The 53769-nt window shown below is 73.6% G+C and carries 50 protein-coding genes; 30 read left to right on the top strand and 20 right to left on the bottom strand.

The features are described from left to right. Positions 1 to 118: 118 nt before the first annotated feature. The 3 genes from AC07A6_RS32245 to AC07A6_RS32235 all read right to left on the bottom strand — a co-directional run bounded on the left by AC07A6_RS32245 (position 119) and on the right by AC07A6_RS32235 (position 3199). Positions 119 to 661 (bottom strand): DapH/DapD/GlmU-related protein, encoded by a 543-nt coding sequence (locus tag AC07A6_RS32245; RefSeq protein WP_362471206.1) that lies wholly within the window; start codon positions 659 to 661, stop codon positions 119 to 121. 79 nt (positions 662 to 740) lie between these two features. Continuing rightward, the gene (locus AC07A6_RS32240; RefSeq protein ID WP_478779492.1) at positions 741 to 1859 is read right to left on the bottom strand and encodes a hypothetical protein; all 1119 of its coding nucleotides are present in this window, start codon (positions 1857 to 1859) and stop codon (positions 741 to 743) included. A 209-nt stretch (positions 1860 to 2068) separates the two neighbouring features. Next, positions 2069 to 3199, bottom strand: coding sequence for an NADH:flavin oxidoreductase (locus AC07A6_RS32235; protein ID WP_478779491.1), 1131 nt, complete (start codon positions 3197 to 3199; stop codon positions 2069 to 2071). Between the two features lie 182 nt (positions 3200 to 3381). On the opposite strand from AC07A6_RS32235, the gene AC07A6_RS32230 reads away from it, so the two are divergent. Beyond that, entirely contained in the window at positions 3382 to 3858 is a 477-nt protein-coding gene (locus AC07A6_RS32230; protein ID WP_478779496.1) for a MarR family winged helix-turn-helix transcriptional regulator, read from the top strand. A gap of 150 nt (positions 3859 to 4008) precedes the next feature. Here AC07A6_RS32230 and AC07A6_RS32225 read toward each other — a convergent pair whose 3' ends face one another. After that, positions 4009 to 5520, bottom strand: a complete 1512-nt coding sequence (locus tag AC07A6_RS32225; protein WP_478779490.1) for a hypothetical protein — start codon at positions 5518 to 5520, stop codon at positions 4009 to 4011. A gap of 258 nt (positions 5521 to 5778) precedes the next feature. Here AC07A6_RS32225 and AC07A6_RS32220 point away from each other — a divergent pair, with 258 nt between their 5' ends. The 3 genes from AC07A6_RS32220 to AC07A6_RS32210 all read left to right on the top strand — a co-directional run bounded on the left by AC07A6_RS32220 (position 5779) and on the right by AC07A6_RS32210 (position 11426). Then, positions 5779 to 7197 (top strand): cellulase family glycosylhydrolase, encoded by a 1419-nt coding sequence (locus AC07A6_RS32220; RefSeq protein WP_478779489.1) that lies wholly within the window; start codon positions 5779 to 5781, stop codon positions 7195 to 7197. Positions 7198 to 7399: 202 nt separating this feature from the next. Next, a complete protein-coding gene (locus tag AC07A6_RS32215) occupies positions 7400 to 10264 on the top strand; it encodes a helix-turn-helix transcriptional regulator (protein ID WP_478779495.1) in 2865 nt (954 codons plus the stop codon). 91 nt (positions 10265 to 10355) lie between these two features. Further along, a complete protein-coding gene (locus AC07A6_RS32210; RefSeq protein ID WP_478779488.1) occupies positions 10356 to 11426 on the top strand; it encodes an alpha/beta fold hydrolase in 1071 nt (356 codons plus the stop codon). Between the two features lie 40 nt (positions 11427 to 11466). On the opposite strand, the gene AC07A6_RS32205 is transcribed toward AC07A6_RS32210, so the two are convergent. From AC07A6_RS32205 to AC07A6_RS32190, 4 genes are all read right to left on the bottom strand, one after another. Then, positions 11467 to 14205, bottom strand: coding sequence for an AAA family ATPase (locus tag AC07A6_RS32205; RefSeq protein WP_478779487.1), 2739 nt, complete (start codon positions 14203 to 14205; stop codon positions 11467 to 11469). Between the two features lie 105 nt (positions 14206 to 14310). Next, positions 14311 to 14727, bottom strand: a complete 417-nt coding sequence (locus AC07A6_RS32200) for a peptidase inhibitor family I36 protein (RefSeq protein ID WP_386274679.1) — start codon at positions 14725 to 14727, stop codon at positions 14311 to 14313. Positions 14728 to 14768: 41 nt separating this feature from the next. Further along, complete coding sequence (locus tag AC07A6_RS32195; protein WP_478779486.1) at positions 14769 to 15209, bottom strand: peptidase inhibitor family I36 protein; 441 nt, start codon at positions 15207 to 15209, stop codon at positions 14769 to 14771. A 34-nt stretch (positions 15210 to 15243) separates the two neighbouring features. After that, positions 15244 to 15687 (bottom strand): peptidase inhibitor family I36 protein, encoded by a 444-nt coding sequence (locus tag AC07A6_RS32190; protein ID WP_478779485.1) that lies wholly within the window; start codon positions 15685 to 15687, stop codon positions 15244 to 15246. Positions 15688 to 15813: 126 nt separating this feature from the next. Here AC07A6_RS32190 and AC07A6_RS32185 point away from each other — a divergent pair, with 126 nt between their 5' ends. After that, a complete protein-coding gene (locus AC07A6_RS32185; RefSeq protein WP_478779484.1) occupies positions 15814 to 16338 on the top strand; it encodes a hypothetical protein in 525 nt (174 codons plus the stop codon). Positions 16339 to 16392: 54 nt separating this feature from the next. Here AC07A6_RS32185 and AC07A6_RS32180 read toward each other — a convergent pair whose 3' ends face one another. Then, the gene (locus AC07A6_RS32180; RefSeq protein WP_478779483.1) at positions 16393 to 17019 is read right to left on the bottom strand and encodes a hypothetical protein; all 627 of its coding nucleotides are present in this window, start codon (positions 17017 to 17019) and stop codon (positions 16393 to 16395) included. A gap of 74 nt (positions 17020 to 17093) precedes the next feature. Here AC07A6_RS32180 and AC07A6_RS32175 point away from each other — a divergent pair, with 74 nt between their 5' ends. Next, a complete protein-coding gene (locus AC07A6_RS32175; protein WP_478779482.1) occupies positions 17094 to 17657 on the top strand; it encodes a nitroreductase family protein in 564 nt (187 codons plus the stop codon). A gap of 4 nt (positions 17658 to 17661) precedes the next feature. Here AC07A6_RS32175 and AC07A6_RS32170 read toward each other — a convergent pair whose 3' ends face one another. Continuing rightward, on the bottom strand, positions 17662 to 18186 hold the full coding sequence (locus AC07A6_RS32170) for a MarR family winged helix-turn-helix transcriptional regulator (protein ID WP_478779481.1): 525 nt from the start codon (positions 18184 to 18186) through the stop codon (positions 17662 to 17664). 52 nt (positions 18187 to 18238) lie between these two features. Between AC07A6_RS32170 and AC07A6_RS32165 the strand changes: the two genes are divergently transcribed. The 4 genes from AC07A6_RS32165 (at position 18239) to AC07A6_RS32150 (ending at position 21640) form a co-directional block, all read left to right on the top strand. Beyond that, on the top strand, positions 18239 to 19156 hold the full coding sequence (locus AC07A6_RS32165) for an EamA family transporter (RefSeq protein ID WP_478779494.1): 918 nt from the start codon (positions 18239 to 18241) through the stop codon (positions 19154 to 19156). A gap of 7 nt (positions 19157 to 19163) precedes the next feature. Further along, positions 19164 to 20252, top strand: coding sequence for a serine hydrolase domain-containing protein (locus AC07A6_RS32160; RefSeq protein ID WP_362471256.1), 1089 nt, complete (start codon positions 19164 to 19166; stop codon positions 20250 to 20252). 30 nt (positions 20253 to 20282) lie between these two features. Then, positions 20283 to 20708 (top strand): hypothetical protein, encoded by a 426-nt coding sequence (locus AC07A6_RS32155; RefSeq protein ID WP_362471259.1) that lies wholly within the window; start codon positions 20283 to 20285, stop codon positions 20706 to 20708. A 77-nt stretch (positions 20709 to 20785) separates the two neighbouring features. Next, positions 20786 to 21640: an alpha/beta hydrolase gene (locus tag AC07A6_RS32150; RefSeq protein ID WP_478779480.1), complete on the top strand. Its 855-nt coding sequence runs from the start codon at positions 20786 to 20788 to the stop codon at positions 21638 to 21640. 13 nt (positions 21641 to 21653) lie between these two features. Here the strand turns inward: AC07A6_RS32150 and AC07A6_RS32145 are convergent, their stop codons facing one another. After that, positions 21654 to 22109: an SMI1/KNR4 family protein gene (locus AC07A6_RS32145; protein WP_478779479.1), complete on the bottom strand. Its 456-nt coding sequence runs from the start codon at positions 22107 to 22109 to the stop codon at positions 21654 to 21656. Positions 22110 to 22345: 236 nt separating this feature from the next. Between AC07A6_RS32145 and AC07A6_RS32140 the strand changes: the two genes are divergently transcribed. The 4 genes from AC07A6_RS32140 to AC07A6_RS32125 all read left to right on the top strand — a co-directional run bounded on the left by AC07A6_RS32140 (position 22346) and on the right by AC07A6_RS32125 (position 25672). Then, entirely contained in the window at positions 22346 to 22957 is a 612-nt protein-coding gene (locus AC07A6_RS32140) for an SMI1/KNR4 family protein (protein ID WP_478779478.1), read from the top strand. A gap of 99 nt (positions 22958 to 23056) precedes the next feature. Beyond that, a complete protein-coding gene (locus AC07A6_RS32135; RefSeq protein WP_478779477.1) occupies positions 23057 to 24148 on the top strand; it encodes a polyprenyl synthetase family protein in 1092 nt (363 codons plus the stop codon). A gap of 176 nt (positions 24149 to 24324) precedes the next feature. After that, positions 24325 to 24858: a CbrC family protein gene (locus AC07A6_RS32130; RefSeq protein ID WP_478779476.1), complete on the top strand. Its 534-nt coding sequence runs from the start codon at positions 24325 to 24327 to the stop codon at positions 24856 to 24858. A gap of 94 nt (positions 24859 to 24952) precedes the next feature. After that, positions 24953 to 25672 (top strand): leucine-rich repeat domain-containing protein, encoded by a 720-nt coding sequence (locus AC07A6_RS32125; protein WP_478779475.1) that lies wholly within the window; start codon positions 24953 to 24955, stop codon positions 25670 to 25672. Between the two features lie 24 nt (positions 25673 to 25696). On the opposite strand, the gene AC07A6_RS32120 is transcribed toward AC07A6_RS32125, so the two are convergent. The 4 genes from AC07A6_RS32120 to AC07A6_RS32105 form a co-directional block, all read right to left on the bottom strand. Beyond that, positions 25697 to 26464, bottom strand: coding sequence for a hypothetical protein (locus tag AC07A6_RS32120; protein WP_478779474.1), 768 nt, complete (start codon positions 26462 to 26464; stop codon positions 25697 to 25699). A gap of 71 nt (positions 26465 to 26535) precedes the next feature. Then, complete coding sequence (locus AC07A6_RS32115; RefSeq protein ID WP_362466775.1) at positions 26536 to 26763, bottom strand: hypothetical protein; 228 nt, start codon at positions 26761 to 26763, stop codon at positions 26536 to 26538. A 68-nt stretch (positions 26764 to 26831) separates the two neighbouring features. After that, complete coding sequence (locus AC07A6_RS32110; protein WP_478779473.1) at positions 26832 to 27500, bottom strand: response regulator; 669 nt, start codon at positions 27498 to 27500, stop codon at positions 26832 to 26834. Then, entirely contained in the window at positions 27497 to 28651 is a 1155-nt protein-coding gene (locus tag AC07A6_RS32105) for a sensor histidine kinase (protein ID WP_478779472.1), read from the bottom strand. The genes AC07A6_RS32110 and AC07A6_RS32105 overlap by 4 nt, the downstream gene beginning before the upstream one ends. Before the next feature lie 264 nt (positions 28652 to 28915). Here AC07A6_RS32105 and AC07A6_RS32100 point away from each other — a divergent pair, with 264 nt between their 5' ends. Next, positions 28916 to 30424, top strand: a complete 1509-nt coding sequence (locus AC07A6_RS32100; protein WP_478779493.1) for an alpha/beta hydrolase family protein — start codon at positions 28916 to 28918, stop codon at positions 30422 to 30424. Between the two features lie 33 nt (positions 30425 to 30457). On the opposite strand, the gene AC07A6_RS32095 is transcribed toward AC07A6_RS32100, so the two are convergent. After that, positions 30458 to 31120 (bottom strand): TIGR03086 family metal-binding protein, encoded by a 663-nt coding sequence (locus tag AC07A6_RS32095; RefSeq protein WP_478779471.1) that lies wholly within the window; start codon positions 31118 to 31120, stop codon positions 30458 to 30460. Between the two features lie 97 nt (positions 31121 to 31217). On the opposite strand from AC07A6_RS32095, the gene AC07A6_RS32090 reads away from it, so the two are divergent. The 3 genes from AC07A6_RS32090 (at position 31218) to AC07A6_RS32080 (ending at position 33781) form a co-directional block, all read left to right on the top strand. Next, a complete protein-coding gene (locus AC07A6_RS32090; RefSeq protein ID WP_478779470.1) occupies positions 31218 to 32165 on the top strand; it encodes a helix-turn-helix transcriptional regulator in 948 nt (315 codons plus the stop codon). Positions 32166 to 32433: 268 nt separating this feature from the next. Then, positions 32434 to 33024: a hypothetical protein gene (locus AC07A6_RS32085; protein ID WP_478779469.1), complete on the top strand. Its 591-nt coding sequence runs from the start codon at positions 32434 to 32436 to the stop codon at positions 33022 to 33024. Positions 33025 to 33169: 145 nt separating this feature from the next. Next, positions 33170 to 33781, top strand: coding sequence for a hypothetical protein (locus AC07A6_RS32080; protein ID WP_386273650.1), 612 nt, complete (start codon positions 33170 to 33172; stop codon positions 33779 to 33781). A 168-nt stretch (positions 33782 to 33949) separates the two neighbouring features. Here the strand turns inward: AC07A6_RS32080 and AC07A6_RS32075 are convergent, their stop codons facing one another. Continuing rightward, positions 33950 to 35518 carry an oleate hydratase gene (locus tag AC07A6_RS32075; protein WP_478779468.1) on the bottom strand — a complete coding sequence of 523 codons (1569 nt, stop codon included), beginning with the start codon at positions 35516 to 35518 and terminating at the stop codon, positions 33950 to 33952. 751 nt (positions 35519 to 36269) lie between these two features. Here AC07A6_RS32075 and AC07A6_RS32070 point away from each other — a divergent pair. Continuing rightward, positions 36270 to 36815: a DUF6882 domain-containing protein gene (locus AC07A6_RS32070; RefSeq protein ID WP_478779467.1), complete on the top strand. Its 546-nt coding sequence runs from the start codon at positions 36270 to 36272 to the stop codon at positions 36813 to 36815. Positions 36816 to 36869: 54 nt separating this feature from the next. Here AC07A6_RS32070 and AC07A6_RS32065 read toward each other — a convergent pair whose 3' ends face one another. Continuing rightward, on the bottom strand, positions 36870 to 38156 hold the full coding sequence (locus AC07A6_RS32065) for an NAD(P)H-dependent oxidoreductase (protein WP_478779466.1): 1287 nt from the start codon (positions 38154 to 38156) through the stop codon (positions 36870 to 36872). A gap of 523 nt (positions 38157 to 38679) precedes the next feature. On the opposite strand from AC07A6_RS32065, the gene AC07A6_RS32060 reads away from it, so the two are divergent. The 6 genes from AC07A6_RS32060 to AC07A6_RS32035 all read left to right on the top strand — a co-directional run bounded on the left by AC07A6_RS32060 (position 38680) and on the right by AC07A6_RS32035 (position 45546). Further along, positions 38680 to 40449, top strand: coding sequence for an ABC transporter ATP-binding protein (locus AC07A6_RS32060; protein WP_478779465.1), 1770 nt, complete (start codon positions 38680 to 38682; stop codon positions 40447 to 40449). Then, the gene (locus AC07A6_RS32055; protein ID WP_478779464.1) at positions 40446 to 42188 is read left to right on the top strand and encodes an ABC transporter ATP-binding protein; all 1743 of its coding nucleotides are present in this window, start codon (positions 40446 to 40448) and stop codon (positions 42186 to 42188) included. Before AC07A6_RS32060 ends, AC07A6_RS32055 begins: the two co-directional genes overlap by 4 nt. A gap of 69 nt (positions 42189 to 42257) precedes the next feature. Beyond that, positions 42258 to 43019, top strand: coding sequence for an SAM-dependent methyltransferase (locus AC07A6_RS32050; protein WP_478779463.1), 762 nt, complete (start codon positions 42258 to 42260; stop codon positions 43017 to 43019). 136 nt (positions 43020 to 43155) lie between these two features. After that, a complete protein-coding gene (locus AC07A6_RS32045; RefSeq protein ID WP_478779462.1) occupies positions 43156 to 43875 on the top strand; it encodes a StsF protein in 720 nt (239 codons plus the stop codon). After that, positions 43872 to 44864, top strand: coding sequence for a phosphotransferase family protein (locus AC07A6_RS32040; RefSeq protein WP_478779461.1), 993 nt, complete (start codon positions 43872 to 43874; stop codon positions 44862 to 44864). The genes AC07A6_RS32045 and AC07A6_RS32040 overlap by 4 nt, the downstream gene beginning before the upstream one ends. A gap of 37 nt (positions 44865 to 44901) precedes the next feature. Next, entirely contained in the window at positions 44902 to 45546 is a 645-nt protein-coding gene (locus AC07A6_RS32035; protein ID WP_362466742.1) for an HAD family hydrolase, read from the top strand. Positions 45547 to 45579: 33 nt separating this feature from the next. On the opposite strand, the gene AC07A6_RS32030 is transcribed toward AC07A6_RS32035, so the two are convergent. Beyond that, complete coding sequence (locus AC07A6_RS32030; protein WP_478779460.1) at positions 45580 to 46854, bottom strand: DegT/DnrJ/EryC1/StrS aminotransferase family protein; 1275 nt, start codon at positions 46852 to 46854, stop codon at positions 45580 to 45582. Between the two features lie 239 nt (positions 46855 to 47093). Between AC07A6_RS32030 and AC07A6_RS32025 the strand changes: the two genes are divergently transcribed. Together AC07A6_RS32025 and AC07A6_RS32020 are read left to right on the top strand one after the other, a co-directional pair. After that, positions 47094 to 48626 (top strand): GMC family oxidoreductase, encoded by a 1533-nt coding sequence (locus AC07A6_RS32025; RefSeq protein WP_478779459.1) that lies wholly within the window; start codon positions 47094 to 47096, stop codon positions 48624 to 48626. A 113-nt stretch (positions 48627 to 48739) separates the two neighbouring features. Further along, complete coding sequence (locus AC07A6_RS32020) at positions 48740 to 49975, top strand: DegT/DnrJ/EryC1/StrS family aminotransferase (protein ID WP_478779458.1); 1236 nt, start codon at positions 48740 to 48742, stop codon at positions 49973 to 49975. 27 nt (positions 49976 to 50002) lie between these two features. Here the strand turns inward: AC07A6_RS32020 and AC07A6_RS32015 are convergent, their stop codons facing one another. Further along, positions 50003 to 50791 carry an inositol monophosphatase family protein gene (locus AC07A6_RS32015; protein WP_478779457.1) on the bottom strand — a complete coding sequence of 263 codons (789 nt, stop codon included), beginning with the start codon at positions 50789 to 50791 and terminating at the stop codon, positions 50003 to 50005. Positions 50792 to 50914: 123 nt separating this feature from the next. Here AC07A6_RS32015 and AC07A6_RS32010 point away from each other — a divergent pair, with 123 nt between their 5' ends. The 3 genes from AC07A6_RS32010 to AC07A6_RS32000 all read left to right on the top strand — a co-directional run bounded on the left by AC07A6_RS32010 (position 50915) and on the right by AC07A6_RS32000 (position 53640). After that, positions 50915 to 51847 carry a phosphotransferase gene (locus tag AC07A6_RS32010; RefSeq protein WP_478779456.1) on the top strand — a complete coding sequence of 311 codons (933 nt, stop codon included), beginning with the start codon at positions 50915 to 50917 and terminating at the stop codon, positions 51845 to 51847. A gap of 65 nt (positions 51848 to 51912) precedes the next feature. Further along, positions 51913 to 52983 (top strand): inosamine-phosphate amidinotransferase 1, encoded by a 1071-nt coding sequence (locus tag AC07A6_RS32005; RefSeq protein ID WP_478779455.1) that lies wholly within the window; start codon positions 51913 to 51915, stop codon positions 52981 to 52983. Positions 52984 to 53037: 54 nt separating this feature from the next. Further along, positions 53038 to 53640: a dTDP-4-dehydrorhamnose 3,5-epimerase family protein gene (locus AC07A6_RS32000; RefSeq protein ID WP_478779454.1), complete on the top strand. Its 603-nt coding sequence runs from the start codon at positions 53038 to 53040 to the stop codon at positions 53638 to 53640. Positions 53641 to 53769: the final 129 nt, after the last annotated feature.

Here is a 53769-nt window from a genome sequence, read left to right as displayed (position 1 = left end):
ACACTCCACCCCCCTCCCCGCTGCTTTCGGCCTGCCCTTCCCTCCCCCCCCCCCCCCCCCCCCCCCCCCCCCCCCCCCCCCCCCCCCCCCCCCCCCCCCCCCCCCCCCCCCCCGCCCGTCACCACTGGCGCTTCACGGCGGCCTTCGTACCGGTCACCAGGCTCGCCGGCGGGACGTCGTCGGCCACGACCGCGCCGGCCGCGATCACGGCGTCCCGGCCGATGCTGACGCCGGGCAGGATCGTGGCGCCGGCGCCGATCCACACGTTCTCCGCGACGTCGATGGGTGCGCCGGTGAGGTACAGCCGCCGCTCCTCGGGATCGACCGGGTGCCCGCTGGTGATGAACGTGACCTTCGGGCCGACCATCACGCGCTCGCCGAGCCGGATGCCGGCGTAGTCCAGGAACGTGCAGTTCTGGTTGATGAACACCCGCTCGGCGAGTTCGAGACGCAGACCGTGGTCCGTGTAGAAGGGCGGGTAGATGGTGACCCTCGGCGGCAGCGGCCTGCCGAGGATCTCCTCCAGCAGCCCGGCCCTGCCCTCCTCGTCCTCGAAGGGCAGGGCGTTCAGGCGGGAGGTGAGTGCGGTGACGCGCAGGACCCTCTCGGACATGGCCTGGAACTCGGGGCTGTGGATGCGCATGAGCCGGTTGCTGGACATGCCGCGATTCTTCCGCCCGTCCGGGTGACCGGACAAGATCCGGCCGGTGCGGCCGGTGCCGCCGGTGCACCCGGTCCGGTCAGAAGAGGTGGCGGACGAAGACGTCGGACTTGCCGTTGGTGTCGCCCGGCACGAGGTCGTCGGCCGCGGACTGGAAGACCACGTCCCGTCCGCCCGCGCTGACCGCGTCGATCCCGGCCGAGGCGGGCCGGTCCGAGACGACCTGGTCGGTGCCGGTCTCCAGGTCGCGCAGGACCAGCGACGGCCCGCCCGTGCCCGTCGGGGCGTACAGCAGGTGCCGGCCCGTGGGGTCGACGGCCACGCCGCGCACGTCCGCCACCAGCCGGGTGGTGCCCGAACGCAGGTCGTGGACGTAGGTGTCGGAGCCCGAGAGGTAGACGACCGTGCTGCCGTCGTCGCTGAGCTGGAGGAGCGTCGCCGCCGTGGACGGGCCCTCGACCGGGCCGGAGCTGGTGCCGGTGGTCCGGTCCCACACGAAGACGTCCTGCGTCTGGCCGTTCTGGTAGGCGACGTAGCGGCCGTCACCGCTGATGGACGGCCGGGCGGGGTAGGTGTGTTCGAAGGAGGCGACGGTCACCACGGCGCCGGTGTTCCAGTCGTGGACCTCGACGCGCTGGCGGTTGGCGGGCGCCGGCTTCCTGATGAGGAGGGCGAGGGCCGTGTAGCGGCCGTCCGCGTTCAACGACGGCTGGTCGCAGCTGTAGGCCGAGCAGTTGGGGGAGGCCGTCCCTCCCGTGCGCACCTGGTACTGGCGGATGCGTACGTCGTTGAACCACTGGATCGCATAGCCGACGTACGCCCCGTCGCCGCTGATCGCCGGGGGCTGGATCGGGTGGTACGCCCCCATCCGCTGGGTCAGCGGCGTCTGCAGGTCGCGGACGAACACGGCGTCGGTGCCCGCCGCGCCGTCGGACGTGAGGTTCCGTGCCGCCGACGAGAAGACGACGTGGCGGCCGTCGGGCGTGATCGAGGCGCCGGCGGAGTCGCCGTCGCCCTGGGCGCCGTCGGGCGCGACGCTGATCCGCTCGACGCCGACCGCCGCTGCTCCCGCAGCCCGCGCGGGTTCGGCCCGGGCGGCGGCCCCGGGCAGTGCCGCCGTGACCGCGCAGACCGCGGCCGCCGCGCCGACGGCGGCCCGTACGCGTCTGGTGGTGACCCTGCTCGTGCTTCCCCTCATTTTCCCCCCAGCCAGGACAAGTCCCCGCCTCCGGCTCCCCGCCGGAGGACCAGAGCATGCAACCGCGATGGTGCGGTGGGGTCAATGAGGCACATGCCCGAGAGGTGCGGTTTCGGCCATGACGGAGCGCGAACGCCCCGCGGAGCCGGCGGACCGGCCCCGGGGGGCGTTCGAGAACGGACGGACGGACGGACGGACGGACCGGCCGGCTACCGGCTGAGCGAGCCGAGCGCCGCCACGTCGTACGGCTTCAGCTCGTCGAACCGGTCGCCGAGGACCTTCGCCGCCCACTGCGGGTCCTGGAGGAGCGCCCGGCCGACGGCGACCATGTCGAACTCCTCGCGTTCCATGCGGTCCAGGAGGTTGTCGATGTCGCCGAGCGCCGCGCCCTCGCCGGCGAAGGAGCGGATGAAGTCCCCGTCGAGGCCCACCGAGCCGACGGTGATGGCCGGCCGGCCGGTGAGCTTCTTGGTCCAGCCCGCGAGGTTCAGGTCGGAGCCTTCGAACTCCGGGAGCCAGTACCGCCGGGTGGAGGCGTGGAACGCGTCGACACCGGCCGCCGCCAGCGGGGCCAGGATCGCCTCCAGCTCCTCCGGGGTCTGCGCGAGCCGGCCGTCGTAGGCCTCCTGCTTCCACTGCGAGTAGCGGAAGATCACCGGGAACCCGGCCGAGACGCGCTCGCGGACCGCCGCGACGACCTCCGCGGCGAACTTCGTACGGGCCACCGCGTCGCCGCCGTAGGCGTCGGTGCGGCGGTTGGTGCGCTCCCACAGGAACTGGTCGAGCAGGTAGCCGTGGGCGCCGTGCAGTTCGACGCCGTCGAAGCCGATCCGCTCGGCCTCCGCCGCGGCGTCGGCGAAGGCGCCTATGACGTCGTCGAGGTCGGCGCGGGTCATCGCCTTGCCGGTCCCCTCGGTCCCGTCGACGCGGATGCCGGAGGGGCCGACGGCCGGTGCGTCGGGGTACGGCGCCTCGCCCTGCTTGCGCACCATGCCGATGTGCCACAGCTGCGGCACGATCGTGCCGCCCGCCTCGTGCACGGCCGCGGCGACCTTCGCCCAGCCCGCCAGCTGCTCCTCGCCGTGGAACCGCGGCACCCGGTCGCTCTGCCCGGCCGACTCGTGGCCGACGTACGTGCCCTCGGTGACGATCAGGCCCACGCCCGCGGCGGCGCGGCTGGCGTAGTACGCCCGCACGTCCTCGCCGGGCACGCCGCCGGGGGAGAACATCCGCGTCATCGGAGCCATCGCGATGCGGTTGGGGACGGTGAGGCCATTGAGGGTGACGGGCCGGGAGAGGATCTCGGCCGCGCGGGAGGCGGTCGACGTGGTGACGGTCATGCGGGTCCTCCGGGTTGTGGCTGTGGCTCGTCGGACGACAACGAGAAGTGCATAGTACACATGCTATGTATCATGCATATTGCAGCATGGTCGGCCCCCAGGCCCGCACGGGTCGGCGATAATGGACGGCCGGAAGGGGCGGAGCGGGAGGCGCAGTGCTGGAGAAACTGGAGCGGGAGCTGATGCTGCTCTCGCGGCACCAGGTGCTGGGCAGGCACGAGCGCGACCACGAACGCCTGGAGCGGTCGGCGTACCTGCTCCTCAGCCGCATCGACACCCAGGGCCCCATGTCCATAGGCCAGCTGGCGGAGGCCTTCGGGCTCGACACCTCGACCGTGAACCGGCAGACGGCCGCCCTGCTGCGCTGCGGGCTCGCCGAACGCGTCGCCGATCCGGACGGCGGCATGGCCCGCAAGCTGCGCATCACCGCCGAGGGCGGCCGCAGGCTCAGCGGGCACCGCGAGGTCAACCGCTCCTGCCTGGCCCGGATCGTCGCCGACTGGTCCCCCGAGGAGGTGCGGGAGCTGGAGGACGTCCTGATCCGGCTCAACCGCAGCGCGGAGGCCCTCGAAGGGCGCTACTGGCCGCGGACGGAGGAGGACGCCGCCGACGCCCCCTGCCACCCTCCGGCCCCGGGGGAAGCACCGCCGACGGCGTAGCACCAGGTGGCGATCGCGCTGAAATGGTCGAGGACGCCCGCCGGGTCCGGCTCCGGCAGCACCGCGTGCACGGCCGGCGAGGTGGCCGGCAGCAGCGCCACCGCGAGGGCGGCGCCCCGCCACCGGAACGCGACCACCGCGGTCGCGGCGTCAGCCCTTGAGCCGGCGGTTGACCTCCTCGCTGATGCGGCGGTTCAGCTCGGCCAGCTGCTCGGGTGTGTAGGCGGTGAGGTCGCCGAGGTCCGGTGGCTCGGTCCGGGGCTTGCCCTTCGCCTGTTCCTCGCGCCGTTTGAGCTCCTGCTCCTCCGGCGAGCCGGGCGCCGCGAACGCACACTTGATCAGTGTCCCGTCGGCGGCCTTCAGGCAGGTCGCCTCGCGGCCCGCGACCTGGCCCCTGCCCTCCACGCGGTAGCGGATGTCCTGTTCGCTGCCGATCGTGGCGGTCCAGGTGGTCCCGCCCGTGGGGACCACCTCGAACACCTGGTCGTCGTTGTAGCAGCAGACGTCCCGGTACTCGGCCTTGATCAGCGCGATGATCGCCTTCGGCGAGGACCAGGTCGGATCGAGCCGGTGCACGGTCAGCGGCGCCAGCCCGCCGCCCCGGTGGCGGGCCGGCACCGTCGCGACGGCGACGACCGAGCTGGCCTCGCCCTGCGGAGTCAGGGGAGTGACGTAGACGCTGCGCCCGCTCGCATCCCCGTGGCGCAGGGTGAACTCCGAGTCGTTCCCCTCGTTCGCGCCGTCCTCCGAGGCGTCCCAGCCGCTGCGTTCGAACCACCAGTCCGTGAAGCCGCCGACGGCGGCCACCGCCTCCCGCTGACGGGCGGCGAGGCTGAGCGGATAGGAGGGGCCCGGGACGCTGTCCGTCTCCGAGGTGACGGTGACCTCGCCCGTCCGGCCGTCGTAGAGCGCGACCCCCGCCGGACGTTCCGTCACGACCAGGAACCCGGTCTGCCGCTTCAGGGGCACGACCACGACGGGCGTATCGCCCGAGCAGGTCACGTACGCGTCGCCGGCCTCGAAGCGGACCCAGCGCTTCTGCGCGGAGATTTTCCGGCCCAGGTTGTGGCCGAACCAGCCGCTGATGCGGGCGTCCGCCACGTCGACGTCGAACGAACAGCGCTGCTGCGAACGGCCGGTACCGCCGAGCGGCACCTCCTGCACGAGGCCGACCTCGTACCCGGACAGCCACCCGCTGCGCTCGACCAGGGTGGAGAAGCGGTCCGAGTCGGGCAGATACGTGATGTCGGAGATCTCACCGGTGACATCGCCCAAGTGCGGGGCGGCCTGCGCCTTCCCGACGAGGTAGGGGGCGCGGGGGGCCAGCACGGGCACCGGCTCGGTCACCACCCGCGTGGCCTCCATGTAGCCGCGGTCCTGCAGGTAGGCGCCGTAGACCAGCCACCAGACGGCGAGTGCGAGACCGACGAGGGCGCCCAGGCAGCCGAGCACCCCCGCCGCCTCGCCCGAACCGCCACCGGCCCTGCCGCGCCCCCTGCGCAGCAGCCACCGTCCGAGCCCCACCAGCGCGACGAGCCCCAGCGCCAGCAGCGGCAGGGCCAGCCAGGCGAAGAGCTTGCGCAGCTCCCACACCAGGACCGTGGAGTAGTAAGGGGCGTACCACGGCGCGCATGCCACCAGCACCGCGACACCCGCAGGCACACCCGTACGAAGAGCCCGACCCATCAGCGCCTCCCCATCGCCCGGTTCAGCACCAGTGTGGAGCGCCGGGCGGACCCTGTCATGGCCGAATGCGCATTGCTCCGCGGCGCGGACGGGCTCCCGGTCCGCGAACTCGCCGCGGACCGCCGCCGTATCGCCAACTCCAGTGAAACGGTGGGAACTTGAGTCACCCGTCAGTAACATCCCTCCGGCCGGCAGCACGCCGTCCGAGAAGCCGCCCCCGAAAGGGTCTCCTGCATGCGCCGGACCTTCCGCTTCGTCCCCGCCGTCCTCGCCGTGGCAGCCCTCCTGCTCGGCGCCGTCCCCGCGCAGGCCCAGGCCCGCCCGGACCGCGCCACCGACCGCATCACGGTCGGTGACCGCACCTTCATCGCCGACGGCCAGGGCCGCGCACTGCAGTGGCGCGGCTTCAACCTCGCCGACAAGAGCAGCCGGGGCGCCGACGCGTTCGCCGGCATCCACGAGAGCGACCTCAGGGACATGTCCGCCCGCGGCTTCAACCTCGCGCGCCTGGCGTTCTTCTGGGACGACCTCGAACCCACCCCCGGGCACTACGACCGCGGCTACCTCGCCAAGATGCGCCGCATCCTCGACTGGGCCCACCGGTACCGGGTCAAGGTCGTGCTCGACGCCCACCAGGACGTGTACGGCCCGCACTTCGGCGCCCGCGGCATCCCCGACTGGGCCACCCGCGACGACGGGCTGCCGTTCACACCGATACCCGAGGACTGGTTCTCCCAGTACTTCGAGCCGTCCGTGCAGGCCGCCTTCGACCACCTGTACAAGGACGCCGACCTCCGCGCCGCGCACGCGCGCATGTGGCTGACGGTCGCCTCCGCCCTGGGCCGGCACCCGGCGCTGCTCGGCTACGACCTGATGAACGAGCCGTTCGCGAAGTTCCTCGAAGGCGAAGACCTCCCGGCCGCCGCGGCCCGCTTCGAGGCAGGCGAGCTCACCGAGATGTGGAACCGCCTCGCCCGGGCGATCCGCCTGGTCGACCGCACCTCGTGGGTCTTCGTCGAACCCACCGTCATCGTCGGTCTCGGCGTCCCCACCCGTCTGGGGGCCATCGACGACCCGCACGCCGGGTACGCGCCGCACTTCTACGAGACCGCGATGGAGACCGGCGCCGACTACGACCCCAACGGCACCTTCGTCCCGGCCTACGAGGCCGCCATCAGCGACTACCCGACCCGCAACCGCATGCCGGTGATCGTGGGGGAGTGGGGCGGGAACCCCTACGTACCGCACGCGAGCCGGTTCGTCACCGACATGACGGCCGCCATGGACCGCTTCTCCAGCGGCTGGACCTGGTGGCAGTGGTGCCGGGGCGGCGGCTACTGCTTCCTCGACCAGACCGGCGCCGTGAAGCCCAACGCCCGGCTGCTGGTCCAGCCCTACGCGCGGGCCGTCGCGGGCGACCCGCTCGGCTTCGTGTACGACCCCGCCGCGCGCACCTACACCCTGACCTTCCGCACCCGCGGCGACGCCGGGGGACCCACCGAGATCACCGTTCCCGAGGAGGCCTACCCGAACGGCTACCGCGTCACGGTCCGGGGCGGCGGCGCCAGGTGGGAGGGCCACGGCCAGACCGTGAGCGTGACCACGCGCGGCAGGGCCGGAGCCACGTACGAGGTGACGATCAGCCCGAGGTAGGAGCGCGGAGCCCGCCGCCGAGCCGGGGCGACCCCGCACGGGCCTGCCGCCGGCCCTGGCCGCCCCCGGCCCGGGGTCCGGCCAGGGTCCGGCACCGGCTCGACGGGCGCCCGGTCCCGGGATCGTGAGCGGCGGACGCATGCCGGCGTCCACTGCGCGAAGGAGCCGCCACGTGACGGGCACGGGATCGATCACCACGGCCATGGTGGGCCGCGCGGACGAACGGGCGGAGCTCGCGGCGTTCGTGGCGTCCGCCACCGGCCGGGCCCTCGTCCTCAGGGGAGAGGCGGGGGTCGGCAAGAGTTCGCTGCTGGACCACGGCGCCGCACTGGCCGAACGGGAGGGCCACACCGTCATCCGGGCCGCCGGCGTTGAGGCGGAGTCCGCGCTGCCGTACGCCGGACTGCACCAGTTCCTCCACCCGCTGCTCGACGGCGCGGCGCGGCCGGACGCCGGGAGCCGCGCGGTGCTCGACGCCGTGTTCGGCGCAGGGAGCGCAGGGAGCGCGGAACGCGGGGCGCAGGACGGTCCGCCGTCGGTCATGACCCTCGGCATCGCCGTGCTCCGGCTGCTCTCGCTCGCCTCCGCCCGGCGGCCGCTGCTGCTGGTCCTCGACGACGGGCAGTGGCTCGACGACTCCAGCGCCGACGTCTGCGGGTTCGTCGGCCGGCGCCTGGCCGGCGGCGCCGGCGGCCCCGTGAAGCTGCTGGCGGCGGTCCGCAGCGACGCCGTGTCCCGCTTCGACACCGCCGCACTGCCCGAACTGCCGGTCGCCGCCCTCGACGACGAGCACGCGGCGCACCTGCTGGACCACCGGTACCCGCAGCTGGGCCGCGGGCTCCGCCGGATCGTCCTCGACCAGGCCCGCGGCAACCCGCTGGCCCTCCTGGAACTCCCCGCCCACCTCGCCTCCCGCGCGTCGGACGGCCTCCCGCCCGAGGACCTCGCCGACGGGCACGGCGTGCCGCTGCCCCGGCGGCTGCAAGGGCTGTTCGGCACCCGCATCGCCGCCCTCGACGAGCGGGTTCGGGAGGAACTGCTGAAGGGCGCGCTCGACGGCGCCGGGACCCCGGGCCGTGCCGACGCAGTGCCCGGCACGCGCTACCGCATGCGCGACGCGGACGCGGCGGTGGCCGCCGGACTGCTGGCCACCGGGGCGGCCGCGGACGAGTTCGTCTTCCGCCACCCCCTCGTACGGTCCGCCGTCGTCCAGATGGCCACCCCGGACCAGCGCCGCGCCGCACATCTGGCACTGGCGCGGCTGCACCGGGGGAACCTGGAGCGCCGGGCGACGCACCTGGCGGCCGCGACGGCCGGACCCGACGAGGACGTCGCCGGGATCCTCGAAGCGGCGGCCGGGTCCGCGACCCGGCGCGGCGGCGCGCTGGCGGCCGTGACCTGGCTGACCCGGGCCGCCGAACTCAGCGAGAACCCCGCCGACCGGTCCCGGCGGCTGGCCGACGCGGCCTTCGTCGCCGGCCACGCAGCCCGCCCCGGCCAGGCACACCGGCTGGTACGGGCGGACCCCGCCCCCGGGGCGGCGCAGTCGCCCGCCTCGGTCCTGGCGGCCGCCTACCAGTCGCTCTACCAGGACGGGGACGTCCGCTCCACCCACCGGCAGGTCTCGGCCGCGATCGAGAAGCTGCGGAACGAGCTGCGGGGCGCGCGGCGGGACGGGGCGCGGAACGAGCTGCCGGACGAAGGCGCGCCCGCCGCGCCGGCCTCCCGCGGCGGCCCCGGAACCGGACCCGAGGAGGTCCTCACCCGGCTGGTGGTCCTCCTCCTCGCGATCAGCCAGTACAGCGGCGCCCCCGCGGCCTGGGAGCGCACGCACGCACTCCTCGCCTCCATGCCCGGCCTCGTCGGCGAACGCACCCGTCTCTACAGCGCCACCTGGAGCGACGTGACCCGGTACGGAGCCCCCTGGGCCGAACCGGTCCGTCAGGCCGCCGCGCACCTGCCGGACATGGAGCCCTGGGACGTCACACGGCTCGGCGTGGCCGCGTACCACCTCGACATGCTGGACCTGTACCGCCCCCACCTGCAGTGCACCGTGGAGCGCGAGCTGGAGACCGGGGCCGTGGCCACCGGCATGGTGATGCTGCACCAGATCACGCTCGACCGGATGGCGGTCGGCGAATGGGCCGGGGCCGAGGAGACCGGGCAGCGCGGCCTGGACCTCGCGGTCGAACACGGCCACCACCTGTTCGCGGCCCAGAGCCGCGCCTACCTGGCCCAACTGGCCGCGCTGCGCGGCCGGACCGGCCGGGCGCGGGAGCTGCGGTCCGAGGTGGACGCCTGGGCCCGCCCGCGCGGACTGGGGTTCCTGACCCAGCTCGCCGACTCCGCCGGCGCGACCGCCGCGCTGGGCTCCGGCGACCACGAGGCCGCGTACCACCACGCCGTCGGCATCACGCCGCCGGGCACCTTCCGGCCGTACGCGTACCAGGCCCCCCGCACCCTCCTCGACCTCGTCGAGGCCGCCCTGCACACCGGACGCGCCGGGCAGGCCCGGGCGCACGCCCTGGCCGCCCGTGACGCGGGCCTGCCCGCGGTGTCGCCCCGGCAGGCCCTGATCACCTACGGCGCCCTGGCGATGACCGCCGAAGACGGGCGCGAGGCCGCCGAGATGTTCGGGCGGGCCGAATCCCAGCCGGACGCCGACCGCTTCCCCTTCGAACTGGCCCGGATCCGGCTCGCCCACGGCATCCGCGTCAGCCACGTCCAGGACCGGGCGGCGGCACGGCGCTACCTGGCCCCGGCGGCCGAGGCCTTCGAACGGCTGGGGGCGGCCGGCTGGACCGGGAGGGCCCGGGCCGCGCTGTGCGCGACCGGAATCCCGGCCCGCGCCCCGACACCCGACCTGACCTCGCTGACCTGGCAGGAACGCCGCATCGCCGACCTGGCCGCGAGCGGCCTGACGAACAAGGAGATCGGCAGCAGGATGCACCTGTCACCGCGCACCGTCGGCTCCCACCTGTACCGCACCTTCCCCAAGCTGGGCATCACGACCCGGGCGGCGCTGCGCGACGCACTCAGCAGGACGGAGCAGGAAGCCCGCGCCTGAGTCACCCGTCGGAGGTCATATGACTGATGCCGCGGGCCCGCCGGCAGGTGAAGAGTGGGAGGACCGACGAGCCCCGGGGAAGGGACCACACATGATCGACAGGCGTACGTTCACCAAGGCGGCCGGTCTCGGGGCGGCCGCCACGGCGCTGGTACTCGGCGCGCCGCCGAACGCGCCCGCCGCGTCGGCCGCGGGACCCCGCCGGCCCGGCCGCCGCCGGGCCCCCGTCATCCCCGACACCGCCCCCGGCACGCACACGGCCTTCACCCGCATGCGGCGGGTCCGGGCCGGAGTGCTCGACGTCGGCTACGCCGAGGCCGGGCCGGAGCACGGGCCGGTGGCCATCTGCCTGCACGGCTGGCCGTACGACATCCACAGCTTCGTCGACGTGGCGCCGCTGCTGGCGGACGCCGGATACCGGGTGATCGTGCCGTACCTGCGGGGCCACGGCACCACCTCCTTCCTGTCGCCCGCCACCGTCCGCAACGCGCAGCAGTCCGCGGTCGCCGCCGACGTCATCGCGCTGATGGACGCCCTGGACATCCACGAGGCGGTACTGGCCGGCTTCGACTGGGGCTCGCGGACCGCCGGCGTCATCGCGGCGCTGTGGCCGGAGCGGGTACGTGCCCTGGTGCCGGTGGGCGGCTATCTCGTCACCGACGTCGCCGCGCAGCAGCACCCGCTGCCGCCCAAGGCCGAGCACACCTGGTGGTACCAGTACTACTTCGCCACCGAACGCGGCCGCGCCGCCATGGAGGACCGGCGCAACCGGCACGACCTGTGCCGGCTGGTGTGGGAGGAGGCCTCCCCGACCTGGAAGTTCGACGACGCCACCTTCGAACGGACGGCCGCGGCCTTCGACAACCCCGACTACGCCGCCATCGTCGTCCACAACTACCGCTGGCGGCTGGGCCTGGCGGACGGCGAGCGCCGCTACGACCGCTACGAGAGGCGGCTCGCGGCCCGCCCAGCCATCACGGCGGCGACCATCACCCTGGACCCCGCGCTCGACCCGTTCCTGCCCACCACGGACGGCACGGCGTACCGGAAGTACTTCACCGGCCCCTACGAGCACCGCGTGCTCCCCGGCACCGGCCACGACGCGCCGCAGGAAGCACCGACGGCCTTCGCCCAGGCAGTCGTGGACGCCGACCACCTCTGACGCGCCGGCCGCCTACGACGCGCCGGCTCCGGGGCACCGCTCACCGGCCGGCGAAGGCGGCTTCGATCTCGCGGCGGGAGGAGACGCCCAGCTTGGCGAAGACCTTGCGCAGGTGCCACTCCACCGTGCGGGGGCTGAGGAACAGCTGCGCGCCAATCTCCGCGTTCGGATGTCCGGTGGCCGCGAGCCGGGCTATCCGGGCCTCCTGCGGGGTCAGTACCGGCGCGCCGACGGTCCGCTTGCGGACGGTCTCACCGGTGGCCAGCAACTCCCGCCGGGCCCGCTCCGCGTACGCCTCCATCCCGATCTCCAACGCCGTCTCGTGCGCCGCGCGCAGCTCCGTACGGGCCTGGGCCCGCCGGTTCTGGCGGCGCAGCCATTCGCCGAACAGCAGCCGGCTCCGCGCCTCGAACACGCGGAGCCCGCCCCGGCCGAAGTGGCCGACGGCCTCCCGGTAGCGCTCCTCGGCCGCTTCGGGGCCCCCGGTCAGGGCGTCGGCGACCGCCTGCGCGCCGAGGGCCCAGGGCGTACCGGCCCGGCCCCAGTCGGCCAGCCGCTCGCGGGCCTCGGCCGCGACGGCCGGACGCCCGGCCCGGGTCGCGGCCTCGACGAGCTCGCAGCACGTCCAGTGGTGCACGACGAGGTCCCGGTACTCCCCGCCCCGCAGCGCCGCTTCCATGGCGAGGGGATAGTTGCCCAGGCCGTTGTGGAGCACGGCCCGCGCACACGCCGCCATGGCCGTCAGCCGGCCCAGGCCGCGCCGCTCGCCCTCCCGTTCCATCGCCCCGATCAGTTCCAGGGCCGGCTTCTCACGCCCCTGGTACGCGCTGAGCAGGGCCGTCGAGACCATGCTCGTCGCCACGCCCGCCGCCTCCTCGATGGGCGCGGCCTCGGCCAGCAGGTCCGACGCCTCGGCGAACCGGCCCGTGTAGACCAGGGAGGCCGCCCGGTAGGGCAGTGCCGTCGAGAGGACCGACAGCGTGCCCGTCGCCCGGGCGCAGCGGACGGCCCTGCCGGTGACGTCCAGCCAGGTCCGCAGGTCGCCCAGCTCCACGGCGGCGTTCGCGGCCGGCCACAGGACGGTCAGGTCCTCGGCGTCGGCGAGGGAGTCCAGCGCCCGGGCCAGCAGCGGGAAGGCGGCGGCCGGGCCGTCCGTGGTCCAGGTGACCAGGGCCCGGAGGAAGACCCCCGCCGTCTCCTCGCCGGGCGGCAGTCCGCGGGCGGCCTCGGCGGCCCGCCGCAGTCCGCCCTCGTCGTACCGGCCCGCCCAGATGCCCGCGCCGAACGCCGCGAGACAGGTCTCCCGCGCGGCGGCCGGGTCGAGGTCCCGCAGCCGGTCCGCCGCGTCGAGCAGCGGCTGCACCGCACCGAACCCCGGCCCGGTCATGGACGACGCCCGGGCCCGCAGCCGGCTGACGCCGGCCGACTGGAGCGGCTCCAGCGGCCCCAGCTCGGCGGCGGCCAGCAGGTCGGGGACCCGGGCCGGCAGTCCCGCCGCGAGGTGCGCGCCCGCAGCCGCCAGGGCGCGCCGCGCCCGGTCCCGCGGGCCGGGGGTGAGCGCGGCGGCCCGCTCCAGGAAGGCGGCTGCGGCCGCCCGTCCGCCCCGCGCCAGGGCACGGTCGGCGGAACGCTCCAGCGCGGCGGCGACCTCCTCGTCCGGCCCGACCGCGGCGTGGGCCCGGTGCCAGGCCCGCCGGTCGGGGTCGCGCCCGCCGTCGGTGGCCTCGGCCAGCGCGCGGTGCGCCGCACGCAGCGCGGCGGCGTCCGCGCCGCGCCAGACGGCCGAACGCACCAGCGGGTGGCGGAAGCGCACCGGGGCGCCCAGGGTGATCAGGTCCGCGGCCTCGGCCGGCGCCGCGGCCTCGATCCCGATGCCGAGCAGCCGCAGCGCGTGCCACAGCAGCGGCGCGTCACCGACCGGTTCGACCGCGGCGACGAGCAACAGGGCCCGGGTGTCGGCCGGCAGCGCGTCGACGCGCCGGCGGAAGCCGTCCTCGACCCGGGTCGCCAGCGGGCCGGCGCCCGGTCCGCCGAAGCCGAACGCCAGCTCCGCCGGCGACAGGCCCCGGGGAAGCTCCAGCAGGGCGAGCGGGTTCCCACCGGTCTCGGCGACGATCCGGTCCCGCACGCGGGCGTCGACCGGCCCGGGGAGCACACCGTCGAGCAGGGCCCGGGCGTCGGCGTCCGCCAGGCCCCGTACGGGCAGCTCCGGCAGCCCGGACAGGGCCTCGGCCCCCTCCCCGCCGGTGGTCCGCTCGATCCGCTCGATCCGCTCGGCGAACACCAGCGCAACCGATTCGGCGTCCAGCCGGCGCCCGACGAACGCCAGGATCCGCTGGGACATCAGGTCGACGCACTGCGCGTCGTCGATCAGGCACACCAGCGGGGACCCGGCCGCGGCCTCGGCGAAGAGCCCGAGGACCGCGATCCCGAGCAGCAGCAGCTCGGGCGGCCTGCCCGCGCTCAGGCCGAACGCGACGCGCAGCGCGTCCTGCTGCACCTCCGGCAGCCGGTCGAGGTGCGACAGCAGCGGGGCGCACAGCCGTTGCAGGGCCGAGTACGCGAACTCGGACTCGGCCTCGACGCCGGCCGCGTACACGGTCTGCAACGGCGCCGCCTGCTCGGCCAGGTGGTCGAGCAGCGCCGACTTGCCCACCCCGGCCTCACCGCGCAGCACCAGCACCCGACTGCACCCGCCGCGCACCTCGCGCAGCAGGCGGTCGAGCACCTCCAACTCCCGGTCACGCCCGAGGAGCCGGTGATTCGCGCGGTGGGGCATATGACCTCCGGTAGGGGTTCCTCCCGGAGGAGCTCCACCCATCCTACGAAGATCAAGCGCCGCTGACCTGCATGTATTCGGTCAACACGGTCGGCGGCGATCAGCTCAGCAGTACGTGAAGGAACTGATCTTGTCGTTGATCCACGAGGGGACGGAGGGCCATTTCTCCCAGGGACCGATCCTGAACTGCAGGCCGCCGTACCCGTTGTGCTCGTAGAAGCAGATGCTGCTGCCCGTGTTGTTCACGACGGACGAGGCGGTGTCCTGCATCCCGTTCCACAGGGCTCCCTCCCGCTTCAGCTTCCCCATGTCGCCGATGTTCTGGTCCGAGGCGATCGCGCCGTACTTGGAGCCGGTGGCGGCGCCGACGAAACCGTTCTCCGACCACAGGCACACGTGGCTGGCGGGACACGCTCCGGCGCCCTGCCCGATACCGAGGATCGTGGCGGCGCTCGCGGAATTCGCCGTGGCCAGGACCAGCCCGGCGGCGGCCGCGGCGTACAGTCCGAGCCTTGCCGTCACTCTTGCCAACTTCCTCACCATCCATCCGATCCGACAGGGCGTCAGCAGTACTTGAAGGAACTGATCTTGTCGTTGATCCACGACGGGACCGCGGGCCACTTCTCCCGCGGACCGATCCTGAACTGCAGGCCGCCGTACCCGTTGTGCTCGTAGAAGCAGATGCTGCTGCCCGTGTTGTTCACCACGGACGAGGCGGTGTCCTGCATCCCCTTGTCGCCGGCGGACGTGCGCGCCAGCTTGCCCATGTCGCCGATGTTCTGGTTCGACGCGACGGCGCCGAACTTGTGCTCCAGGACCGGCTTGCCCTGGATGAAATCGCCCTCCGACCACAGGCAGACGTAGCCCTCGGGGCACGACCCGGCCCCGTGGCCGATGTCGAAGACGGTGGTGGCGCTCGCGGCGCCCGCACCGGCCATGATCAGCCCGGTCACGGCGGCGGCGCACAGTCCGAGCCTCGTGGCCGCCCTGCTCTTCGAAGACATGCTCATTCTCCTCTCACGGTGTTCCGGCGGGCGGCTAGCAGTACTTGAACGAACTGATCCTGTCGTTGATCCACGAGGGCACGGAGGCCCACTGCTCCCCGGGGCCGATCCTGAATTCCAGGCCGCCGTACCCGTTGTGCTCGTAGAAGCAGATCCGGCTGCCGGTGTTGTTCACGACCGAGGAGGCCGAATCCTGCATCCCCTTCCAACGCCAGTAGTCCTTCTCGAACTTGAACTTCCCCATGTCTGAGATGTTCTCGTTCGCACCGACGGCGCCGAAGTCGTAGCCGCCCGCCGGATTCCCCCGGACGAAGTTGTTCTCGCTCCACAGGCACACCCAGTTGGCGGGGCACTTGCCGGATCCGGTCTGGATGTCGGTGAGTATGGAGGCGCTCGCGGTCGTGGTCGTGGCGACGACCGCCCCGGTGAGCGCGACGACGCCGACCGCGACCCTGGACACCCTTCTCCGCAGCTTCATCCCGATCTCCTCTGCTCGCTGCTGCCTGCGTCCCGCGTTCGCGGAACCCCTCCACAGTGCCGTCGCGACGAGGCGGCGGGCATCAGTCATCCGACTGCCCGTGATGACGCAACCGCCGACCGGGACATGCCGACGGCGGCCCCCGGAGCCGTGGCCCCCGCGGCAGGTCAGCAACAGCACGCGGCGCGGGCCGCCCCGAGCAACTGCGTGCTCGACATCGACTCGGGCGCCATGCAGTGCTACGGCACCTTCCGGGAGGCGATCGCCGCCTCCACCGACGGCCGGATCACCGACGCGCCGCTCTCGGGAAAGCACATCGACCAGAAGCTGGCCGACCGCCTCAAGGGCTCCTCGGCCACCGCAGGGGCGGCGGCCGTGCAGCTCGGCGTCGTCTACACGGACGCGAACTACGGCGGCTCGGCCCTCGTCCTCACGGGCGGGAGCGGCTGCCGGAGCGGCAACGGCCGGGACGCCCAGATCAACCTCGAAGGCACCTGGAACAACTCCGTCAGCTCACTGACCACGCTGTCCTGCTGGCTGGAGCTGTGGGACGCCCCCAACACCTCCGGCGTCCACCAGGAGTACCAGCAGTCCACCTCGTGCGTCGGGGACGCGATGAACGACCGGGCCGGCTCCGTCGCCCTGCTGTAGCCCCCGGCACGGCGGCGCCCGGCGCGCGGAGGTGCCGGGCGCACGCCGTCGGCGTCAGAGGTCCGCCGGCCCGTCGGTACCGGGGCGGCGGCCTCCGTACGACGCGGCCAGCGCGTCCGCGACGGCGGCCGCGTCCGCGTCGGCCACGTCCGCGGGGTACTCGGGCAGGAGGTCGTCCCAGACGGGCAGCCACGACCCGTAGAGCTGCGACTGCCCCTCGGGCCGGGCGAAGAACCAGACGTGGAGGTGCGCGGCCCCGTCCCCGATGCGGTACACGTGGGCCCGGGAGACGTGCGGCAGCGCCTGGACGTGGCGGACGACGTGCGTGGTGAGCACGCCCAGCTCGGCGGCCAGTTCGTCGGGCAGATCGGCCATGTCGTAGTGGTCGCGCGGGTACAGCATCAGCACCAGCGGTACGCCGACGCCCGGTATCCGGGCGAGCCGCCAGCGGTCGTCGAGCCAGATGCCCTCGTCGCGGGAGCGGCACTCGTGGCAGTCCGCCGGGTCCTCGCCGTGCCGCGGCGGCTCGGGCAGGACGGGCGGACGGAGCGCGGACACGCGCAGCCCCTCCGCCTCGAAGGGGCTGACCTCCCATCCGGTCATCCTGGCCAGCGGGAGCCGGAGCTCGTCATCCGCAGCCGCACGTGCATGGTCGTAGAACTCATCGGGTCGCAAAGCCATGATCACCACACTAGCCGTGGGCTCCGGGGCGGTTCCATGGAAATGGATCACCGGAAGCCGCGGTTGGCCGTCACATGCCCCGTGACCTTCAACGGACCGCCCGCATCCATGCCCTGCTGGCCGGCCGCTTCAGCCCCCGCCGGTTCGACCCGTCCGCCGCCGTCGACGACCACGCCCTCCACCTGCTCCTCGAAGCCGCGAGATGGACGCCCTCCGCCGGGAACTCGCAGCCGTGGGGCTTCCTCCCCGCCAGGCCCGGCGAGCCGGACCACGCACGGATACTGCCCCACCTCGCACCCAGTTCCGCCCGCTGGGCGAAGGACGCGGGGCTGCTCGTGGTCGCGCTGACCCGCCGGTACGTCGACGACACCGACCTCGTCTACTCCGAGTTCGCCGACTACGACCTCGGTCAGGCGGTGGCCCACCTGAGCATCCAGGCCCAGGCGATGGGACTGGCCACCCACCAGTTCCGGGCCTTCGACATGGAAGCCCTGACCAAGGAGCTGCGCCCTCGACCCGGGTGGGCGATCGTGTCGATGGTGGCGGTCGGCAGGGCGGCCGACGAACCCCCCGCGGTCCGCGAACGCCGCAGCACGGCCGACCTGCGCGCCGCGCCCTGGGCGGGCCCGACGGCGTAGTCGGCTACGCGCCGCCGGGGGCCCGCGGATGGTCCATGCGCGAGAGCCAGCTGGTGAGCAGTGTTTCGAGGGACGCGGCCTCGGCGGGCGTCAGCAGATCCAGCAGGTGGCGTTCGTTGCGCATGTGGTCGGCGAACGCCTGGTCGATCAGTTCGCGTCCGGGCCCGGTCAGGGCGACGATCCGGCCGCGCTGGTCGTCGTCGGCGCGGCGGCGGGTGACGAGTCCGGCCCGCTCCAGGCGGTCGATCCTCTTCGTCATCGCGCCGGTGGTGACCATGGTGTGCGCGGCGAGCTCGCCCGGTGCCCGCTCGTACGGCTCCCCGGCGCGGCGCAGGGCGCACAGGACGTCGAACTCGCCCTCGCCGAGGCCGTAGCGGCCGTAGACGAGGGAGAGTTCCTCCGTGAGCCGGCCGGCCAGGCGGTGCAGCCGGCCGATCACGGCCTGCGGGCCGACGTCGAGGTCGGGCCGCTCGCGGCGCCAGTCGGCCTGGATGCGGGCCACGCGGTCCAGGGGTTCACCGTGTTCCATGCCCGCCAGTATAGCTTCCCGGGAAGATATATTGGTTTCCATGGAAGCCAATATGCGCTGGGTGGCACTGACGGCGATCGCGCCGGTGGCCTGGGGGACCAACTACTTCGTCACGCACGAGTTCCTGCCCGCCGACCGCCCGCTCTCGGGGGCCGCCCTGCGGGCCCTGCCGGCCGGCCTCGTCCTGCTGGCCCTGTGCAGGCAGCGGCCGCGCGGCGCGTGGTGGTGGCGGTCGGCGGTGCTCGGGCTGCTCAACATGAGCGTGTTCTTCGTCCTCGTCTACGCCGCCTCCCAGCTGCTGCCGACGAGCGTCGCCGCGACCGTCATGGCCGTGTCCCCGCTGACGATGATGCTCATCGCCTGGCCCCTGGTGTCCGAGCGGCCCCGGACCGCCCACCTGGCCGGCGCCGTGACCGGACTCGGCGGGGTCTGCCTCATGCTGCTGACCGGCGTGGAAGACGTGAGCGTACCGGGGGTCCTCGCCTCGGCCGCCGCCGTGCTCGTGTCCTCCCTCGGCCACGTCCTGGCCAAACGGTGGGGTGCCGGCGCCGATGTGCTCGCCTCGACCGCCTGGCAGCTCACCGCCGGGGGACTGTTCCTCCTCCCGGCCGCGGCCGCGGTGGAAGGCCCTCCGCCCGCGCTCTCCGCGCCGACGCTCCTCGCGTTCGGCTACGTCGCCCTCATCGCCACGGCTCTGGCCTTCGCGGCCTGGTTCGCCGGGCTGAAGCACCTGCCCGCGGGCACGGTCGCGCTGATCGGACTGCTCAACCCCGTGACCGGCGTACTGCTCGGCACGGCGGTCGCCGGAGAGGTGCTGACCGGCCGGCAACTGTGCGGACTGGGATTGGTCCTGACCGGCGTCGTCCTCGGCCGGCCCGGGCGCGCGGCCGGGCGCGCGGCCGGGCGGCCTCTCGCCCGGCCGAAAACCACGGCGGGCGGTAGCGTGTCCATTGGCTCGGGCGGCGAATGAGGAACGCATGGATCTGCAGGAGACGGTCGACGAACTGGTCGCCTCCGGGCGGGAGGCCGGGCTCCAGGTGGCCGCGTACCGGGACGGGCGGCCGCTCGCGCAGGCCTGTGCCGGAGTGCCCGGACCGGACACGCTCGTCCACGCCTTCTCGGTGGGCAAGGGGTGCACGGCGACCCTCGTCCACGTCCTCGCCGAGCGCGGGCTGATCGATTACGACGCCCCCGTCGCCCGCTACTGGCCCGCCTTCGGGGCCCACGGCAAGACGGGCATCACCGTCCGGCACGCCCTCACGCACACCGCCGGAATCCCCCAGCTGCCCCGCGCCCTCACGGCCGCCGAACTGTGCGACTGGGAGCACATGTGCGGTGTCGTCGCAGGGCTGCGCCCGCTGTGGGAGCCGGGGACGGCCAGTGGCTACCACGGCTGGACCTACGGCTGGATCCTCGGGGAGACCGTCCGCCGGGCCACCGGACTCACCCCGGGGCAGGCCCTGCGCGAGTACGTCACCGAGCCCCTCGGAATCGCCGACGAGCTGTACTTCGGGCTGCCCGCAGGCCGGCTGGCCCGGGTGGCACCGCTGGTGGAAGGCGGCTGGGAGGCCTACCTGGCCGGGCTGCCCTCCCAGGCCCCGTTCGTCCGCCTCGTCGCCCCCAACCGGAGCCTGTGGACCACGGCCACCCTCGCCAACCGGCCCGGGTACCTCATGGCCGACCTGCCCGCCTGCGCCACCACCACCGCCCGCGCCGCCGCCCGGATGTACGCGGCGCTCCTGGGCGAGGTGGACGGCGTACGGCTGCTCCCGCCGGCCCGGGTCGCACAGGTCGCGGCGGCCGCGGTGGACGGCCCGGACCTGACGCTGCTGCGCCGCCACGCCAAGGGGCTCGGCTACTTCCTCGGCCTGCCCCCGACGGGCGGGGAGCCCACCGCCTTCGGCCACCACGGCAGCGGCGGCTCCATCGCCTTCGCCGACCCCCGGCGCGGCCTGTCCTTCGCCCTGACCCGGACCCGCCTCGTCCACCCCGCCGATACGACGGCCACCCGCCTCGCGGACGCGGTTCGCGCACCAGCCGGCCCCGCAGGGCGGGCCCGGGCCTGACCGTCCCCCTCGCTCCCCCAGGAGGCCGCCGTGGCGCTTCACGCTCGCCGGCACCGGCACCGGCACCGGCAACGGCAACGGCACCGCTTCCACCTGGACCAGGACGGGCACTCGATCACCGTGGTGTGGAGTGCCCGGCGCGGCCGTGCCGAGGTGCTGGTGGACGGCAAGGTGGTGGCGGCGGCGCGGACGCACCGCACGGCGACGACCTCGCTGCGCGGTGAGACCGCCGACGGCGAGGGCGCCGTGCACCCGTTCACGGTCCGGCTCGGCCGCCCGGACATCCCCGGCGACGAGCCCCTGTGCACCCTGGAAACCGGGCACAGCCTGTACCTCATGCCACTGGTCCCGCTCACCGGCGACGAGGCGTGGCCCCCGGAACCCCCGCCGCCGCCCCGCGACCCCCGCGTACTGCTGACCCGCTGGCACGCCCGCCACCGCCGGCACCGCACATGACCGGCACGGATCCTTGATCATTTACAGCCCAACTCCGATGATCATGGGGCAGGACGTACCAGAAAGTGAGCAGACACATGCAACCGACGTTCGTACTGGTTCACGGAGCCTTCTCGAACTCCTTCTCCTTCGCACCGCTCCAAGCCGAGCTCGGCCTCCTCGGACACCGGTCGGTCGCCGTCGACCTGCCCGGCCACGGCTTCGAGGCCACCTTCACACGCGCCTACCAGACGCCCCAGGACTCCGAAGGCCTCGGCACCACACCCGGCGTGATCAAGGGCGTCACCCTCGCGGACAACGCCGCGCACCTCATCGGGATCCTCGAACGGGCCAAGCGGAACGGCCCGGTCATCCTGGTGGCCCACAGCCGCGGCGGCATCACGGCCACCGCGGCGGCCAATGCGCGGCCGGACCTCATCGACCGCATCGTGTACGTCTCGTCCTGGTGCCCCGTCGACCTCGACGTCAACGACTACTACGCCGAGCCCGAGATGGCCTCGGTCGACGCCGCCTCCCTGGCCCTGGCACTGGCCGGGAACCCCGCCGAACTGGGTCTGCTGCGCGTCAACTTCCGCACCGCGGACCCGGACGCCCTCGCCGCCTTCAAGGCGGCCTTCCTCGCCGACGGCACCGACGAGGAGTTCCTGACCTTCCTGAACACCTTCCAGCCCGACGAGAACCTGGACGTCGGCACCTCCGCCGACCGGGCGCAGGCCGACACCTGGGGCCGCATACCGAAGACGTACGTCCGCCTGGCCGGCGACACGAGCCTGCCGCCCGCCATGCAGGACCGGCTGATCCGCGAGGGCAACGCACTGACACCGGACAACCCGTACGACGTCCGGACCCTCGAAGGCAGCCACCTGAAATGGCTGGTGGCCCCGGCGGCCGCGGCCCGGGTCCTGGGCGAACTCGCCGCACTGGCGCAATAGCCAGGAGCCGCAGCTACAGCTCGATCCGCCCCGTCAACCACCATTCGAGGTACTCGGCGAGGCCGGGCGCCACCCAGGTCCGGCTGTCGTCCTCGTGATTCCAGACGAAGACGTCGGGCCGGTCGATCCCGGCCAGGAGCGCGAACAGGTCCCCGTTCCCCGCGTCCGCGAAGAAGAGCAGCGGATCGAACGGCATGTACAGACGGGCGAGCCCGGCATCCTCGCGAAGGCTCCGGTTCTCGGAGGCGATGCGCTCGGCGGACCAGATGAGCCCGTCGCCGTATTCGCCCTGGATGCCGTCGCTCTCCCGGAGGAGGGCCGCGAGGTCCGCCGGCAGTGGACGGCCGAGGACCGTGGCGCAGCGAGCCAGGGACTGCTCCGACGCCGGGGGCTGAAAGAGCGCCGCCCCGGGCAGGGCCGTCACGGCTTCGGTCCACACGGTGGGATCGACCTCCTCGAGCCCGGCCACCGGCCGATCCGCGGACCCCGTCGCCGTCGACGGGGCCCCGCGGATCGGCCGGAGGCGCCACTGATCACCAGCCGAACAGTACGGCCCCGGCCGAGTCGGCCACTTACTCGCCCCGGAACAACGCGGGACAGCCCGCCACCTCGGCCAGACAGCCTGACAGCCTGGCCGGCGAGACCTCTGACCTGGCATGATCCTGCCGCGAAGCAACGACACACACCAGCGAGGAACAGCACGCCGTGAACGACTACCTGGCCGCCGTCATGGCGATGCTCGGCCCGGCCGGGAACCGCCATGCGGACCCCGCCGCCTGGGACCGGCTCCACGCCGAACTCGGTATCCGGCTGCCGTCCGACTACCAGGCGCTGGTGGACGCGTACGCTCCCGTCCAGCTCAACGGCCACCTGTACCTGCACCACCCCGCGACCGAACGCTGGAACCTGGGCCAGGACATACGGGACACGGTCCGCGCCTGGTCCGAGGTGTCCTGGGACGACCTCGACTTCGACCTCGACCCGGACGAGGACCCTCGCCTGCTGTCCGGACTCACGGAGCTGACCTTCGGCACCCGCAACGGAGCATGGCCGATCGCCAGGACCGACCGGGGCGAAACGATCTTCCGCGTCGCCGAGGAGGACACGGCCCCTTGGCTCCTGACCGAAGACGGCGAAGGCGGCTGGGCACGGTACGACATGAGCTTCGCCGAATGGCTGTACCGCTACCTCATCGGCGAAGACATGGCCGGCCCCGGCACCTCCGCCTTCTACCCCGGCCCGGTACAACTGCGCCGGCTTCCGATGACCGCCGGCGAACGGCCGGAGCCGTGGAGCGGGCCGGACCGCGGCATGTGACCCCGCCCGCCGCGACGGCCGCCACACGCGCCACCGGCTCCGGTCCCTGCCCCGCGGGCCGGTAGAACCTCACCCACGCCGACGTGCAAACCTGGGCCGGTGAATGAAGCCCTCTCCGCCGCACTGCAGCGCGCGTCCCGCCACCAGAACCGATTCGAAGCCCGCTTCGCCGCCTACTTCGATTCCCTGACCGACCCCGCGGGCGGCATGTTCGAGACCCCGCCGCACGGTGCCTTTCCCGCCCGAGCGCTCGACCTGGTGCGTGACATGTCACTGCGCGGCGGCAAACGGCTCCGTGTGGTCCTCCTGCACGAGGCCGCCGCGCTGGTGGCCGACGGGGACGTACCAGGGCTGGACGAAGCGGCCATCAGCATCGAGCTGCTGCAGACCCACGGCCTGATCCACGACGACATCATCGACGACGCACCCGTACGCCGCGGCGGCCCCTCCACCTACTACGCCTACCGCCAGGAGTTCCCCGGCCGGCCCGACACCGCCCTCGCTCTGGCACTCCTCGCCGGTGACCTCGCGGCGTTCCTCTCCACCCGCGTCCTGCTCACCAGCGGTATGCCCGCCGACCGCGCCCTGGCGATGGCCGCCGTCCACGCCGACACGGGAGCCGCCACGATGACCGGGCAGATGATCGATCTGGAGCGCGACTTCCACCCCGCTCCCGACATCGAGTTCCTGCACGCGGTCACCGAATTCAAGTCCACCCGCTACTCCGTCCTCGCCCCGCTGCGTCTGGGCCTGCTCGCCGCCGGCACCGACCACGCCCCGTACGACGCCGAACTGCGGCGCTACGCGACCGCCTTGGGGATCGCCAACCAGATCCACGACGACTGGCTCGATCTGTTCGGCGATCCGGCAGCCCTCGGCAAACCGGTCGGCTCCGACATCCGCTCCGGCCGCCGCAGTTACGCCCTCCGCGCCCTCACGGCCGTCTGCGACGAGGCCGAGCGCAAGCTGCTGGACGAGGCCTCGGGAGATCCGGGCTGCGACGACGAAGCCCTCGACCGAATACGCCGCATCGCGCGAGCGCACGGGGTGGACCGGCAGCTCCGGGCCGAGGCCGACGACCACGCCCGCCGGGCAGCGGCCGAGGCCGCGACGTGGCGGGAACGCTGGCGGCCGGAGGCCGTGGCCTTCTTCGAGCACATGCCGACCTGGAGCGTCACCCGCGACCGGTGACGCCCACGAGCGCCTGCACCCCACGCCCGACCAGCCGGACCACAACCCGACCGCTTGATCACTGGCCTGCTTGCGGACAGACTGCGGCCCATGAGCTCCACAGGCATGCCCGTCGGCCCGCAGCAGACCACCAGTGCGGAAGAACCGGACCTCCCCATGCCCCGGCGGACCCACCGGTGACCACCGACCTGCCCGGCTTCCGCTACCACCCGGACCCCGTCGCCACAGGGTCCGTCCGGAAGAGCGCCGAGACCTGCGCCTGCTGCAACCGCAATACGGGATGGATCTACACCGCCGCCTTCTACACGGCCCGGAACGTCAGCGGGACGTTCTGCCCCTGGTGCATCGCCGACGGCAGTGCCGCTGAACGATTCGAAGGCGAATTCAGCGACGCATACGGACTCGACGGCGTCAGCCGGGAGGTCATGGAGCAGGTCACCCGCCGCACCCCCGGCTTCCAGGCCTGGCAGGACCCGCACTGGCTGGTCCACTGCGACGACGCTGCCGCCTTCATCGGGGAGGTCGGATACACCGAACTGGCAGCCCACCCCGAAGCACTCGACCAGCTGCGACTAGAGCTCCGGATGGACGGCCGGCACGACGAGTCCCACCTCGAAATCTTCCTGACCCAGCTCGGCCAGGAGGCGAGCGCCATGCTCTTCCGCTGCACCGTCTGCGGCACCCACCTCGCCTACGCCGACGCTCCATGACCACGAACGCACACGCGTGGCGGCTGACGGTCGCCACCGAGGAGGGCCCCGGACGAGAGTCGGAGCCCAGCCCGCTCATCAAGGGGAGGTGGCCGTGAGGCACGTACTGAACTTGTGGCGTCAAGAGCTCGGAGAGGTGCCCGAGTCGGTCTGGCGACAGACCGAGCTCGATGTCCTGATCCTCGCCGACAACGGACTCACGTCCCTCCCGCCGGACATCGGGCAGCTCCACCGGCTGAGAACCCTGGACCTGGGCCACAACGCGCTGACGACCGTGCTCGAAGAGCTCGGCGAGCTGACCGGGCTCAGCGACTGCCTCTACCTCCACGACAACCAGATCTCCCGGCTCCCCGACTCTCTGGGAAACCTCACCCGGCTGCGCTACCTCAACGTCGGCGAGAACCCCCTCACCACCCTGCCGGAGGCCATCGGCCGTATGAGAGGCCTCGTCGAGTTCCGAGCCCAGCACAACCGGCTCACCACTCTGCCCGACTCCATCGGCCAACTCCACGACCTGCGTGAGCTGTGGCTCCGGGGAAACACGATCGAGCACTTGCCCACCTCAACAGCCAACCTGCACGAACTGCGACACCTGGACCTACGAGAGAACTCCCTGACCGAGGTACCGGAACCTCTCGCTGGCCTCCCGCGACTGCGCCAGATCGACCTGAGGAGCAATCACCTCGGCCGACTGCCCGACTGGCTCACCCTGATGCCATCACTGGAAAAGCTGGATCTGCGTTGGAACGAGGTCGATCCCGCTCTCCCGCTCATCAGCGAGCTGGAGCGACGGGGATGCGTCGTCCTGACCTGACCGCGTGGACGCGCGCGCAATTCCTCATCCCCCAGGGCGTGATCGTGTGAGGGCCGTTTCGATCCGGTCCAGCATCTGGCTGAGCAGGTGGAGAGCTCGGGCGGGTGCCGGTGCTCCGCGGGAGGTGCCTTGCCAGTAGGCGTCGGTGAGCGACTCGACGCTCGCGCGGGTCTGGTCTTCGTTCGCGGCGGCCAGTACCAGGACGAAACGCACGTAGTCGCCGATGTCGGTCCCCTGCGGGTGCTGCTCGACGAAGCACCGAAGCCGTGGGGTCAAGGCGGGCAGAGTGCGGGCAGTGGGGAACACCACGGCGAGGCCGGCCAGTGCCAGCCGGACTGCCGGACACTCGGCCGGCCACCGGGCGAGCAGGTCCGGTGTGCAAGCACGGACCGCTTCGCGGGCTCCGTCCTCGCTCTCCGGATCCGCGTGCCGCGGCGAGTCGGGCCAGCAGTCGGCCAGTCTGCGGTCCGCGACAGTGGCGGTCCTGAACAGCAGGACGATCGCTTCGAAACGCTGCTGCGGTGGCACCCGGTCATCGACGGCCAGGGCCGCCGGCAGGGGGACGCCGTCGGCGGTGCCCGGCCGGCAGGTGTCCTGGTGGAGGATCTCGTTGTAGAAGTCCCCGAGGAAGAACGAGTCATTCGTCCAGAGCGAGTCGACCGAGGACTGGAACAGCATCGCGGCCTGCGGCGGCCGCGGGCCTGTCAGACGGTCGGCGACGACGTCCCGGAAGACCCGCCGGATCGGCGGCTCGTCGGGCAGGCCGTTCCGGTCGGGAGTGTGCATGTCCATGGCCGGCGCAGCCTACTGCCGCGCGGGTCGGTCGGCCTCGGCCGCCCCGCCAGGGCGTCCTGCGAGGCCTGTCAGGCCTTTGCGGGAGCCGGTGCGCGAGGCGAATCCGCGGGGGAGCCGAGCCGGGAACCGAGCCGGAACCGCATCTCCCGGGCGGCCTCGCGGGTGCCCTGGGAACGGGCCGTGTCTTCAAGGGCGCCGAGCAGGACCATGATCGCGCGAGCCTCGTCCGCGGTCACCACCTTGATACGGGTGTCGGTCGTGGCGTCGAGGAGCACGTCCAGGAAGTCGTCATCCATACCGGGAAAACGCAGCGCCCGGCCGCCGGTCACCCCGCAAAAGTCGGCCGGCATCGCCTGCTCCGGCGTCAGGCCGGCGGGATCAGGCCGTTCTCGTGGGCGAAGACCACGGCCTGGATCCGGTCCCGGAGTTCCAGCTTGAGCAGGATCCGCCCCAGATGGGACTTCACGGTCGCCTCCGCGAGGTACAGGGCGGCCGCGATCTCGGCGTTGGACAGGCCGCGGCCGACCTCGACGAGCACCTCTCGCTCCCGGGCGCTGAGCCGCTCCAGCCGCTCGTCGCGGACGGCGGCGGCGGTGCCCCCGTCGGCCAGGTGCGGACGGAAGTCCTCCAGCAGGCGCCGGGTGATCCGCGGGGAGAGCACCGCGTCGCCCGCCGCGACGTTGCGGATCGCGGTGAGCAGCTCCTCGGGCCGGGTGTTCTTCAGCAGGAAGCCCGAGGCCCCGGCGCCGAGTGCCGCGAAGGCGTAGGCGTCCAGGTCGAAGGTGGTCAGGATCAGCACCCTGCTCTCCGGCGAGACCTCGACGACCTGCCGGGTCGCCTCGATCCCGTCCGTCCCCGGCATCCGGACGTCCATCAGGACCACGTCGGGCCGCAGCTCCCGGGCGAGGCGGACGGCCTGGGCGCCGTCCGCGGCCTCGCCGACCGGCGCCATGTCGGGCTGCGCCTCGAGGACCGTGCCGAAGGCCATCCGGAGCAGCGCCTCGTCGTCGGCGATCACGATGCGGATCGTCATGCGGCGCCCGCCCCGCCGCTGCCCAGCAGTAGCCGGGTCCGCACGCCCCAGCCGCCGCCCGGAAGCGGACCGGCCCGCAGTGTCCCCCCGTAGGCGGCCGCGCGCTCGCGCATGGCGGGGATGCCGTGGCCGGACGACGGTGCGGCGGCGGAAGGGGCCGCCGGCCGGGGGCCGCTGTCCGTGACCTCCACGCCGACGCTCCCGGCCGAGCACTCGACCAGGACCGTCGCGCGGGTGCCGGCGGGAGTGTGCTTGAGGGTGTTGGTCAACGCTTCCTGCACCAGGCGGTAGACGGTGAGTTGTGCGGTGGCCGGCACATGGGCGTGGCCGCCCCGGACCTCCAGGCCGGTCGGCAGCCCGGCGCCGGCCATCTGGGCGGCGAGCGCCGCCAGTTGGGCGATGCCGGGCAGCGGGTGCCGCTCGGCGTCCGGCTCGTCGGCCCGTAGGACGCCCAGCGAACGCCGCATGTCGGTGAGGGCCTGCCGGCCCGTCTCGGAGATCTGCAGCATCGCGGCGGTGGCCCGGTCCGGGGACCTGTGCTGCGCGTAGACGGCGGCGTCGGTCAGAGCCACCATGACGGACAGGTTGTGGGTGACGATGTCGTGCATCTCGCGGGTGATCCGGGCCCGCTCCTCCGCGACGGCCAGCAGCGCCTGCTGCTCCTGGTGCAGCGCCAGCCGTTCGGCCCGCTCCTGCACGGCGGCGAGGTAGGCCCGGCCGGTGCGTACGTTCACCCCGAGGACGGCGGCGGCGACCACCGTCGCGGAAAGCGCGACGAACGGGGTCAGGAACGCGCCGTTCGACGCCCAGCGCAGGCAGGCCAGCACGGCCCCGCCCTCCACGACGGCGGCGGCGAGCAGCGTGCCGCGCCGGCCCGTGTGCGCGGCCGCCGTGTACAGGGCCACCAGCAGGGCGACGTCCGCGGGCAGTTGGACGTCCACCAGCCACTGGACGAAGGCCGCGGCCACCACGGCGGCGAACACCGCGAGCGGGGCCCGGCGGCGCCACACCAGCGGCAGCGCCAGGGCGGCGGTGAGCGCAGCCGCCACCGGCAGCTCCCGGGCCGGGTAGGTGGTAACGACGTTCAGCAGGAGCAGCGCCGTCAGCACCGAATCCCACACCAGGGGCGGTACCCGGTCCCGGTGGCGCACCGTCACACCTCTCCGCCGATCGGCCGTCGCGGCGGCCCGCCCGGGGCCGCCGCCGCGTACACCCGCAGCCTAGGCCGCGGGTCCGCGCCGCACATGAGCCCGGCGTCGGAGCGCGGCAGGCAGGGGTACGACCGGAGGATGAGCTTCGCCCCCTACCGCGGTCGCAGTCCGGCCGCCGGTCCCGGGTGCCCGGTTGCCACCCCGGTCGCACCGCCGCCCGTTCCCGTTGCCACCCCGGTCGCAGTGGGCGGCGCCCCGGGGCCGATGCGGCGGCGCGGGCCCGGCGCCGAGCATGGCCGGGTGACCGAAACCATCCCGGGGCCGTCCGTGCCCCTGTCCCTTCCGGAAGTCCTCGTCCTGCTGGGCGCCGTCGCGCTGCTGGTGGCGCGCTGGCTCCCTCCGGCCGCCCGCCGGCCCGGCACCGTCGCGGCCGGGGTGGTCCTCGTACCGTCGGCGATCGTGCTGGGCGTCGTGGGGATCCGCTGGCAGATGCTGCCGGTCCTGGCGGGCGCCGCCGTCGCCTCGGCGTTCGCCCTCCCGCCGCTGCTGCGGCGCCGTACCGGCCGGCCGGCGCGGCGCGCCCGCTGGTGGCTGGCCCTGCCGGGATCGCTGGCCTGCGCGGGCCTGATCGCCACCGGCCCGGCGGCCGCCTGGGCCTTCCCCGTGCCCGTCTTCCCCGAGCCGACGGGCGACTTCGCCGTCGGCACCCGGGTGGTGGAGTGGACCGACCCGCTCCGCCCCGAGGGCTTCACCGCCGATCCTGACGACCGGCGCACCGTCGTGGTCCAGCTCTGGTACCCGGCGCAACAGAGCCCGGCGGACGCCCCCCGGGCCCAGTACCTGGGACGGACGCAGGACGAGGCGCGGACCGTCTCCGAGGGCCTCGCCGGCGGGGCCGGCCTGCCCGGCTTCCTCGTCGACGGCGCCCCGAGGGCCCGCAGCCGCGCGGTCGTCGACGCCCCGGTGGCGGGCGGGGGAGAGCGGTTCCCGGTCGTCCTCTTCTCCCCGGGGTCGAATGGGGTGCGGTCCCAGAACACCGCCTGGGCGGAGGAGCTGGCCAGCCACGGCTACCTGATCGCCGCCCTCGACCACCCGTACGACTCCGGCGTCGTGGTCCTCGCCGGCGGTCGCACGATCCGCGCCACCACCACCTCCTCCGGGGACCGCGACAGGGACGAGGAACTGGCAGCCGGCTGGACCGCCGTCCGGGCCGCCGACCTCGGCTTCGTCCTCACCCGCCTGGAGCGACTGGACCGCGGTGAGACCGCCGACCCGCTGACCGGACGCCTGGACACCGGCCGTGCCGCGGTGGCGGGCCACTCGCTGGGCGGAGCCGCCGCCCTGCAGGCGGCCCGGCAGGACCGCCGGTTCGACGCCGTCGTCGACCTGGACGGCTACCCCCACGGCCCCACGGAGCCGGCCCTGGCGCAGCCGGCGCTCGCGCTCACCCAGGAGATCACCGCCGGCACCGACCCGCGCTACCTGCCCCGGCTCACCGAGGCCCTTGAGCACAGCACCGCGAGGAGCTACCGGCTCACCGTCCCCGGCGCCGGGCACCTCACCTTCACGGACGGGCCGCTCTACCTGCCGCCGGTGCCCTCGATCGTCGGCACCCTGGGCCGCACCGGGAGCCCGCGCGTCGTCGCCGCGGCCACCCTCGCCTTCCTGGACGCCACCCTGCGAGGCCGCCCCGGCGACCCGGCCGACACCCTCCGGGCCTACGGCTCGGTCTCGTCATCGGGGGCTCGGGGAACCGCGGCGCCGACCCCCTGACCGGCGCCGCACGCCCGTGTCCGGCCCGGGCGCTCAGGGCCGGCGTCCGGCCCAGGCCACCAGACGGTCGATGGCCCGGGCTCCGGGGTCCACGGCCACCACCTCGGCGAAGGGGACCCGCCCCCCGCGGTGTTCGGCCGGCAGCGCGCGACGGACGACGCCGATCACCCGCTCGATGAGGGCCGGGTCCCAGTCCGGGTCCTGCCCCGTCGCCCTCGCCAGGTCCCAGGTGTGCACCGTGAGTTCGTGGGTGTAGACGGCTGCGGCGGCCGCGCCCGGCAGGACCCCCATCGGCAGGCGCAGCTGCCGGCCGAGGACGCCCGGATCCGCCCAGACCTCCGCGACCTCGCGGGCCCCCGGCTCCCAGGCCGCCGCCCACCCGCCGTCGGCGACCTCGTCGGCGAAGGACGGGACGCTGAACGGGTCCTCGCCGCGCCCGATCACCGAGATCCGGCGGACGACGGCGACGAGGTGGCTCGACAGCCGCCGTACGTCGAACTCCTCGCAAGGGGTCGGGGCGTCGTACTGCTCGGGCCGGACGGCGGCCAGCGTACGGCCCGCCAGCTCGACGGCAGCGGCGAGGTCGGCCCGCGGATCGAAGGCGGAGGAGGAGCCGGCGGCGGTACCGGTGGCGGTACCGGTGGCGGCGGAGTCGGACGGGGTCTTGATGAGCTGCTCGGTCTCGTTGATGTTCATGCGCTCATCCTGGAAGCGAAAGTGGCCACCTTCTGGCCGGTTTTCCGAGGAGAATGGAAGGCGCCGACGAGGACGCCCGCGCAGGAGGAACGAGTACGTGAGAGCCGACCGGCTGGTGGCGACCCTGCTCTTCCTCCAGGAGCGCGGCCGCGTCACCGTCCCCGAAGTGGCCGCCGAACTGGAGGTGTCCGAGCGCACCGCGCGCCGGGACCTGGAGGCCCTGGCCGCGTCCGGCATCCCCGTCTACTCGCAGCGCGGCCGCGGCGGAGGCTGGTCCCTCGTCGGCGGGGCGCGTACGAACCTCACCGGGCTGACCGCCGAGGAGATCCGGGCGCTGTTCCTCGTCACCGGCCCCCTGTCCGCCACCCCCGAGCTGCGCACCACCCTGCGCAAGCTGGTCCGGGCCCTGCCGCCGCCCCTGCGGGAGCAGGCCCGGGCCGCGACCCGCGCGGGGGTCGTCGATGCCGCGGACTGGCACCGCAACGCCGTCACCGCCGACGCCGCCCACCGCTCCGCGCTCCAGGCCGCCGTCGTGGACGGGATCCGGGTCCGCCTGGGGTACGCCGGTGTCGGCAAGCCGGCCGGCGAGCGTACGGTCGACCCCCTCGGGCTCGTGGCCAAGGCGGGGGTGGACTACCTCGTCGCCGGTACGGACAAGGGCCTGCGCACCTTCCGGCTCAGCCGGGTCACCTCCGTCGAGCCGACCGGCGAACCGGTCGTACGGCCGCCCGACTTCGACCTCGCCACGGCGTGGCGGGCGTTGTCCGGGGCCTTCCAGGAGGGCATGCACGCGGTGACCGCCCGGGCCCGCGTCCGCCCCGACGCACTGGCCCTGCTGCAGGGGTTCCTCGGCGGCCGCGTGCGCGTCGGCGGTCCACTGCCGGACGGCTGGACCGAGGTGTGGGTCGACGGCCCGGCCGCGAAGGCCCTGGCAGGGCATCTGGCCGGGCTGGGCGCGCGGGTCGAGGTGCTGGAGCCGCCGGAGGTACGGCAGCGGCTGTCCCGCATCGGCGCCGAACTCACGGGGATGTACGCGGCGGACTGACCGCGCGTCCGGCCCGCCGGCGGGCCGGCCGGGATCGCCGCGGCGGCGACGGCGGGCCGGTGTGCGGGCGGGGCGCCCCGGCGAGGCGCGCTGTCTTCGAGGCTGGGCCCCGGGGTGCTCCCCGTACGAGCGATCAAGGAACCGGCGAGTTCACGGTCCGCGACGGCCGCGAGGCGACGGCGTAACCGCAAGGCCGGCCCCCGCCCCGGCCGTTCCGCCACGGGAGCCGGGGCCCGTCGTAGCCTGTCCGGGCGGATACCGTTCGGGCATGGCGGTGACGGAGAAGCGGCGGGTGCTCTACAGGCAGGGCAGCGGGTTCTGGCGGATGACGGCGAAGTGGGCCCTGGCCTTCGGCGTCCCGTACCTGCTGGACGGCGGACTGCTCCGGTCGTGGGGCGACGCCCTGGTCTGGCCGATGATCGGCATCCTGCTGTGGGTGCCGTTCGGGATCGGGGTCGTCTGGTATCCGAGGAAGGACCAGCTGGTCACCCTGACGGCGGGCGAACTACGGGTGCGGCGCAAGCGACTGCCGATGGAGCAGGTGAACCTGCTGCACGTGGCGCGGCTGTGGCTGGAGGGGCGGTCGACCGCGGACGGCCGGCCGGTGGCGGAATGGGCCCGGCGCGACCGGGTGGTGTGGGTGCCGCTGCTCGACGGGCGGGCGTTCGGCGTGGAGTTCCGTGACCCGGCCGCCTTCGCCGAAGCCTTCGGTGCCTTCGCCGTCGTGGCGTGCGGTGGACCGGACGTAGTCCGCGCGAGGGCCGCGGTGGCCACGTACCCGGATCCGCTCCCGATGCCACCCCGCCGCAGTGCCGACGACACCGGCTCTCGGCTGGACTTCCTCGACGTCTTCGGCTGAGAGCCGGAAACGCCTCGACGGCGTCGGAGGACCCCGCGAACCGCCACACAGCGGAGCAAACCTACACTGTTCCCTGTAACCGGCTTTCAAGGACAAATCCAGTGGGTGCTGCGCAGTGAGTTCAACAGGGGTGTGGGTGGTCGGCGTGCTTCCCGACGAAGAGGCCCGCGCCATCCCCGGGCGCTTCCTCCATCTCGTCCGGCCGGGAGACTGGGACAAGCCGGAGGCCTACACGGAGTCGCTCGCCTGGTGGTCGGGCGGCGGCGCGGAGCCCCTCTTCGAGTACGCCGACGGGCCTTCCGGCCCGCCCGGCGCCACGCCCGCCGCACGCAGGTTCGCGGACTTCATGGACCTCGCCACCACCGCGTCCGATGCCGTGACGGCGATGCAGGACGCGAGCAGCAGCGCGATGCGGGAGGAAGCGGGTCTCTTCGTCGCGACCGCCCGGAAGGCCGCCCCGGTCGCGGCCCTCTACCACGGCCTCGGCGTACGAGGAGCCGAGCTGCTCCCCGGATGGTTCGGCGACTTCCTCCTGGACGCCGACGAGGTCGCGGCCGCCCTCCCGCGGGCCGAGCAGGCCCTCGACCTCTCCGGCGCCCGGCGGAGTGAGGTCCTCGCCCGGATCACCGACTGGATGACCGTGATGGGGGACGCCCCCGACTTCGACGCGGCCGAACTCGTCGAGGGCCCCCTGCGGGTCCTCCGCCGCGCCGCGGCGGCCAACTCCGGCGCCGGCGCCTTCAGCCGCCGGCACTGACCGGCGCCGCCCGGGCCCGCCGTTGAACATGCCGCACCGCTGGACTCGCATCCGGCAGACCCGATGGTGGACTCGATCTTGAGCCTGCCCTGACCGCGAAGGCGGTGGCGTCGACGGGGTCGATGATCCGGCGGGTGCCTTTCGTCCCTGCGGGTCCCCCCGGTTCGGTCAGCGTCGGTGGAGGGTCTGCAGTGCCTCGATGAGGACCTTCGGCTCGTACTGGCCCTTGTAGACGGGCGGGGGCTGCCTGTCGAGCCCCAGCAACCGGGCCACGGCGGTCCAGGCGGTGCGTACGGAGTACTCGACGGTGAAGACCACGTCGTCGGGAACCTCGGCGTACTGGCCGATGAAGGCCAGGTTGGTGGAGCCGGCGGGCACGACCTCGGGGCGGTCGCCGGCCTTGCGGACCAGGAACTGGCTGGTGATGTAGGGCATCTTCGCGGGGATCACGAGGGAGCCGTCCAGGATCCGCTGCCGTTCGGTGAACGGCAGATGCTGCAGGACCTCGTCGAGGATCTCCCGGCCGGTGCACTCGGCCATGGGCTTGCTCACGAAGTCGCCCTGCCGGTCGGGGAACAGTGCGTACCCCCACCACACGAACGTGTCCTCGGGCTGGTCCCGGAAATGCGGCTGGTGGTTGAGCACGATGGTCAGCAGCCAGCTGGAGTCCTTGAAGGTGATCAGGCCGCCCTTGCCCGCCTCGCTTCCGCTGAACTCCTCCATCAGCTTGAAGAAGAGCGGGTCTTTGGTGGTGACGGTGAACGACTCCCAGGTGGAGTCCTTGACATGGGAGTCGAACACCTTGGGGTCGCCCAGCCGTCCGGGGCGCTTGGCGGCGAGCGTCTCCCACAGTTGCCAGGCACCGCTGGAGGAGGTGGTGTCCAGGGCGGGGACGGCATCGGTGGAACCCAGGGTGGAGTTCGCGGTCATGGAGCCGTTGGTCACCATCACCAGGTCGTCCGGGCCGACGGCCGTCCGGCCGGACTTCCCGCCGCCCTCCCAGACGACGGCCTCGACGGTCAGGGTGTCGCCACCGCCGAAGAGCAGGTCGGTCACGCGGGTCCCGAGCTGGAGGGTGACGCCCTGACCGGTCAGCCATGCCAGGAGGGGCCGCACGATCGAGTCGAACTGGTTGAACCGGGTGCGGTAGATCCCCGACATGGTGTCGAAGGTCTTGAACAGGTGGACGAACCGGTTGAGGTAGCGGCGGAACTCGATCGCACTGTGCCAGGGCTCGAACGCGAACGTGGTGCACCACATCGCCCAGAAATTGGTGGTGAAGAACTCCTCGTGGAACAGGTCCGAGATCCGCTTGCCGTCCAGCAGCCTCTCAGGCGTGGCCACGCACTTCACGAGTTCGAGGCGGTCCCGTTCGGAGAACGTCATCGCATGCGCGTCGATGATGCTCCCGTCGGCGCCGACGAGGCGGGCGTGATCGTCCCAGGCGAAGTCCTCGTGGAATGCGAACGTGTCTTCCGTCACCGACCTGTCCGGGTCGTCCAGCGACGGAACGGAAGACAGCAGGTCGTAGGTGCAGTCGAAGTGGATCTCGAACATGCGGCCGCCGCGCATGGTGTACCCGGTCTCGGGGGATCCCGCCGCGTCCAGGCTCCCGCCCTCGCGGTCCTGTTCCTCCAGGATCACGATGTCGTTCCCCGAGAACCCGCCTTCGCGGATCAGGAACGCCGCCGCGGCGAGCGACGCGATCCCGCTGCCGACCAGATAGGCCTTGGCCACTGCCGTCCCTCCATCCGACGCACGCCGCCGCGCCGGGTCCGCGGGAATGCGGCCGCCTCGGGGCGGACGAGCCCTCCATGGGTTCCCCGGCCCGCCCGCCGCGACACAGAGGCACCTTCCAGGTCCCCGATTCGGCCCAGCGCCCGCCCTACCCCGACGCGAGCAGGGTCGGGGACCGAGCCCCCCCCCGCGAGCAGGAAACCGAGGACAGCGCGTTGAGCGTGGCGGCCACGTCGCTGCCCGACGTGACCGAGATGTGGTGGCTCGCGTCCGTCAGGTCGGGATGCGCGGGCGTGAGGGGCGAGGCGTCGAGGAAGGCCTGCCTGCGGTCGTTGCGGGGGTCGAGGACCTCGCCGACGATCCGGACCGTGACCGGCCCGGCCAGGCCGTTCAGGGTGACCGTGGCGCCGATGCGGGTGCCGGTGGTGGTCAGGAAGGAAGTGGGGGACCACGGTCTCGCCGGGCTCGTCGATCCAGCGGCCCGAGACCATCGCGTACCCGCCCCAGGAGGCGTCGCCCGTGAAGGCGATCACGTCGATGGTGCCGGTCAGGCCGGACACGGTCGCCCGCACCTTCGCGGCGGTGGAGAACGACGTGGCGAGATACGAGGCTTCGGACGCCCGCCAACTGGCGGGCGTCTTGCGTCCCCGCACCGGGAAGGATGTCCCGCTGCCCACCCTCCCGGTGTCGAGGTCACAGGTGCGAGGGGTCGTCGCCGCCCCGGCGGAGGAGTCTGGCAGACTCCGCGGGCATGGGAATGTTCAAGCGGTCCAACAAGGCGGATGGTGCTGGTCAGGCTGAGGAGGGGGCCGACCTGAGCGTGCTCCTGCTCCAGGGCGAAGACATGATCGAGCAGGTGGGTCGGGCCCACATGTCCTGGGGCCTGGGCTCGGCGGACCGCTGGGATCTGGACCAGACGACCGGCGTCATCACCTGGACCTTCCCCGACAAGACCGCCACCGCGCCGGCGCAGATCCTCGGCAGCTTCGCCCCGAGGGCGGGTTCGTGGCTGTGGGCCTGGGCCAACCAGAGCCTCCTTCCCGGCATGAGCCGCGACTCCCGCCGCTTCTGCGACTGGGCGGAGGCCAACGGGCATCCCGGGCTGGCCCAGCCCACGATCGACGCAGACGAGCAGATGGCTTCGACGCTCGCCGCCCTGGCTTTCCGGATCACCGGGGCGACCGGGTACTACAAGGGCCCCGGCGGCAACTCCTCCTACGTGATCATCACCTTCGGGCCGGTCACCCTGACGAGCGCGGACGGCAGCGTCTCCACCTTCGACATCAACGTCGGCTAGCGCCGGGTCGGCGCCCTGGCCCCTGCGCTCGCACACCGTCAGCCTGCGGCGGGGTCAGGCCGCGAACAGCTTGTCCTGCTCGGCCCGCAGCGCGTCGACGAGCCTGCCCGGCGGCAGGACCACGTCCCCGTAGCCGAGCACGGTGTCCTTGGCGACGGCGTGGCGCAGCACGCACCCCTCGGAGATGCCCATCGGCAGCAGCTCTTCGGCGCGCGTCACCGCGTGCGATTCGGCCACCCCGAAGGTGTCGTAGCCGCCTATCCCGTCCAGCACCGTGCCGGCGGGCAGGTCGCGCTTGGCGGTGGCCACCACGTCGACCCGGGGGCCGGCGGGCGGGGTCAGCGCGGCGTCGCCGAAGTCCACGGCGCGCACCACGGTGTGCGGCACCTCGAAGTGGCACAGGTGGTAGGGCGTGTAGAAGCTGTACAGGGGGCCGCGCCCGAGCTTGTACAGCTCCAGGTACGTGTGCTGCGCCGGGTCGTCGTGGGTCCCCAGCACGTACACGCCGGGTGCCGGCTTGGCGCCGACCACGAAGTCGACGATGCCGCCGAGCTCCCGCAGTTCGTCCACGTCGTACATCTCGGTCAGCTGGTCCACGTGTCCGGTGTGGTCGCGCCCGTACATGCCGCGCCTGGGCACGGTGAAGCCGAAGGCGTTGGCCACGATGGCCTGTTCGAAGGAGACCTTCGTCCCGTCCGTGAAGCTGGTGATCATGTGGACGTTCTGCCCCCACCGGTCGGCGAACGGCTGCTGGGTCGTGGGGGTGCGGTACTGGTCCTGGAACCCCTTGACGTTGCCGGCCACCAGGGGAGTGACGCCCAGACTGCGCACGAAGCGCAGCAGATTGGCCTGCACTGCGGGCTGGTCGCCGTCGGCCCCGGTGAGCACCACGCCGGCCGCGCGGGCGCGGTGGGCCAGCAACGGGCCGACCGTGCAGTCGAGTTCGGCGTTCATCGTCACCACCGGAAGGCCGCGCTCGATGGCGGCGACGGTGATCCTGGCGCCGAACTCCACCGCACCGGTGACGTCCACCAGGCAGTCGATGCCCTCCGCCCCGATCAGGGCGAACGCGTCCTCCGTGACGACCGGCCGCCCGGCGGCCACGGCCGCCGAGACCGCGTCCGAGCGCCCGGCCCGGACGGGTGCCAGTCCCGCCTCCCGGTACGCGCGTTCCGCGTTGTCCGGGTTCCGGTTGGAGATGGCGGCCACCCGCATGCCGGGCACCGAGGTGGTGATGTGCCGCACCAGCCCCCGCCCCATGTAACCGGCGCCCACCATGCCGACCCGGATCGGCCGGCCCTCTTCCGCGCGACGGCGCAGCGCGGCGTCGACGATGATCATCGGCGGCCCGCCGGGGCTCCGGCCGACCGGGAGCGGCGCGGAGCCCGCACCGTCGTGAGCCGGAACGGGAGCCGGAACGGGAGCCGGAACGGACGGCGGGAGCGGGCGGACGGTCCGCGGCCGTCCTCCGGCCGCTTCCGGCCCGGGAGTGCCGCACCCCTCGGCGAGGTGGCGTGAACCAGCATGGCAAATCTCCGATGCCTGTCGGTGCGTCATGGAATTGCGAGGCTAGGTCGGTGGCACGAGGCCGGGCAACTGCCGCCCCGCCGACCGCGTACGCACAGCACGCCGAAATCCTTCCGGATCCTTCCGGATGCTTTCGGGCGTGCGGCGGCCTTTCCCGAACGGTGGCATTTCCCTGCGGATGGCGGAAGAGTTCCACACCGCACGGAGCCCGCCCCCGGTGTGCCGGTGTGCCGCGACTCCCGGATTTCGACTGCGGACGGTCGGCAGTCGAACAGGGAAACCGGTGTTCCGAACCGGGAGTTGACGAACCGGCCGGAACGCTCGATATGTTCACGCAATGCGCCCGCTTCCCGTCGCAGACCCGGGTCATCCCGATATCCGCTCCGCCTCCAGGTACCTGCTGTGGCTCGCGGGCCGCATGGCCCGCCCCCTGAGCGCCGCGGCGTTCCTCGGCCTCCTCTGGCTCGGTTCGCAGGCGCTCGTGCCGGTCGTCATCCGCGAGGCCGTCGACGAGGGACTGGTCCCCGGCGACATGAACACCGTCTGGGCGTGGTCCGCCGTGCTCCTCGGCCTCGGCGTGGTGCAGGCGGTGTCCGGCATGCTCCGCCGCCGGCTGAGCATGCACAACGCCCTGTCCGCCGGCTTCCGCACGGTCCAGCTGGTGGTCGGCCACGCGGACCGGCTCGGCGCCGGCCTCGAACGGCGCGTCGACGACGGGGAACTGGTGAGCGTCGGCACCTCGGACATGACCACCATCGGCAACGCCTTCGACGTCGTCGGCCGGGCCTTCGGCGCCGTCGTCTCGACGATCCTGGTGGCCGCGGTACTCCTCGACCAGTCGCCCTCGCTCGGCCTCCTCCTGATCGTCGTCCTGCCCGCGATCATCCTCACCATGGGCTACACCCTGCGCCCCCTGCACCGCAGGCAGAGCGCCTACCGCGACCTCCAGGGCGAGCTGACCTCCCGGCTCACCGACGTCGTGACGGGACTGCGGGTCCTGCGCGGCGTCGGCGGCGAGACCTCCTTCGCCCGTTCCTACCGCGAGCGCTCGCAGCGCGTGCGCGCCGCCGGCTCCGAGGTGGCCGGGGCGGAGGCCCTGATACGCGCCGCCCAGGTGCTGCTGCCCGGCCTGCTGGTCGGCACCGTCACCTGGATCGGCGCCCGCGCCGCCCTGAACGGCACGGTCACGCCCGGCGAACTCGTCGCGTTCTACGCGTACGCCGCCTTCCTCGTCGAACCGCTCGCCATCTTCACCGACACCGCCGACCGGTTCGCCCGGGCCCATGTCGCCGCCCGCCGCGTGATCGCCGTACTGGCCCTGCCCACCACCTCCCCGGACGCCGCAGGAGCCGGCGCCCCGGTGCCCGCCGGCGCGCACGACCTGGTCGACGAGCACACGGGACTGGCCGTCCCCGCCGGCTCCTTCCTGGTGGTGGTGGCACCGCCGGCCGAAGGCGCGCACCTGGCCGACCGCCTGGGCGGTTACACCGGCGGGTCCGTCCGCTACGGCGGACTGCCGCTGCGCGAACTGCGCACCGAGCAGGTCCGCCGGCGGATTCTCGTGGTCGACAACCGCCCCAGGCTCTTCCGCGGCAGCCTGCGCGACAACCTCGACCCGCACGGCGCCGCCGGGGACGAGGAGGTCCTCGCCGCCCTGCGGGTGGCGGCCGCCGAGGACATCGTCGAGTCGCTGCCCGACGGACTGGACACCGCCGTCACCGCCGACGGCAGCCCCTTCTCGGGAGGCCAGCGCCAACGGCTCGTCCTCGCCCGCGCCGTGCTCGCCGACCCCGACGTCCTCGTCGTGGTCGACCCCACGTCGGCCGTCGACGCCCACACCGAGGACCGGGTGGGCCGGCGGCTGCGCGCCGCCCGGGCGGACCGCACCACCGTCCTCGTCAGCTCCAGCTCCCTGCTGCTCGAACGGGCCGAACGGGTGGCCTTCGTCCACGACGGTTCGGTCGTCGCCACCGGCAGCCACCGCGAACTGCTGGCCGCCGACCCCCGGTACCGCCTGGCCATCCAGCGCGAGACCGGCGAGGACCCCGCCGGGGCCGCGTCCCCGACCGCCCCCACCGCCCCCGTCGCCCGAAGGAGCGCGGAATGAACACGGTCGCGCTGCCGGTCGCCGACACCGCGGAGGTGCGCGCGCACGCCCGCGTCCTGGCCCGCGGCCACCGCCGCGACCTCACCTGGCTGCTGGCACTGCACGGACTGGCCGCGGTGTGCGGGCTGGTCGCGCCCTGGCTGATCGGCCGGCTCGTCGACGAGGTGGCCGACGGCACCACGATCGCCGCCGTCGACCTGCTCGCCCTCGGCCTGCTGGCCTCCCTGACCGGCCAGACCGTACTCACCTACGCCGCGGTCCAGCGCTCCTGCCGGTTCGGCGAGAAGATCACCGCGGAGGTACGGGAGGACTTCGTCGACCGGGTGGTGACGCTGCCGCTTTCCACCGTGGAGGACGCCGAGCCCGGCGACCTGATCACCCGTGCCTCACGCGACACCGACGCCCTCACCAACACCGTCCGCTACGCCGCGCCCGAGACCCTGATCGCCACGCTCACCTGCCTGTTCACCTTCGGCGCCCTGCTGCTCGTCGGCCCGCTCACCGCGCTGCCCAGCCTGCTCGTCGTCCCCTTGCTGTGGGCCGGCACCCGCTGGTACCTGCGCCGCTCCGGCGTCGCCTACCGCCGGCGCGCCGCCGGTTACGTGGCCCTCGGCGACACCCTCGCCGAGACCGTCCCCGGCGCCCGCACCGCCGAGGCGTTCGGCCTCCGGGACCGGCGCCGCCGGGCGCTCGACCGCGACCTGGCCGAGGCGTACCGGGCCGAGCACCGCACGATGTGGCTGCGCAGCTCCTGGTACCTGACGGTGGAGCTCAGCTACGCCGTCCCGCTGGTGGCCACGCTCGCCATCGGCGGGGCGCTCCACGCCGGCGGACTGGCCTCGCTGGGACAGGTGGTCGCCGCCACCCTCTACGTACGGCAGCTGATCTTCCCGCTGGACGACGTCCTGAGCTGGATGGACGAGCTCCAGATCGGCTCGGCCTCGCTCGCCCGGGTGCTCGGTGTCAGCAAGCTGCCGGCGGACCGCGAGCCGACCGGCGCCCGGCCCGGCGGCCGGGACCTCAGCGTCCGGAACGTCAGCTTCTCCTACGTGCCCGGACGCACCGTCCTGCACGGCGTCGACCTGGACCTGGCGCCGGGCGAACGGCTCGCCGTCGTCGGCCCGTCGGGCTCCGGCAAGTCCACCCTCGGCAAACTGCTCGCGGGCATCTACCACCCCGGTTCCGGCACCGTCCGGGTCGGGGACGTCCCCCTGGTCGAGCTGAGCACCGCGGAACTGCGCCGCCGCATCGCCCTGGTCACCCAGGAGCACCACATCTTCCGGGGCACCCTGCGCGAGAACCTCACCCTCGCCCGGCCGGGCGTCGACGACGCCGAGGCGCGCCGCGCCCTGGACGTGGTCGGAGCCGGCGACTGGGCGGCCGCGCTCCCCGACGGCCTGGACACCCAGGTCGGCTCCACCGGGCACCCGCTCACCGCCGCACAGGCCCAACAGGTCGCCCTGGCCCGGCTGGTGCTCGCCGACCCGCACACCCTGGTGCTCGACGAGGCCACCGCGCTGCTCGACCCGGCCACGGCACGGCACGCCGAGAGGGCCCTGGCCGCCGTGCTGGGCGACCGGACCGTCATCGCCATCGCGCACCGGCTGCACACCACCGAGGACGCCGACCGGATCGCGGTCGTCGAGAAGGGCCGCATCACCGAACTGGGCAGCCACCACGCGCTGCTGGCCGCCGACGGCGCCTATGCCGCCCTGTGGCGCGCCTGGCACGGCGAATGAAATCAAATCCGTTCGCACGGCTATTGAAATCATTGCGGCACATACGGCTCCGGTCCTAGCCTGAGCGATATGAATCCAAGGAAGCCGCACGTCGATTGGGACAGCCTTTTCGGCGACGATTACGATTACTTCGACCTTCCCGACCTCACCTCGGAACTGAGCGGGATCGAGGCGTCGAGCATGGTCGCACTCGGTGGATTCCAGCCGGGAACACGTCTTCTGGACGCGCCGTGCGGACACGGCCGACATGCCAACCTACTGGCCTCTCGGGGCTATCGGGTGGTCGGTGTCGACCGCGACGAGCGCTTTCTCGAGATGGCCCGCGACGAGAGCGCGAAAATGGGGGTCGAGGTCGATTACCGGCACGTCGACCTGCGCGAGATGTCCTTCGAGGAAGAATTCGACGCCGCCGTTTCCTGGTACAGTTCCTTCGGCTACTTCGACGACGAAACGGACCGGGACATCCTCCGGCGCTACCGTCGCGCACTCCGGCCCGGCGGCCGTTTCCTGCTCGACATGCATTCCCCGTACCGGCACATCCCGAGCGTGCTGGCCAACCACGACATGCATGTCGACGTCCTGCGCCGCGGACAGGACCTCGCGATCGACATCCAGGAGCTGGACGCCGAGGCGAGCCGCTACTACGCGGAGAAGATCACGATCCGGGACGGGAAGGTGGAGCGGGCCCGCTACAGCGTCCGCATGTTCACGGCCCCCGAGATCCTGGAGTGGTTCCGCACCGCCGGCTTCTCCCAGGCACGCGTCATGAACGAGACGGGCGGCCCCTTCACCGTCAGCAGCCGCCGCCTGGTGGTGCTCGGCACCGCCTGAGCCCGCCCCGCCCCGCCCCACCCCCCACCTCGTCCCGTCCCGGCGCGCGGACCACCCGCCCCGGCGGGTGCCGTGCGCGCCGGGCCGCTCCCCGAGACGACTCACCGTGACCACCATTCGCGAAAGAGGGGTTCCCGTGGACACCGACACCGACACCGCCACTGACACCGCCACCGACGCCATCCGCCCCACCGTGCCGATCGGCCCGCTGCGCACCTCCGGTCCCGACATCGACGTCGACGCCCTGCGCGCCCACTACGCCTCGTACCGGTGCGCCCAGATACCACAGGTCGTCGACGCCACCGCGCTCAAGGCGGCGGCCCTCTCGGCGTACCGGCAACTGGGCGACGAACCCCTGGTCGACGCCCAGGAGCACAGCTCCGACGACGGCGGGCTCGGCTACGGCTTCCGGTTCCAGCGCCTCGACGCCAAATCCGACTCCCCGGCCCACTCCGCACGCGTCACGGCCGTCCTCCGCGACCACGGCCTCCTCGACTGGGCCGAACACGCGGCACGGCAACTGCTGCCCGTCGTCGACACCATCACCGGCCGTTCCCTGCGCTACGAGCGGGTGTTCCTCCTGGCCTACCGCGAGGGCGACTACATCGGCCCGCACGGCGCCGAGCAGGACACCGACCTCGACCGGTTCAACCTCCAGTTCCCGCTCTGCTACGACACCGTCGGCACCATGCGCGTCCTGCGCGAGGGCTACTTGGAACCGATGTACGACCGCGAGGGCGACGCCAGGCTGCTCGGCCCCCGCATGTGGCACGAGGTCCCGCCGCTGCTCCGGCTGCCCGAGGGACGGGACCCGCTGCGCCTGGTCGTCTCGCTGCGGCTCATGGCCCGCCGATGACCGGTGTCACGACCGCCGCCGAACGCGCGGCGCGCGCCGCGGAGGTCGCCGCCGTGGCCGAGGAGGTCTTCCGGCGCCACGGCGCGGACTTCCGGTCCGCCCGCCGCACGTCCGGCCGGACCAACGCCACCTGGCTCGGCGGCGGGTTCGCCGTACGGGTCGCGGGCACCACCGCGGCCCGGGACCTGGTGCGCGAGACGCGGCTGGCCGCCGTGCTGCCCCCCGAGGTGCGCTATCCCGAGGTCCTCGCGTCCGGCCGCACCCGCGGCTTCGAGTGGGTGGTCACCCGGGAGATCGAGGCGGTCTGCCTGGACGACGCCTGGGCCGGCCTGGACGGGCAGCAGCGCGTGGCCGCGACGCGGCGGCTGTGGGAGCGGGCACGGGCGGCGCACCGGGTCGACCCGGCGGCCGCCGCGCCCCTGGCCCGCTCCCACAACCCGTTCTACTCGCGGTCCCCGGACGAGGCCGACGCCGCCCTGGGGCGGCTGCACGCCGCGGACGTGCTCACGGCAGGGGAGCGCAAGCGGCTGTCCGCCGCCCTGGAACGGCACTGGGCGGCCCTGCCCGGCGCCCCCCGGGTACTCAACCACGGCGACCTCTCCCCGGTGAACGCCCTGTGGGACGGCACCGACGTGGTGTCCCTGCTGGATTTCGAGTTCGCGGTCCTCGCCCCCGTACAGCTGGACCTCAATGAACTGGTCAAGACGGCCTTCGCGCCCCCGGAGCCCGGCACCGGGACCACCAGCGCGGAACGCGCCGGCCGCGCGCTGCTGCAGGAGACGGTGACCGCACTGGCCGCCCCGTTCCTGCGCACCGACGACGACGCCGCCCTGCTGATCGGCCACTCGATCCAGCTGGAGACCTGGGGCCTGGAGCGCGAGCTGGCCAAGCCCGGGCGGAAGGACCACCGGGACTGGGAGCCGTACCGGATGCTCGTCGCGTGCGCGCACGGCGACGGCGGCTACTACGAGCCCCTGCTGGGGCGTTGAGTCCGGGGCCCCGAGGTCCCCGGGGAGAGGCGGGGTGATGATACGGACGCTGTTCGTGGACGCCGGCGGAGTGCTGTACAACAACGTCAACGAGGAGACGGACTTCCTCGACCGGGTCGCCGACCGCTACGGCGTGGACCGCGGGGAACTCGCGCGGCGCGTGGAGGCGTCCGCGCCCCGGTACGAGAGCGGCGCGAGCCACGTGCACCGGGTGATCGCACGGCTCGTCGCCGGCGGGAGCGGCCCCGTGGCCGGAACGCCCGCCGAGGGACGCTGGATGGACCGCGCGTACCTCGACAGCGTCCGCCCCCACCCGGACAGCTTCCGCGTCCTGCGGGAACTGCGGGAGCGGTGGCCGGACGTGCGGCTGGTCCTCACCAACAACGAGGCCGAGCACTGGGACCGCCTGAAGGACGAGGCGTACGGACACTTCGCGCTGTTCGACACGCTGTGCTCGTCCTGGCGCACGGGCCGGGTGAAACCGGCGCCCTCCTTCTTCAGAGAGGCCCTGCGCGCCTGCCGTGCGACGGCCGCCGAGACCCTGCTCGTCGACGACCGCACCACGGTGCTGCGGGTGGGGACCGGACTGGGCATGCGGACCCTGCACGTGTCCGTCCCGGAGGTCTTCGCGGATCGGCTCGGACCGGCGGTGCGGGGCGACGCGCTGCCGTCCGAGCCGTGAGGGCCCCCCTCGGGAGGCCCCGAGGGGGCGGCTTCAGCGGGGGATGTCCCGGACGTTGTCCAGGACCTTCCGGAACGCCCGTGCGATGTCGTCGACGGCGTCGAGCGGGGCGAGGAGCACCTCGTGGCCGAAGCTCACCACGCTCTCGTACAGACGCGTGGCGACCGGAAGGTCGAACCGGGCCGGATCCACCCGCTCCAAGTGGCGCGTGTCGGTGGCGAACCGCCGGCGCGAGGCCGGCCGGTGCAGCGGGTTGTCGTTCAGGGGCCGGTGCGTCTGCATCACCGCGAAGCCCAGCTCGGCGGTGAGCGCGCGGGCTATCCGGTCCACCGGCGCCACGGCCAGCACCTCGTCGGGCAGCCGCACCATGAAGCGGTAGTAGGCGCGGTCGGTGGTCCCGCGGGAGGTCTCCTGGACCGTCAGCCCCATCTCGTCCAGGCGGCCCCCGAGGTGCTCCGCGGCCCGTACCCGGCGGGCGTTCTGCCCGTCCAGCAGGGCCAGTTGGTCCAGCAGCACCGCCGCGTGGAACTCCGACAGGCAGGCGTTGCTGCCCATCATCCGGCCGGTCTCCTCCAGCTCCATCTCGCCCACCCCGACCGGCCCGGGCCGCAGCACCCGCCCGTCCGCGCGCAGATGCTCCGCCCGGTTCGCGACGTCCGCGTCGTCGGTCACCAGCGCTCCGCCCTCGCCGCAGGTCAGCAGCTTGCTGCCCTGCATGCTGAACACGCCCGCAGTGCCGAACGCGCCCACCGGCCAGTCGCCGTAGCGGGCGCCGTGCGCGTGCGCGCAGTCCTCGATCAGCGGGAGACCGTGCCGCTGGGCGATGTCGAGCAGGGAGTCCAGATCGGCCACGGCCGAGTAGGCGTGCACCACGGTGATGGCCCGGGTCCGCTCGGTGATCGCCGCCTCCACGGCCGCCGGGTCCAGGCAGTAGGTCCGCGGATCGACGTCCACCAGCACCGGAACGGCGTTGATGCCCAGCACGGCCGACGCCGACGCAACCCAGGTGAGGCCGGGCACGATCACCTCGTCACCGGCGCCGACCCCGCACGCCTCCAGGGCGATGGCCAGCGCGGCCGTTCCGGTGGCCACCGGCACGCACAGTGCCGAACGGCAGTAGTCCGCGAAAGACTCCGCGAATTGCCGTTCGTAGGACTGCCGGCCCTGATAGGCGCAGCTGATGGTCCAGCGCCCGCTCGTCAATACGTCTTCGAGACTTTTGAGCGCCCGCTCGCCCGGCTGCGGCCAACGCGGCCACTCCCGGTCCGTGAGACGCGGTCCACCGGCGATAGCCAGTGCATTTCCCATGTCTGCCCTCGCTTTCGAAAATTCGACGGATGGGGAGAGAAAGTTACGCACCTCCGTTCGCCGTACGCCACAGCGAGAAGAGTGCCTCCGAACAGATCCGCACCCCGTCCCGTTCGACCGAGGAAAGCGCGCACTCGAACGTATCGGTACGCTGCGGCTGACCGGACGGCCGAATAGCCGGTCAGTTCTTCGCGTCTTCGCGACCAAAGGCGGGAAAGCATCAGGTGAAGGAGTCAGAGATGTCCGGTAATCCCCGGAAGCGGCACGACGGCACCGGCACCGGCACCCACCGGACGGGCGGGACGGCCCCCTCCGGCCCCGTCCCCCGGCACGCCCGGACCGTGATCGTCGGCGGCGGACTCGCGGGCGTCGAACTCGCCGCCGCGCTGGCCGCCCACGGCGCCGAGGACGTCCTGCTGCTGGAGGCGGGGCCCGGCGAGGACCTGGCCCACATCCACATGACGCACTCCCAGACGCACGCCACCGAGCTGGTGTTCGCTCCGGAGCGAGACCCCCACTTCCACCGGTCCTGGCGGTCCGAGGCACCCCCGCACTACACCGGCATCTCCGGGCTCCGCCGCAGGCTGGGCGGCCGCTCCCTGTACTGGCACGGCGTGGTGCTGCCCCTGGAGGACTGGGCCCTGGGCCCGTCGGACTGGCCCGCCGAGGTCGTCACCGCCCTGACCGCCGGCGCCGTCGGCGAGCCCTCCTGGTACGACCGGGTCACCGCGGACCTGACCGCGTGGAGCGGCGGCCGCCTGTGGGACGCCGCCCAGCCCGGCCGGACCGTGCTCGGCGGCCAGGAGTTCCGCCCGCTGCCCCGCGCCTGCCGGCGCCTGCCCGGCACCGACCACTGGGAGGCCTACACCGCGCTCGACGCCTGGCGCGGCCCCGACGGCCGGCCCGCCCCGCCCCCCGGCGTCTCGGTCCGCTGCGACACCGAGGTGCTCGCCGTGGACGTACGCGCCGGACGGGCCCGGGGCGTCCTGGTGCGCGCCGCCGACGGGACCACGGCCACGGTCGCCGCGGACACCGTGGTGCTGTGCGCGGCCACCGTGGAGAGCACCCGGCTCGCCGCGCACGCCCTCGCCGCCGCGGGCGCCCTGCGCACTCCGCGGCTCGGCGGCCTGGCCGACCACCTCGTGCAGGGCTTCACGGTCCGGCTGCCGGCCGGCCCGCTGCCCCCGCCCGGCTCGTACCACGTGCCGACCGACCCGGAGCTCCGCTCCTACCTGCGGATGGACGTGCACCCCGACGGGCCCGGCCGGGCGCTGCTGGACGTACGGATCACCGGGGAGCAGCTGCCCAACCAGGAGAGCGTCGTGGAGTGCAGGCCCGCCGGGGACGCCTCATGGCGGGCCCACGTCCGGGCCGCGCTGCTGCCCGAGGACCACAAGGTGATCGGCGCGCAGCGCGACCTGCTGCACGACTTCTGGACGACGGCCGCCCGCGAACTGGGTGTGCCCGCGGCCCCGCTGGAGTTCACCGGCTTCGGCGACACCGGCCGCGACAACACCCTGGTGCTGCCCGACCGCACCCGGAGCCAGCCGCAGGGCCGGCCCGAGACCTGGACGAGCCTGCTCGGCACCGAGGACCACGAGGGCGGCAGCCTGCCGCTCGGCCGGCTGCTCGACGCCGGCCACGCCTTCCACGCGCTGCCCGGCCTCCACGCCGCCGGACCGGCCGTCTTCCCCCGGCTCGGCGCGGCCAACCCGTCCCTGACAACCATCGCGCTCTCCCGCCGGCTCGCCGGACTGCTCGCCGGCGCCTGACGCCCCTCCGCCCGCCCGACGGCCCGCCCAGAGCCGGCATCCGCGCCCCCCGCCGCGACCACCGCGACCACCGCGACCCCCGAGACCACCGAGCCCACCCAGGAGGTACCACCGTGCCGGGACCCGGATACCGCTTCTTCGGCGACGAGGAACGCGCCAACGTCATGGCCGTGCTCGACCGCTGGTACGCCGACCGTGAGGCGTTCGACGACCCCGGCGAGCGGGAGTGGGTCCGCCGCTTCGAGCAGGCCGCGGCCGAACGGTTCGGCGCCGCCCACTGCCTCGGCGTCAACAGCGGCACCTCCGCGCTGGTCGCCGCCCTCGTCGGACTCGGCATCGGACCCGGCGACGAGGTCATCGTGCCCGGCTACATGTTCGTCGCCTCGATCGCCGCCGTGCTGCACTGCGGCGCCGACGTGGTGCTCGCCGAGGTCGACGAGTCCCTCACCCTCGACCCGGCCGACGTGCGCGCCAGGATCACCCCCCGCACCCGGGCGATCATGCCCGTGCACATGCTGGGCGCGCCCTCGGACATGGCCGCGCTGCGCGCTCTCGCCGACGAGCACGGACTGCGCCTGCTGGAGGACTGCGCGCAGAGCGCCGGCGGAACCTACCGCGGCCGTCCGCTCGGCACCCTGGGCGACGCCGGCACCTTCTCCCTCAACCACTACAAGGTGATCACCTCGCTGCAGGGCGGTTTCGTGCTCACCGACGATCCCGCGGTCTTCCAGCGGGCCTACTCCTTCCACGACCAGGGCTGGTTCCCCTACCGCCAGGACCACGGCGAGGGCGATCTGCTGCTCGGCATGAACCTGGGACTCGGCGAACTGCACGCCGCCGTCGCGCTCGCCCAACTCGGCAAGCTGGACCTCGTCCTCGACCGGGTGCGCGACGTGAAGCGCCGGCTGACCGAGGCGATCGGTGAACTGCCGGGAGCGCGGCCGAGGCACTCGCACGACCCGGCGGGGGAGTGCGGCACGACCGCCGTGTACGTCTTCGACGACGCCGCGCACGCACGGGACGTGGCCGGCCGGCTCCGCACCCGGACGCTCCTGGACTCGCCGACGCACTACTACGGGGGGCTGCCCGCGCTCACCGCGTTCGGCCGCGGCGACCGTTCCGTCGTACCGTCCCGCGCCCCCGGGGGACGCCCCGCCCCGCACCCCTTCGAAGCCGGTGCGCTGCCCCGCACCGACAGCGTCCTCGGCCGCTCCGTAGCCCTCGCCACCGGCGTCTCCGACGGCTACCTCGGCCCCGGGTTCGGCGTCCACCCCGGCTCCTCCCAGGAGGAGATCGAGCGCGCGGCGGAGGCGTTCCGCCGCGCGGTCAAGGGCGAGACCCCGGCCTGACCGACCGGTCCGGCGGCCCCGCGAGGATCAGGCCGGGCCGCCGGGCCCGGCCGCGTCCCGCACCAGCGCGGTCAGCTCGTCCGCGACGCCCGGCGCCGCGTACACCAGCCAGCGCCCGTCCAGCCGGCCGCCGCCGCGCAGGTCGTCCACGCGGCCGCCGGCCTCCGCCACCAGCAGCGCGGCGGGCGCCCGGTCCCAGACGTGCCCGCCCTCGTCGACCAGCCCCTCGGCCCGGCCCTCCAGCAGATCGGCGACCAGGCACACCGAGGAGTCGATCCACCGCATCCGGCCGCGCACCGGCTCGACGGGGGAGTCCGGCATGAGGAAGCCGCCCACCCGGGCCGCCGAGAGCGGCCCGGGCGTCTGCGGCACGCGCAGCGGACGCGAGGCCGGCAACGGCCCGCCGCGGGCGGACGCGAACGCGCCGCGGCCCCGCGCCGCCCACCACCGGACGCCCTCGGTCGGGCGGCTCAGCACGGCGACCCGGAGCTCCCCCTCCACCTCCAGGGCGACATGGGTGCCCCAGTCCCGCCGCCCGGCCAGGAAGGGGATCGTGCCGTCGATGGGGTCCAGTATCCAGCGGCGCCGCGATGCCGTTCCGAGCGTGCCGCTCTCCTCGCTCAGCACCGCGTCGCCGGGCCGTTCCTCCGCCAGCACCGCCAGCATGGCCTTCTCCACCGCGAGATCGGCCTCGCTCACCGGGCTGCCGTCCTCCTTGTGCCGTGCGGCCGGACGCCGGCCGAAGAATTCCAGTGCCAATGCGTCCGCCAGATCGGCGAGCCGGTGCGCGAGTCGTATGTCGCCTTCATTCACCATCGGCCCACCATAGCCACGGGACTCGTCCACGCGGACACCCCGGCTTTCCGCGCATTCGGCGGCCGACTGGTTGAACACCCGGCGGGGAAAGCCGCACGGCGGCCCGCGATGTTAGCCTCTGGCATGCTCTTGGAGAACACGCTCGTGGAACGCCGGAGCCTTCTCCGGCTTGTCGAGGAAAACTTCCGCAACTTCTTTCCCGATGAACGGGAATTACCCGAGCCGGAGTTCTTCCCGCTCGGAGAGGACAGCTGGTCGTACCGCTGCGGACCCCTCTGGATCAGCGTCCGCCGCGATCTGGACGGCCATTTCCCCGCAGCGTACGAGGTGCCGCTCCTGCTGCGCGAGAGCGGAAAGGACTACGTCCTCGCCCCGCTCCCCGGGCGGGACGGGCGGATCGTCCACCGGATCGCGGGACTTCCCGTCGTGGTGTTTCCCTACGTCGAGCGCGCCGTCGCCGCCCCCACGCCCCCCACCGCCGGGCAACTCGACCTGCTGGCGGCCAGGTTGCGTGAGGTCCACGCCTTCGACCCGCCCGCCTCCCGGTCCGTCGGCATACCCGTCGAGGACTTCCGCCTCCCCTTCGAGGAGGACCTGGACAAGGCGCTCCAGACGGCCCTGGGCGGCGGTGCGGACGCCTGCGGGCCCTACGGCGGCCGGCTGGCCGACCTGTTGCGGCGACGGCGGGACCACCTCGCCGCGCTGCGCGAGGAGGCCGCCTCCGTGGCCGACCGGTGCACCGCCCTGTGGCACGGCGAACGCCCCGCCCTGACCCACGGCGACCCCAGCACGACGAACGTCCTGTTCGGGCAGGGCGTGGACATCATCGACTGGGGCGGGGCGATGTGGGCCCCGCCGGAGCGCGACTGGGCCGCCCTGACCAGGGTGTTCGGCACCGCCCCCGAGGGGCGCGCGGTCTTCCTGCGGTTCTACGAACTGCGCTGGGTGCTCGCCGAGATCACCGAGTACGCCGGCCGGTTCACCGGCCTCCACACCGGGGACGCCGACGACGACGCCATGTGGGGCCGGCTGACGCGCTACCTCCCGCCCGCCTGACCCCGCGGGGCCGGGGCCCACCGCCTCCCCACGCCACCGTGACCGACCCGTACCGAAGGACCGCCGTGAGCCTGGTCAGCGTCCACAACGAATGGGACCCGCTGGAAGAGGTCGTCGTAGGCACCGTCCGCGGTGCCCGGCCGCCGGCAGCCGACCGGAGCCCGCTCGCCGTCGGGTGCGCCGGACGCACCGGCGGGGCCCCGGGCACGGGCCCCGGCCGGTGGCCGGACGACGCCCCGGCACCCTGGCCGGACCGGGTCCTCAAGGAGACGGAAGAGGAACTGGAAGGCCTGTGCGAGGAGTTGCGCGGTCTCGGCGTGACGGTCCGCCGTCCCCGGACCCGTGACCGCGCGGACCTGTCCGGCCGGACGGCCGACGGCCACCCCGGCCACCCCGGCCACCGCCCCCGGGCCGGGCTGCTCACCGTCGGCGACACCGTCATCGAGACCCCGGCGGCCCCGCGCGCGCGGTTCCCGGAGGCGTTCGCCTACCGGGAGCTGCTGACCGAGTACCTCGTCAGCGGCAGCAGATGGATCTCCGCGCCCGGGCCCCGCCTCGCCGGCGCGATGTACGACCCCGGCGCCCCGCCCGGCGAGCGGCTGCGCGAACTGGAGCCGGTCTTCGACGCCGCGAACGTGCTGCGGCTGGGTACCGACCTGCTGTACCTGGTCTCCGACAGCGGCAACGAACTCGGGGCCCGCTGGCTGCAGTCGGCCGTGGGCGGGACCTACACCGTGCACCCCTGCCGCGGGCTGCACGCCCCCACCCCCCTCGACCTCACCCTGCTCCCGCTCCGCCCCGGCCTGGTCCTCACCAACCCGTCCAGGGTGACCGAGGACAACCTGCCGGCCGTGCTGCGCTCCTGGCGGCGGATCGAGTGCCCCGTCCCCGCCGGAACCGGCGGCGCGGGGGACGCGCCGCACCGCTCGACGTGGACCGGGACGGGCCTGCTGGTGGTCCGGCCGGGCCTGGTCGTCGTGGACGGCCGGCAGCGGGAGCTGATGCGCGTGCTGGAGCGGCACGGCGTGGACGTGCTGCCCCTGCGGCTGACCCACTCCCGGATCCTCGGCGGCGGGTTCCACGGGTTCGTCCTCGACGTCCGCAGGACCGGAACGCTGCAGACGTACCGCTTCTGACCCGCGGGCCCTCCCGCCCCGCGTCACCCACCGAAACCCCGCAAGGAGGCGCGGATGCGCCAGCTGAGTGTGCAAGGAGCCTGGCTGTCGGAGACCCGTGCGTTCGCCGACGGCCGGGGCGAGTTCCAGGAGCTCTACAGCGGCCGGGCACTGGGCGACGTGCTCGGTTACGACCCCGGCGTCGCCCAGGCCAACCGCTCCGTCTCCCGGCGGGGCGTGCTGCGGGGGGTGCACTTCGCCCAGATGCCGCCCAGCCAGGCGAAGTACGTCACCTGCCTCAGCGGCGCCGTCCTGGACGTGGTGGTGGACATCCGCGTCGGTTCGCCCACCTACCGCTCCTGGGAGGCGGTCAGGCTCGACGACCCGCACCGCAGCCTGTACATCGAGGCGGGGCTCGGCCACGCGTTCCTGGCGCTCACCGACGACGCCGTCGTCGTCTACCTCACCTCGCGCGGCTACGCCCCCGGACGGGAGCACGGGGTGCACCCGCTCGACCCCGCCCTCGGCATCGCCTGGCCCGAGGACCTCGAACCGGTGCTCTCGGAGAAGGACCGCACGGCCCCGGGGATCGACGAGATGGAACGGCGGGGCCTGCTCCCGTCCTACGAGGACTGCGCCGCCTTCCACCGCTCGCTGCGCGGGCGCGCCGCGGACTGACCGCACGCGGGGGGGGGGACCGGGGGGGGGGGGGGGGGGGGGGGGGTGGGGGTGGGGGGGGGGGGGGGGGGGAGAGGGGGGAGGCCCAAACGCCCCACACCACCCCCCACAAAAGGAAAAAAGTCACCC

Source organism: Streptomyces sp. NPDC044002 (genome assembly GCF_056434525.1).
Note: the sequence above shows the minus strand (reverse complement) of the source record. Positions and strands in the feature narration are given on the sequence as shown.

What these genes read in the sequence shown, in the direction of transcription:
- AC07A6_RS32190 (WP_478779485.1), bottom strand. Translation starts at nt 15,687, where the DNA reads ATGAAGCTGCGGAGAAGGGTGTCCAGGGTCGCGGTCGGCGTCGTCGCG.
- AC07A6_RS32055 (WP_478779464.1), top strand. Translation starts at nt 40,446, where the DNA reads ATGAACACGGTCGCGCTGCCGGTCGCCGACACCGCGGAGGTGCGCGCG.
- AC07A6_RS32210 (WP_478779488.1), top strand. Translation starts at nt 10,356, where the DNA reads ATGATCGACAGGCGTACGTTCACCAAGGCGGCCGGTCTCGGGGCGGCC.
- AC07A6_RS32060 (WP_478779465.1), top strand. Translation starts at nt 38,680, where the DNA reads ATGCGCCCGCTTCCCGTCGCAGACCCGGGTCATCCCGATATCCGCTCC.
- AC07A6_RS32240 (WP_478779492.1), bottom strand. Translation starts at nt 1,859, where the DNA reads ATGAGGGGAAGCACGAGCAGGGTCACCACCAGACGCGTACGGGCCGCC.
- AC07A6_RS32100 (WP_478779493.1), top strand. Translation starts at nt 28,916, where the DNA reads ATGCGGCGGCGCGGGCCCGGCGCCGAGCATGGCCGGGTGACCGAAACC.
- AC07A6_RS32025 (WP_478779459.1), top strand. Translation starts at nt 47,094, where the DNA reads ATGTCCGGTAATCCCCGGAAGCGGCACGACGGCACCGGCACCGGCACC.
- AC07A6_RS32180 (WP_478779483.1), bottom strand. Translation starts at nt 17,019, where the DNA reads ATGGCTTTGCGACCCGATGAGTTCTACGACCATGCACGTGCGGCTGCG.
- AC07A6_RS32115 (WP_362466775.1), bottom strand. Translation starts at nt 26,763, where the DNA reads ATGGATGACGACTTCCTGGACGTGCTCCTCGACGCCACGACCGACACC.
- AC07A6_RS32205 (WP_478779487.1), bottom strand. Translation starts at nt 14,205, where the DNA reads ATGCCCCACCGCGCGAATCACCGGCTCCTCGGGCGTGACCGGGAGTTG.
- AC07A6_RS32040 (WP_478779461.1), top strand. Translation starts at nt 43,872, where the DNA reads ATGACCGGTGTCACGACCGCCGCCGAACGCGCGGCGCGCGCCGCGGAG.
- AC07A6_RS32015 (WP_478779457.1), bottom strand. Translation starts at nt 50,791, where the DNA reads ATGGTGAATGAAGGCGACATACGACTCGCGCACCGGCTCGCCGATCTG.
- AC07A6_RS32010 (WP_478779456.1), top strand. Translation starts at nt 50,915, where the DNA reads ATGCTCTTGGAGAACACGCTCGTGGAACGCCGGAGCCTTCTCCGGCTT.
- AC07A6_RS32245 (WP_362471206.1), bottom strand. Translation starts at nt 661, where the DNA reads ATGTCCAGCAACCGGCTCATGCGCATCCACAGCCCCGAGTTCCAGGCC.
- AC07A6_RS32120 (WP_478779474.1), bottom strand. Translation starts at nt 26,464, where the DNA reads ATGGACATGCACACTCCCGACCGGAACGGCCTGCCCGACGAGCCGCCG.
- AC07A6_RS32065 (WP_478779466.1), bottom strand. Translation starts at nt 38,156, where the DNA reads ATGATCATCGTCGACGCCGCGCTGCGCCGTCGCGCGGAAGAGGGCCGG.
- AC07A6_RS32160 (WP_362471256.1), top strand. Translation starts at nt 19,164, where the DNA reads ATGGATCTGCAGGAGACGGTCGACGAACTGGTCGCCTCCGGGCGGGAG.
- AC07A6_RS32185 (WP_478779484.1), top strand. Translation starts at nt 15,814, where the DNA reads ATGCCGACGGCGGCCCCCGGAGCCGTGGCCCCCGCGGCAGGTCAGCAA.
- AC07A6_RS32235 (WP_478779491.1), bottom strand. Translation starts at nt 3,199, where the DNA reads ATGACCGTCACCACGTCGACCGCCTCCCGCGCGGCCGAGATCCTCTCC.
- AC07A6_RS32000 (WP_478779454.1), top strand. Translation starts at nt 53,038, where the DNA reads ATGCGCCAGCTGAGTGTGCAAGGAGCCTGGCTGTCGGAGACCCGTGCG.
- AC07A6_RS32215 (WP_478779495.1), top strand. Translation starts at nt 7,400, where the DNA reads ATGGTGGGCCGCGCGGACGAACGGGCGGAGCTCGCGGCGTTCGTGGCG.
- AC07A6_RS32085 (WP_478779469.1), top strand. Translation starts at nt 32,434, where the DNA reads ATGGCGGTGACGGAGAAGCGGCGGGTGCTCTACAGGCAGGGCAGCGGG.
- AC07A6_RS32110 (WP_478779473.1), bottom strand. Translation starts at nt 27,500, where the DNA reads ATGACGATCCGCATCGTGATCGCCGACGACGAGGCGCTGCTCCGGATG.
- AC07A6_RS32220 (WP_478779489.1), top strand. Translation starts at nt 5,779, where the DNA reads ATGCGCCGGACCTTCCGCTTCGTCCCCGCCGTCCTCGCCGTGGCAGCC.
- AC07A6_RS32230 (WP_478779496.1), top strand. Translation starts at nt 3,382, where the DNA reads ATGCTGCTCTCGCGGCACCAGGTGCTGGGCAGGCACGAGCGCGACCAC.
- AC07A6_RS32175 (WP_478779482.1), top strand. Translation starts at nt 17,094, where the DNA reads ATGCCCCGTGACCTTCAACGGACCGCCCGCATCCATGCCCTGCTGGCC.
- AC07A6_RS32150 (WP_478779480.1), top strand. Translation starts at nt 20,786, where the DNA reads ATGCAACCGACGTTCGTACTGGTTCACGGAGCCTTCTCGAACTCCTTC.
- AC07A6_RS32070 (WP_478779467.1), top strand. Translation starts at nt 36,270, where the DNA reads ATGGGAATGTTCAAGCGGTCCAACAAGGCGGATGGTGCTGGTCAGGCT.
- AC07A6_RS32195 (WP_478779486.1), bottom strand. Translation starts at nt 15,209, where the DNA reads ATGTCTTCGAAGAGCAGGGCGGCCACGAGGCTCGGACTGTGCGCCGCC.
- AC07A6_RS32035 (WP_362466742.1), top strand. Translation starts at nt 44,902, where the DNA reads ATGATACGGACGCTGTTCGTGGACGCCGGCGGAGTGCTGTACAACAAC.
- AC07A6_RS32095 (WP_478779471.1), bottom strand. Translation starts at nt 31,120, where the DNA reads ATGAACATCAACGAGACCGAGCAGCTCATCAAGACCCCGTCCGACTCC.
- AC07A6_RS32030 (WP_478779460.1), bottom strand. Translation starts at nt 46,854, where the DNA reads ATGGGAAATGCACTGGCTATCGCCGGTGGACCGCGTCTCACGGACCGG.
- AC07A6_RS32050 (WP_478779463.1), top strand. Translation starts at nt 42,258, where the DNA reads ATGAATCCAAGGAAGCCGCACGTCGATTGGGACAGCCTTTTCGGCGAC.
- AC07A6_RS32170 (WP_478779481.1), bottom strand. Translation starts at nt 18,186, where the DNA reads ATGGAACACGGTGAACCCCTGGACCGCGTGGCCCGCATCCAGGCCGAC.
- AC07A6_RS32165 (WP_478779494.1), top strand. Translation starts at nt 18,239, where the DNA reads ATGCGCTGGGTGGCACTGACGGCGATCGCGCCGGTGGCCTGGGGGACC.